The following is a 57,671-nucleotide window of genomic DNA, read 5'->3' as shown; positions in this document are numbered from 1 at the left end:
GAAATTTTCCTGTATCCCATTCGTAAACATCAAGCATTGTTCCTTCTGCCCAATCTGCAGCAGGACGAAAATATAATTCTCCATATAATACATGCGAATCGGCTGCATAGGTAATCATATTAGAACCATCAGTGGAAGCTCCACGGGTTATTAGGTAATTTGTACATGCCTTGGCACTTGGAGTTGAAAAAGCAGACACCAACATTAGAAGAGCCGCAACTACAAAAATCTTTTTCATGTTTACTATTTTAAATGTATTCAATACTGAATTAAATCGTTTTTAGTGCTACAAAAATATAAAAAAAAAAGTGGATAAAAATGATAAAAGTCTTGATTTCTTGGTCGGTTGGTAGTGCTTTAGTAGATTATGAGAAATTTGAAGTGTTTCGTATTACATAAAACAGACTACCATGTAAAATCGGTTGTAAATGTTTCTTGGTTTCCAACTTGATCTGTCACCTTTACTTTCAATTGATGATTTTTATTAGGAGGTAATCTTTTGCTATCAAAAACATAAAATAAAAGATCATTTTTAGCATCATACTCGAATAGTACCCATTTCTCATTAATCAATCCTTCGTACGATTTTATCCCTGTTAAATTATCAGAAATGGTAAATCGAATTGATTCTTGTCCTCTCAAGGATTTTAATTCAAAATTAGTTTTCGGCTTAATCAAAGGAGGAATTGTATCTATCGCTACGGCGAATTTTCCAAAATATCTGGATTTTGTTTTAACTGAAGAATCAAAATAAACGCCCCCTTCGTTTACTGTTTCTCCATCTTTATTTATTCTAGCTATATAAAGTTTATCTGATTTTTCTTTGGGTAGGTATTTTGGTTTTATGGAAATCGTGTAATAGTTGTGAACGGGAGTATTTTCACTATGAATGGAATGAATATCTGAAAGGTAGCTTGAATCTTTTTCAACGGAGTAAGTAAATGGAATTGAGGAATAGAAACTATTCTTAGGAAATTCTAATTCAATATTTTTTCTCACGAAAAAATTTTCTTTTTCGTAGTTCATTAGTGTTTCAAAAGCACCTGTGGAAAATATCTTTTCAGTTTCGTTTCCTTTTGCATAAACTCTAAGATTGCTTTCATTCATATTCGCATCAGAAACACGAAAGTCAATTTTGTAACTGACACTCTTTTTAAAATGAAAAATCCCATTGTTTTTCATTTTTGAATAAATACTAAGTTTATCGTTTGGCTCTTTAAAGGTTTTATGGATGCGTTTATTCTGAGATACATTTAATTCGTAATCCATGTGGCTATTAACGTAAAGGGATTCATCAAAAGAAAATTCTTTTAAGGAAAAGCTTGAGATTAAAGTGTCGTTTATTGTCATTTCCAGGTCGTAAATTCCGCACTTAGCCCAGGTATTATCCATATAGTCGTTTACTTCCAAAGCAAAACCAATATTGCCTAATAATTTTAATTCAGGATCGCTTTTAAGATGATATGCTTTATTGTAGTAGGTTACGGGGAAAGCCTGTCTGCTGTTAAGCCCATTAATATTACTTGCTGAATCGAGAGGATAGATGTAAAATTTGAATATTTTAGGAGGCGTAGTATCCTTTATTTTAAAACCGAAAAGTAACGGGTTAAGAGGATGTTCTGATTTTGTATCTCTTATTTCGAAATGCAAATGCGGACCGGCAGAGGAACCTGTATTTCCTGAAAAAGCAAGAACCGTTCCTTTTTTAACCAACATTTCATCTTTCTTAAGGGCTAAATCAAATTCGAAAGTATTGTTTTGGTATTGATATGATTTAACGAATTCCTCGATGTCGGGGGTGAAATGATCAAGATGAGCAAAAACAGAGGTGTAGCCATTTGGATGATCGATATAAATTGCTTTTCCGTAACCACCAGCGGATATTTTAATTCTACTTATAAAACCATCAGCAATTGCATAAACTTTTTTACCTGTTGTAAATGTTCTGATATCAATGCCTGAATGAAAGTGATTATTACGGAGTTCTGCAAAGTTACCCGCCAATGTTATGTCGAAATTAACAGGCGATCGAAAATAATTTTGAGGAAATATCTTGTCCTGCGCATATATTTGTTTAGAAAATAAAAAAAATAGTAATAGTAGTGGAATTATGGTGTATGTTCTGGGTATCTTCATATTATAATAACTGGTTTTGTGACTGGATTATCAAAATTGTAAAAAAACCTATTTTTTCTGAAATGATTTACAAAATACAAACTAATATATTTGATAATCTTCTCAGCAATGTTAATTTTGTAAAAGAAAAATTTAATGATGGATCAAGAGCCAAACGAAGTACTGAATAATTTGAAAGGGCAAATTACGGAACTTATTTCGTTATACCAGAAATCTAAACAGGAAAAGGAATCTTTAATTCATGAGAAATTGGAGCTCATGGAAAAGGTCGAAATTCTGAAAAGAGAAAGGGGAGAACTCGACCATCAATACAATACATTAAAGTTAGCTAAAACATTTGCCGCGAATAGTGGCGATTCGCAAGAGGCTAAGGTTAAAATTAACCGAATTGTGCGGGAGATTGATAAATGTATTGCACTTTTAAACAGATAGGATTTGTTTATGGACGAAAAGCTTTCAATAAGAGTTAATGTGGCGGATCGATTCTATCCTTTAAAGATAGATCGTAATCAGGAAGAGGTTATCCGAAAAGCTGCAAAAATGATTAACGAAAAGGTATTGCAATACAAACAACGATATAAAGATAAAGATACTCAGGATTTTTTAGCAATGGCATCATTACAGTATGTAATTAAGGTTATTGAAGCTGAAAATAAAACTGATGTTTCACCTGTTCTTGAAGAGGTCAGAGCAATGGAACAGGAGTTAAGAGAATTTTTAGATAAAGAGTAGATTACATTCTTAATAAGAGAGTCGTAGCCCGCATTATTTCTTAAGCTGATTGCAGTTTTAATGTTTTGTAGTCATTTTTTCTTGTATCTAATGGTAAGATGGAAGGAAGACTGTTGAATGTTATTGTCGTAAGCCTAAGTGATAGTGCGGGTTACGTTTTATATATATAATAATTTTGACTTAATATTCTATGATATGATTGAAATAATAATAGGGTCTATTGCGTTTATTGGCGGTGGCGTTGTTTCTTACTTTGTTTTGCAAAAGACTCTTAATAATAGGAGTAGCTCAATAATTAGGGATGCGCAATCGGAAGCGGAAGTGATCAAAAAAGATAAGATTCTTCAGGCGAAAGAGAAATTTTTCCAATTAAAGACTGAGCACGATAAGCAAATTAACTCAAGGAATAATAAATTACTTGCTTCAGAAACTAAATACAAGCAACGGGAAAATGCTTTAACACAAAGGATTGAAGAATTTCAGCGCAAGAAAAAGGAAGTTGATATTGTTCGTGATAATTTGACTGTTCAAATTGATTTGGTAGAGAGAAAGTCGGATGAATTAGAGAAGGCAAAAAAACAGCAAATTGATCAGTTGGAAAAAATTTCAGGTTTGTCAGGTGAAGAGGCTAAGACACAGTTGATTGATTCTATGCGTGATGTGGCGAAAACTGAGGCAATGTCTTACGTGAATGAAATCATGGAAGAAGCCAAGATGACCGCTAACATGGAAGCTAAGAAAGTAGTTGTGAAAACAATTCAACGAGTAGCTACTGAGACTGCAATTGAAAATTCAGTGACAATTTTCCATATCGAATCGGACGAAATTAAAGGTAGAATTATTGGTCGAGAAGGACGAAATATTCGTGCTTTAGAAGCTGCTACTGGAATTGAAATAATTGTAGATGATACTCCTGAGGCTATTGTCCTTTCTGGTTTTGATCCGGTAAGACGTGAAATTGCAAGATTGGCTTTGCACCAATTAGTTACCGATGGACGTATTCACCCTGCCAGAATTGAGGAGGTTGTTAATAAGGTTCGTAAGCAGATTGAGGAAGAAATTATTGAAACAGGTAAGCGTACTGCAATCGATTTGGGCGTTCATGGTTTACATCCTGAACTGATTCGTTTGGTTGGTAAAATGAAGTATCGTTCATCTTACGGACAAAATTTATTACAACACTCAAGAGAAACTGCTAATCTTTGTGCAATCATGGCAACTGAGCTTGGGTTGAATGCGAAAAGAGCGAAACGTGCAGGTCTGTTGCATGATATTGGAAAAGTGCCGGATGAAGAGCCGGAATTGCCACATGCAATTTTAGGTATGAAATTGGCTGAGAAATACAAAGAGAAGCCAGATATCTGTAATGCAATTGGAGCTCACCATGATGAAATTGAAATGACATCAATGATTTCTCCAATTATTCAGGCTTGTGATGCTATTTCTGGTGCCCGTCCGGGAGCAAGACGAGAAATTGTAGAATCGTATATCAAGAGATTGAAAGACCTTGAGAATTTGGCATTGTCACATCCAGGTGTTCTTAAAACATATGCAATTCAGGCAGGTAGAGAATTAAGAGTAATTGTAGGTAGTGATAAAGTTTCGGATAAAGACGCTGAAACTCTATCCTTAGAAATTGCTCAGAAAATTCAGGATGAAATGACTTATCCTGGTCAGGTGAAGATTACCGTAATTCGAGAAACAAGAGCGATTAATTACGCGAAGTAATAATATAATTGATAGTAAAAAGCCCGTTTCTTTATGAAACGGGCTTTTTTTTATATGGATCGAAATAGTTCTTTAAAATTCGGAATGAAACTATTTAAGTTCAGCCTTTTGTAAACGTTAATTTCGTGTTGTACTAATCTTTTAATCATGCTTGTATTGGAAGCTAACATGTAGAATTGGTCTTTGTCAGCAATATTTTTCGCGGAAATGATTTGCTGTAAATCTTCTTGATTGAAAACCGTTCCTTTATCAACTGGGTTGATGTAGAAAAGAATAGAATCAGAGTCTTTCTTACTTGTTGTAGGGATTGATTCATCCTTGTAGCAGAGTATAATACTGTCAGGCAGGCTGATTCCGTAGACCGGGAAACCTAATTCCTGAGCGATCCCAGCATAGATAATCGCGATAATAATATAGTTACCGTGTTTTTGGGATAATACAGTACCAATATCACCATCCCAATTTGTAGGTTGATTAGGCGAGAGTGGTTGGTAGTTGTATATGTTGTAGAAAAAATGATTTAGAATTTTGATTTTTTCCAATGGTGTATGATGATCATTTAACTCCAGACTTACATCTTGTTTTATTTTCTCAATGCTTTTGCGGATTGGGTCTATTAAGAGATTTGGATTATAGCTCTTATTTACAAGAATGGCTCCATCAATTAGGTTTGGGGTTTCATTGGAGCTCCAGTTAATAAGTTCTCTTTTGACATTAATGAACTGAATTTTGTTGATTACCATTTCCAATCTTTCCTGAAAGAGGGGACTCTTGGATTCTAGCCAGAAATCTTCCAATTGTGGGATGGTACTAACAGGTAACTCTGTTAATTCTTTTTCTATACTGTTATGAATTTCTTTATCAGGATCGTCTAGTAAAGATAACAAAGCTTCTAACTTATTCTTATTCATAATAATAGGTTTAGTCCTCACTAAATATAGTAAAACCCGCAAGGAAAAGCAATCTTGCGGGTTAAATCTTTGATCGTAAGGGAAAACGCTATTTGCTTAGTCGATCTAAAACGGTTTGGATAAGTTTTTTTATCGTTGGATGATAGTCTTTACTTGCATCCTTATTAATGCGATTAGCGATTATTGCACAAACAGCAACCGATTCGTGTCCCAACATTGCCGAAAGGCCAAATATTGCAGAACTCTCCATTTCGTAATTGGTGATTTTTTCACCTTTGTATTCAAACTTTTCAAGTTTGTCATTTAAATCAGGATCGAGAGTTTGAAGACGAAGAACTCTTCCCTGAGGTCCGTAAAACCCATTTGCAGAGATTGTAACGCCTCTGGTCATGTCATCTCCATCCAATAAGTCCAATAGTATTTTTGACGCAGGAACCACATAGGGAGACGCTAATTTTTTATCCCAATTCACAAACTTTTTAAATGCTTCTTCAAAATCCAATTCGGATACAGAATCTCTATCCGCGTAAAAATTCAGCATGCCATCGAAACCAATTGATTTGTTTGATAGCAAAAATGAGTCAACAAGAATATTTCCCTGTAAAGCCCCAGAAGTACCGATGCGAACTAAATTTAGAGTTTTGTGTTCTTTTTTAGGAGTTCGCGTTTCTAAATCGATATTTACCAAAGCATCTAATTCATTCACTACGATATCTATATTATCGGTACCAATTCCTGTTGAAAGAACAGAGAACCTTTTGCCTTTATAGCTTCCGGTTTTTGTTACAAACTCACGATTTGATATGGTGAATTCTACGTTGTCGAAATAACTAGCGACTAATTCAACACGTCCAGGATCACCTACCAAAATTACAGTATCAGCAAGGTGTTCTGGTTTAAGGTGTAAGTGAAAAACACTTCCGTCAGGATTTATTATTAATTCTGATGATTTAATTTTATTCATAATTTTAAAAATTTACGAGAGCAAAGAGCCGAAAATATGTAAAAAAAATCAATATGCAAACTTACTAAATAGTTTCTTTTGTTAAGAGATGTATTTTTAAAATTTACTCTGGTAACATTATTCGTAATCTGACCTAACTTTACTATCTTTAACACGAATTAGAAATATATTTAAACAAGAAATACAAAATTATGACGAAACAGCCCTATTTATTAATTGTATTAGGAATTTTTGCGGTTATTTTGATTTTATCAGGATCAAGTATGTTTGTTACCCTGCAACCAGGTGAACGAGGAGTTATTTTCCGTAAATTTTCAGGAGGATTAGATAAAGATGCAGTTTTTCAGCCAGGTTTCCATGTTATTGCTCCTTGGAATCAGATGAATACTTATGTAGTTCGTGAACAGAAAAGTGAAGAGACCATGGATGTTTTGGACAAAAGTGGTTTGTCGCTAAATATTGATGTATCTGTACGATTTAATCCGCAGTATAATAAAATTGGATATTTGCACGAGATTTTTGGTAAGGATTATATCAGCCAATTGGTTACACCGGAAGTTCGTTCTTCGGTGAGACAAGTTGCCGGAAGGTATAGTGCAGAAGAGATCTATTCGACTAAGAGAAAAGAAGTTGAAGATGCTATTATTACAGAAACTTCAGCTGTTCTTTCAAGAAATAACATACAGATGAAAGCATTATTGATTCGCTCGATAAATCTTCCAGCGAAAATTAAAACTGCTATTGAAAGTAAACTGCAGCAAGAACAAGAAGCTCTTGCATATAAGTTTAGACTGGACAGAGAACAAAGTGAGGCGGAAAGAAAACGAATTGCTGCTGATGGTGAGGCTGTAGCCAATAAAATTATCAATAGTAGTTTAACTGATGCACTTTTGAAAATGAGAGGTATTGAAGCTACTATTAAGCTTTCTGAATCTCAAAATGCTAAAGTTGTAGTAATTGGAAGTGGAAAAGATGGCATGCCATTGATTCTTGGAAATAATTAAGATATTTATTTGAGATATTCAAAACCGCTCGATACGTCGAGCGGTTTTTTTTATGTCCGTATGCGAACAGCATTGTTCCGCAAGCGTTCAGTTTGTTTTCGTTGTAAAAACACTAAGTGTCTGTGGACTAACTGATGTCGTAGTGTTGGCATAAAATATGATAGTAGACCTGGAGTTAACCATATTGATTATTGCTAAAAACCTAAAAGTTTATTGCCACCATGAAGAGAGTGTTGCTACTAATTTACCTGATTACAAACCTATTTGTTTTGCCCGCACATAGTTTAACTCCTAAAAAGGAACTTACTGCTGTTCGTGTTACGACTAAACCCGTAATTGATGGATATCTAACTGATGAAGTTTGGAAGGGCGTACCTATTGCAACTGATTTTATTCAGTTTGAACCATCGAATGGTGAACCATCTAATTTTAAAACAGAGGCGAAATTTATTTATACCGATCATTCCATTATTGTTGGTGTGATGATGTATGATAACAATCCCAATGGAATTCTTAAAGAGCTGAGTAAGAGAGATGAGATTAATAATTCTGATTTTTTATCGATACTAATTGATCCTTTTAACAATGGATTGGATGCTTTTGAATTTATTATTACTCCGGCAGGAGTGCAGTGGGACGCTAAAGTGGTTAAGGGCAATGAAGATTCGAGTTGGGATGCAGTTTGGAATAGTGCGGCCATTATTAATGAAAATGGCTGGAGTGCCGAAATGGAAATACCTTACTCTGCATTGCGTTTTCCTGCCAAAGAAATTCAGGAGTGGGGAATTAATATGATCCGAAATATTCAGAGTGTAAGAGAAAAAACAAGTTGGAATTTTATTGATAAAGAAGAGGATGGCTGGGTGGGTCAGAGTGGAGTGATGAAAGGAATTGAGAATGTAAATCCTCCGGTTCGCTTGTCGTTTACACCGTATTTTTCTACTTATTTCGATAAATCGTCCGATAATTCTTCTGTTGAAGTGAATTACAGAGGAGGAATGGATTTAAAATACGGAATCAACGAAAGTTATACCTTAGACATGATGCTGGTTCCTGATTTTGGACAGGTGCAGTCTGATGATGAAATTCTGAATTTATCACCCTTTGAGGTGAAGTTTGATGAGAACAGACAATTTTTTACTGAGGCCACGGAGTTATTTGATCGTGGAGGGATTTTCTATACAAGAAGAATTGGTGGTCGTCCTGTTAATATGAACGAGGTAGAAGATCAATTAAAGGATAATGAGAAAATTACTGAGAATCCTATCGAGACAAAAATTATTAATGCAACCAAGGTTTCTGGAAGGAATTCAAAAGGCTTGGGTATTGGTGTTTTTAATGCAATGACTAAAAATACCTATGCAGAAGTTAGCGATACCCTTAGCGGGGATAGCAGAAAGGTAAAGACCCAGCCATTTTCAAATTACAATATGTTGGTGGTCGATCAGAGTTTGAAAAATGAGTCGTATGCCAGTTTGTTTACTACTAATGTGTACATCCCAGAGTTGGACTATCTTGCTAATGTGAGTGGAACAGAGTTCGAATTCAGGAATAAAGAACGCTCCTATAGTTTAAAAGGAAAGGGGATTGTTTCTTCACGATTCGACAAAGGGCAATCGGATGAGATTGGTCATTATCATGAATTGGAGTTCGGTAGAATTAAAGGGAAATTCAATTGGGATTTTTACCACAGAATGATTTCGGATAAATACAATCCCAATGATATGGGGTATTTAAATCGAAACAATGTGATTAATAATGATTTGAATTTCTACTACAACAATTCAGATCCTAAAGGTTCAGTTCTGGTAAGAAATTGGTACGTACAATTGAGTCACGAAGCAAGATTTAAGCCAAGAAGATTTTCTCGATTCACAATTTATTACAATGGGCAAATGAAATTCAAGAGTCATACTTCAATAGGTGTTTATGGTAATTTTGTACCCTTGCATCAGTACGACTTTAATGAGCCAAGAGTTGACGGATTGAAGCTAAGGAAAGGATCATCGGCATTTGCCGGAGCATGGATTTCATCGGATTACCGGAAGGCATTCGCCATTGATGTGCGAGGTGAGTACGGTAAAAGATTGTCTAATGATAATTTGCAAGTGTTTGAGATTGAGATTGAACCCCGATATCGTTTTAGCGACAAGTTCGTGATGAGTTATCAGTTAGAATGGGGAAGGAGTTTGAATGATTTGGGATATGTTGATGATGAGGAAATTAATGGCAAAACGACAGTTTATATTGGAGACAGAGACAATTCTTATTTAGAGAATAAGCTGAATGGAAGTTATATTTTCAACAATAAAAGCTCATTAACGATGAAGGTTCGACACTATTGGGCAAAAGCGAAATACAATAGCTTTCATACATTGCGATCGGATGGACGTTTAAATAATACAGACTACAATGAAAATAATGATATCAATTTTAACAGCTTTACTATTGATATGGTTTACTCGTGGAGATTTGCTCCGGGAAGTGAATTAGCCGTAGTTTGGAAGAACACAATATTTAGCGAAGATGATAAAATTGCTCATCGGTTCATGAATAATTTGAAAAACACATTTGATGCAACACAGTTTAACAGCCTGTCTGTTAAAGTGATCTATTATATCGACTACATGTCGTTAAAACGAAAAGGTTAATAAGCTTCTTAAATTTTGCAGATTTAACTTACTGCAAAAGCTGATAGAAAATTTGCTTTGTGATTAGTGGTAATTCTATAAGGCAATAGTGTTTTTTTACTAGTGTGATTAGTTAGTAGTAAGTAATGATGGTAAAAAGCAGTAAACGAAAGTTTGCTGCTTTTGTATTTAAGTTTAAATTTGTAAAAAAAACAAAAATACGATGATACAAAGAATGCAGTCTCTATACCTGTTATGGAGTTTTATTTTAATTGAAATCATGTTCTTTTTTCCTTTGGCGGAATTGGTGGATGCATCAGGTACAGTATATGAATTTTTATATCGGGGAATACCTGCTTTGCAGGAAGGTGAACCTGCAGTTTGCAATGCTTTCCCGGTTGCAATTTTATTAGGCATTATTGGCTTAATTAGTTTCGTAACTATTTTCTTATTCAAGAAAAGAATGTTACAGGTTCGTTTAACTGTGTTTAATATGATTTGCATGATTGGCGCAATGGGCTTGATCTATTACAGCATAAGCAGTGAGGCAACAGAATTAAATGCCATTACTACTTACAGCCTGATTAATGCATTTCCTTTGGTTGCATTGGTGTTAAGCTATCTGGCAATTCGCGAAATTGGAAAAGACGAAGCCTTAATTCGCTCAATGGATCGAATTCGATAAGCTATCACGAAATAAAATAACAAAACCGGCCTTTTGAGCCGGTTTTGTTAGTTAAGAGTTTAAAGTAACAAGGATCAAGTAACAAGGATCAAGTAACAAGGATCAAGTAACAAGGATCAAGTAACAGTGACCAGTTAATTATAAATCTTATTTGGAGAATTTCTCCCTTTTTAGGGGAGATACCGACAGGGAGAGGGGTGTTTCGGATGAAAGTAAACAGAGATAAGTGATCAATTTACTTTAATCTTTCCACTTTTGCCTTTTCGCTTTGGACCTTCGACCTTTAAGATTTTCAAGGCCTTTCTACTTTATCCTTCATCCTTTTACTTTTTTTCTGCTTTTGTCTTCAAGCCAGACGGGCTATTCTTTTATCATTACCATAAAAGAATCAAAAGGGCTAGGCTACAGTTCTTCGCTACCCATTACGGTTCAAAGTCTAAACAGAATAATATTCACTCGTTCCTCGCTCATGGAATTCCGTTTTTAACGACTTTTTCACCTATGGGGCCCACCGTCGAACTGAATGCCAATTGGTGCGCTGATTGAAGGATCGAATTCGTTAAGCAATTACAATATAGAACAATAAAACCGGCTTAAAAGGCCGGTTTTTTGTTGGTTAAGAGTATGAGCTAACTGTCTTATTAGATTTTTAGACTTTCGACTTTCGACCTTCGACCTTTCAAGACTTTTCCAGACGCTCTTACTTCTTCCCTTTCTCTTTTTCCTTTTTAATTTTCTCCTTTGTTTTCTTTTTCATTACTGAGTAGCCGAAACGACCGATTAGTTCTCCCAACTCAAAGTAATGTCCGTGTGAGTAGACCAATGGTCCTGCTTGTGCCAATGAGAATTCGCCTTTTTCGTCGATGTATCGCTCATCGGCTTGTACGTTGACTACCTCGGCCATAAACATATCGTGCGAACCCAGTTCTACTATTTTAGTCACCTTGCACTCTATGCTCAATGGCGATTCCTCGATAATGGGAGCCGATATCTCTTTTGATTTGCCGGGAGTTAGTTTCATTTCCGTGAATTTGTCGAAATCTTTACCCGATTTTACACCGCACCAATCGGTAGCGTATGCCAAATCTTTTGTGGTAAGGTTGATTACAAATTCGCCACTCTCTTTAATGATGTTGTAGGAGTGACGGTTCTTGCGAAGAGATATGTAACACATGGCCGGATCGGAGCAAATTGTACCGGTCCAGGCAACGGTGATGATATTATAGTCTTCGGGTGTACTGCCACAGCTTACCATTACGGCAGGTAAGGGGTAAATCATGGTTCCCGGTCTCCAATGTTGTTTTGTCATAGTGTTGCGTTTTAGATTTGCTAAAATACAAATAACTGTTTCTTTACGGATAAGATGCACACATTTATTCTAAACAAATTCAATTTTACTTACATTTGCTTCTCACAAACACGGGCAGGCCCAAATTGATTTTGCCACAACAACATAAAACATGAACATTGAAAATATAAAGTTAGACGCACAAAAGTTAGAGAGTGAAGGAGATTTTAGATCGGCCTTAGCAAAATACAAAGAGATTGCTTTATTGGAAAAGGAGAATGTGGAAGCTCATTTTAAAGTGGGGGAGTTGCACCACCAATTGGGCGAATTACCACCTGCAATGAGCGCTTACATACGTGTAACCGATTTAGATCCGGAGCATAAAAAGGCAAAGGTAAAGGTCGAGATGATTAAAATGATATTGGATTATTACAATAAAGACATGATTAATCCTTAATTGGATAAGGATATTCAGATACAACAAAGCCTGTTCCATTGGGGCAGGCTTTGTCACACAGTATATTTAGAAACGAATAATTGTTTCTGATTCATAAAAAATAAATAAAATGAAATTGTCATCTGGTTTTAGGAAAGTATTGATAGTCGTTTTTGCTTGTGTATTGGTAATGCCAACGCTCCAGGCGCAGGATAAGAATAATTTGTTCTTGGGCGAACAAGAGCTTTTTAAGGCCTCAAAAAATACATCTACTGTCACTGTTGATGGCAAGATGGATGAAGCTTCGTGGAAGGAGACAGAAGTTCGTGCGTTGGATTTTTTCTACAATATAGAACAAGCAAGCGATCAGCAGAACACGAGCTTTAGAATGATGTGGGATGATGAAAATTTGTATGTGTTTTTTGACTGCAAAGATCAATATATTACCGCAAGAGAAACAAAACGCGATGGCGCACCCTACTTTGATGATTGTGCCGAAATTTTTCTGATTCCTGCTCCAGACAGTCTGAACATGCATTTCGGTTTTGAACTCAATTTGTACAAAACCGCTAACGATTTTATTTATTTGAACAATATGAACAAGGGAGAAAATGCCGTTATTAAAGGCTATAATCCCGATTATAAAACAGCTGTTAGCATTCAGGGAACGGTAAACGACAATTCTGATATCGACACTGGTTGGTGTATGGAAATGGCAATTCCTTTAAGCGTGTTTAAAGGTGTTGGTTATGCTCCGATTGCCGAAGGTGTTCAGTGGGCTTTTTTGGCCGTACGCCAAAATAGAGACGATGCCAAAGGAGACCGACGTTCTACATCTACCATATTCTCAATTTACGACATCGAAAAAAATGTGCATCAACCCAATCGATTTGGTTTGGTGGAGTTTGTAAAATAATACCGATTAGTATTTGATTCAATCACTAGTTGTGAGAGGGAGTTTAAAATGGAATCCTACACTATTTGAATGTCATGTTGAGCTTGTCGAAACATCTCCTATTTATAGATTAAGATCCTTCGACTACGCTCAGAATGACAATTGTGCGGTTTTTTTGGACAAGCTCGATAGTGATTGTCTACTCTTACAGATCGGCACATTGAATAGCAAAAAGCCTAACAATTTCGGATTGTTAGGCTTTTGTTTTTTTTAAGAAAGTAATTTGGGATTTAGGATTCTCTCAGTTTTCTATATGCATTATCATACCAATCTGCTTTTTCAATTGTGAATTCATATTGAGTCGTTGGTGTATCGCTTTCGACAATTTTAAATTTAATAGCTCCACCTTTCATTAATATTTGGTGCACTGTTCTCGAGTTCGTTTTATCAAAAGTAAGTCTATCTGATTTGTAATTTATAGCAGTTAAATTATATCTCTTTTTGTCTTTGTCCAGGATAAGTACTTTGTAGTATTCAGAAGAGTACGCTTTAACAGGATTGTTGCTTGCGTACTCGTAAAGTTGTATTGATATATTGCTGGAGCTTGAGTTTAGAAATCTTACGCTTAGCTCTGAATCTTGTGTTGCAGTATTACTAAAAGCACCACTTATTAAATATGTGTTTCTGATGTATCCTTCCTTAGTAGGCTCCCCAAAATCATCGACATAGTAATTGACAGACCAAATGCCGGTATTGTTAAGGTTTGCTATTCTGTCTTTTTCTTTTTTGTCAGCATCCTTTTTCTTTTTTTCTGCGAGTAATTCGGCTTCTTTCTTCTTTTTTAATGCTAACTGAAGTTTTTCTATTTTACCACGCAAGAGTTCGAATTCCTTGTTTTTTGAGGATTCAGGGTGCTCCTTATATAGTTTGAATATATTTTCCTTGGCTTCAGAATATTTTTTTTCAGCGTATGCTTGCTCTACTTTTGCAATTATTTTTTCTGCTCCGTTCTCACATTTTTCAAGTTGAGCTTTTAATTGTTCGTGCTCGGCTTTTAACTTGTCGTAGTCGGATTGAGAAACACAGCTTGTCAAGATTATTGCTAATGCAATGACGGTAGTAATTTTGGATATCATGGTATAGTTTTTAAGTTTTAAGGTCAACCAAATGTACGAATTGTGAATATTTTTTCAAACTATTGTTAAATATTTTATGTTTTAAAATTTATTGGGGGAGTCTCTTAAAGTAAACACCTTAGGCTTGTGTTGACAAGATCTAAGGCTTACGCCCATTCAGGGCTTTAAGTTTATTACGAATACAAACAAAGGGCGATGCCCTTTGCTATTGCCATAAGGCTTTCAGCCTTAGCATTACGATATTCTTCTGCATATAATTCAATATTCCGCCAAATACTTACGGACACTATCTTCACCCAATAAAAGTTCAGTCCATAAAATTGGCCAGGCAAAGTGAAAAGCAGATTTAGGAAATAAGTTCAGCCCTGAAAGGGCATAAGCAATAGAATAGGGCATAGCCCTATTTTATGAAAAATGTAAATCAGAAGCCCTAAAGGGGCGAAAGCTTACGGCCCATATAGCAAAAAATAAAGGGCGATGTTCTTCTTTACTACCATAAGACTTTCATTCTAAAGTTTGGGTTATTATCCACATCCATTCATTATTCCCACTAAACACCCACGCCACCCATCTTCACCCAATAAAAGCCCTGCGCGTAAAATTGGCAGGGCAAAGTCAATGGACTAAAAGCCCAATTCGTACTGTTTTGTGAGCTATCTCAACCAGCTGTTTTCCCTGCGGGCACTGCTTTGGTGAGTGCTCGCATTGGTGTGAGCCTAGTTCGTAATATTGCCATTGGGGTTAGTAGTGGTGCGAGAGGGGCTGGTAAAAGTGTGGAGCAGGCTGGCAGGTTTGCCGGGAGTAAAACCAAACTTACAAAGGAGGCTGGCAGTGCTGCGAGATATCAGCTCACTAGTGTGGAGAGGGCTTGCACCCATGCTTGGCATGAAAGCAAAAGTGTGGGCAGGGCTCCAAGCAATGCAGGGCGGTTTCGTTTGGGGCATAATTTGAATATCTACAAAAAGGAATAGGTGTTTTGTTGTTTAATATGATTATAAATAATAATGATAAAACGGGTGTATGCTTATGTTTTGCTGCTATTTCGTAAAATAAATATTTGCAGGCTGACAGGTTTGCGTGGGCATTTTTGTATGTAAAACAATATAATTTTGCTTGTTGTTTTTTTGTTGATCAGTAATGTCATAACTTAGGTAGATGTAGTATTAACGTAATAAAATTATTTCATGATTAAGTATCCTTTGTTTTACCGCATGCGCATAGCGGAGTATCTAACCTTTACGGCTCGTATTTACAGTCTGATAATGAATGCTGTTAGCGATAGTATCACTATGGAGCCATTCAAAGGCCGAATCGAGAAATCGAAAATCAGGCTTGAGGAATCGGGAAAGAAAGTAAACACACAGTTGTTAACCATAAATGTGACCGACTGCGATAGCAGAAGAGATCAGTCGATGATTGCCTTTACAGGTTTTGCCGAAGCTTGTTCGAAGCGTTTAAATACTACTGTTAGTGGTGCTGGAAAAGCAATTCTGAATGAAATAGGAAGTTATGGCAGTGGCATTATCCGTCGCCCCATGTTAGAGGAATCGGCTATTCTTTTGGCTCTGTTTGCAAAAATAAATAACAGTCCGTTTTTAACCGACTGTTTGCAACAAATGCGTGGAGAGCAATGGTTGGAAGAGCTTGAAAAAGCGGAACAGGATTTTACCGAAGCTGTTGAGGAAAGAGGGAATGCGAAATTGGATCGAAATGCAGAAATTAGTGGTGAAATGTGTAAAGAGATCAGAAATGAGTTTGAGGCTTTCTTTAAATATTTGGATGTGATGTGTGATTTAAATTCAGATGTTGCTTATGCCGAATTAGTGAAAGAAATAAATATTGTATCGGAAGAAACCAATGCAATTTTACTGCAACGTGCCGGGCGAAATTCTAAGAATGATGGGGACGAAATCGGCGGGAGCGAATAAGATTTTTTAGTGGGTGTCCTGTTATGGGTCATTTTGGGGTAATACCGGAGGCATTTATTTGTTTCCGGTATTTTTATGCGTTTGGTTTTTTTATCCGCTCGACGGGTAATTAACTCTTTATTAATGTGAAGCGTGTAATGCCAGAGTTTGTGCTGTATAATAAGTGCTTTATTTGTGTATGATTTCACCCCTCTTTTTGCTTTAAATCAGTTGTTAAGAATAATATTTTTATCTGTTACTTGATTCTCTTTCAATCAATTTTACGGGTAATACAATAGTTTCCTGATGATTTCCGGTTTTATTCGTAATGATGTCAAGCAGTAGTTCTGTTGCTTTAGTTCCAACATCAAAACCCGATTGCTCTATTGTGGTTATTGAGGGGCTTACAAACTCCGAAAAGGGCTCATTGCTGAATCCAACAACAGCTAGATCTTCAGGAATTCGAAGTCCAATTTCTTTGGCGTAAAGAATAATACTAAGCGCAGAAATATCGTTGGCAGCAAATATCGCATCCGGACGGTTTGGTGAGTCCAATAGTCTTTTGGCACCTTCTTTACCATCTTCTCTTGTTAAAAGACTTTCAATAATAAGATCTTCTTCAATCTCAAAATCGTGTTTGCGCAAGGCTTTAAGGTAGCCTTGTAATCTGTTAATGTAAATATTCAAATGTTGTGGTCCTCCCAAATGCGCAATTCGTTTGCATCCTTTGGATATTAAATGTTCTGCAGCTAAAAAACCTCCTTTAAAGTCATCAACAACTACCTGACTGGTTTCCAGTTCATCACAAACTCTGTCGAAAAAAACCAATGGAATGTTTCTGCTAGTGAAGGTTTTGTAATGATCGAAATTTACAGTGTTAATAGCTATGGAAGAGATGACTCCATCTACACGACTTGCAAATAAGGTTTTTGTGCAATCTACTTCTCTGGATTCTTGATCGTTCGACTGACAAATAATAACACTGTAGCCTCTTGTTCGGGCAAGTTCCTCAATACCGGTTATTGCCGATGAAAAGAAGAATCTGCTGATTCGAGGAATAATAACACCAATGGTCTTTGTGCAACTAGTGCGCAAATTAGATGCTAAGGCATTAGGTTGATAACCGAGTTGCTTTGCCATATCGCGTACGGCTTTTTTTGTTTTCTCACTAATCCGGGAATTGTCGTTGAGAGCCCTTGATACAGTAGAACCTGAAATGTTTAAAGCCTTTGCGATATCATGTATTGTAATGTTACTCTCCTTCTTCATACTTTCTAATGCCGATTTTAATCTGATACAAAGGTGCATATTATTTTTATAATTGACCAGTAAATCCGTAATAAAGAGTAATCGATTGCGCAAAAGTATTGTTCCAGTAAATTATTTAAATGCCTATGTATAGTGTAAGTTAGTAGTGTTTCACCCTCTTGTAAAGAACGATGTTTCTCTTGTAAAATAAAATAATAAGACAATCGATTGCACAAGTCGTTTGCATTTTATTCCTTTGTAATACGAAGAGTGATAAAATTGAGCTTGCGGATAAACAAGAAAATCAGATAGTAGTAATAATATTAAAATATAGAAATTATGGGCGTAAAATACGACGAGAGATATGCAACTCATCCTGCAGATGCAAAAAGTTACGATACAACGAGATTAAGAGATGAGTACTTAGTTCAGAATGTAATGGAAGAGGGAAACATTAACTTGACTTATTCTCAGTACGATAGATTGATCGTTGGAGGTGCAGTTCCTACAACAGAAGCTTTAGTATTGGAATCAATTGATCCTTTAAAGGCTGAGTATTTTCTGGAAAGGAGAGAGTTAGGAGTTGTAAATGTTGGTGGAAAAGGAACGGTAAGTGTTGATGGAGTAGTATATGAATTGGACTACAAGGAAGCACTTTACGTTGGAAAAGGAAATAAAGAAATCGTTTTTTCTAGTGAAGATGCAAAATCTCCTGCTCGTTTTTATTTGAACTCAGCTCCTGCGCATGAGGTTTTTCCTATCAAAAAGATTGGTCATAAAGATGCAATTGTTGTTGAATTAGGCGAGTCTGATAATTCAAACCGCAGAACTTTGAACAAGTTGATTGTTTCCGACACAACTAAAACCAATCAGTTGCAAATGGGAATGACCGAATTGCACAAAGGAAGTGTTTGGAACACTATGCCATCGCATACTCACAGCAGAAGAATGGAAGCTTATTTCTATTTCGAAGTGCCAAAAGGACAAGCTATTTGTCATTTTATGGGTGATCCTAAAGAGACTCGTCACATTTGGATGGGTAATGAGGAAGCGGTTTTCTCTCCAACATGGTCAATTCATTCAGCAGCAGGGACAAGCAATTATACTTTTATCTGGGGTATGGCGGGTGAAAACTTGAATTACGCAGACATGGATGTGTGTCAGCCAGATGAAATGCGTTAATTAAAATGTAATGTTCAATTAGTATAACTAAGATATGATTTTAGATTTATTTAAGTTAGATGGTAAAGTTGCCTTGGTAACTGGAGCAACACATGGTTTAGGAATGGCTATGGCTATTGCTTTGGCCGAAGCAGGGGCTCGGTTGGTTATAAATGGTAGTTCTCGCGAAAATATGGATAAAGCAATTGCCGTGTACGCAAGTCAGGGAATTGATGCGAAAGGATATGTTTTTGATGTAACGGATGAGGATGGTGTAATTGCTAATGTTGCAAAAATAGAAGCAGAAGTTGGTCCTATTAATATTTTGGTAAACAACGCTGGAATCATTAAGCGTGTAGCTATGCAGGACATGGAGGTAAGTGATTATCGTCAGGTGATTGATGTAGATTTGGTGGGTCCTTTTATTATGTCCAAATATGTTGGACGAAGGATGATTGAGCGCCGTGCCGGTAAGATCATTAATATTTGCTCGATGATGAGTGAACTTGGGCGAAATAGTGTAAGTGCCTATGCTGCAGCCAAAGGAGGTCTGAAGATGTTAACGAGAAATATGGCTACAGAGTGGGGTAAGTATAATATTCAAACCAATGGTATTGGTCCGGGATATTTTGCAACCTCTCAAACGGAACCAATCCGTGTAGATGGACATCCATTTAATGAATTTATTATCAATCGCACACCTGCTGCTCGTTGGGGCGATCCTTCCGATTTAGCGGGTGCGACCGTGTTTTTGGCTTCAAAAGCATCCGATTTTGTAAATGGACAGGTGGTTTATGTTGATGGTGGTATTTTGGCAAGCATTGGTAAACCTTCAAACGAAGAATAGTTAGTAGTGAGAAAGGAATAAGAAGGGGAGTGAATTCTTATCTCTTTTTATTCCTTTTTTTTCAATCCATCTGTATTAAGATCTAAACTTTGTGAAATGAGAAAGTATTGTTTTGTTATTGCTGTTGTGGCAAGTTTTTTAAGTGCGTGTTCTACTTCTCCGGTTCTTGAATTAAAGAATGAGTTGGCTTTGGCCAGAAAAGATGCGTCAATTCTTATCAAAAGGCTTGATGTAAAGAAATTCGTGGGAGAAATTCCAGTAGGAAAAGTACCTGTAGTAACTGATGAAAAAGGAAATGCAATTCCTTCACAAATTGATGATTTAGATAGAGATGGGAGTTGGGATGAGTTAGCGTTGGTTTGTGATTTTGAAGCTAATGAGGTGAAAAAGATGGGATTAAGCTTTGTAGTTACAGATGAGGCGCCTAAATACACAGTTCGAACCAATGTTCGATTGGGACTTGGCAATAAAGAGGATGGATTCGTTGGGGTTGACCAGGCAGTATCGCCAGTAGGTTTTGTCGGGATTCCTTTGAGTTATCAGGCTGAAAGTGTAAGCTGGGAGAATGACGTGATGGGATTCCGCGACTATTTTGATTGTAGAAATGCGAAAGACCTTTTTGGAAAACTAGCTCCGGAAATGATCATGGATAAAATCGGAACCAAAGAAAGTGGTAGCTATCATATTCTTTCCGATTGGGGAATGGACGTACTTCATGTTGGTCCTTCTCTTGGTTCAGGTGGTTTAGCCATGTTCCATAACGATTCTCTGTATCGTTTAGGATCTACAGATAAATTTGAATTTCAATTGATCACCAAAGGTCCCGTTCGCTCAATATTCGAATTGAAATCTTCAGGTTGGCATGTTGATGGGGGGAATTTGAATGCAGTAGAGACCATTACTGTTTGGGCAGGTAAATATTGGTTTCAAAGCGATGTGCTTGTAAGTGGCTTGAGTCATGAAGCAGAATTAGCTACTGGTATTGTTACTAGTTATCTGAAAGAAAAGAAACCATTCTCCTTTTCGGCAAACGATAAATTCGAGGCGGTTGCAACTCATGATATTCAATCATTGAATAATGATTATTTAGCAATGGGAATTTTACTGCCATCTGCTAGTAAAGTACGAACTGGAGACGCGCCGTTATTAAGTGACGAAGTAACTAATGGAAGTCGTTACAATCAGCCTGTTGGTCAAACCCATTTTGTAACTCAAAAAATAAGCAACAATACGATTGCTACCCATTATTTTTTTGCTGCATGGGAGAAAGAGAATAAAAAGTGGGCAGAACAAGAGAATTTTGAAAATCTGATGAAAAATCAGGCTGAAGAATTGGGTTCACCTATTATTGTATCGATTAAGTAGCGTAATTCCAGGATAGAGGTTAGGGAATAATAACTTGCTTTTTAGAGGAATTGCTGCTGATGTCGGGAGTGTTCCATGGGGAAATATCTCTAAATTTTTTATGGGGCGTGGTTGGACATTAAATGCCGCACGTAAAGTCTCTTTACTGATTTGTGCTCTTTGTATTGCGCCGGTATCTTTTGCAGCCTTAACGGATAATGTGTGGGTTGCAGTAGCCTTAATCGCTTTGGCTTCGGGCGGACACCAGAATTGGTCCGCAAATTTATTTACCCTTGTTTCTGATGTAATGCCCAAAAAGTCAATTGCCACGGTAGTAGGAATTGGTGGCATGATTGGTGCTGTTTCAGGAATGTTAACTGATTTTGCTCTAGGTCAAGGTTTGGATGCACAGGAAATGCATTTTATTTCTGGATGTTTTCGGGAGCAGGTATGTTGTATCTGGTGATTCTTGGAATTATACATTTAATGCTTCCAAAATTAGAGGGGCTTGATGAATATTTTCAGAAGATTTCGATTTAAAGTCCTGTAATTATTATACTTGTGTTTTTCAGTAACTGTAGTAAATTTGATTTGCGTTCTAATTAGAAACTTAATCTTACTTATAAGATAATTGTTATTACTTTTGTCTTGGGATTAATTAAATTATGGAAAAGAAAAAAATAACTCTTCAGGATATTGCGAAAGCGTTAAACATCACACCATCAGCTGTATCCAAGGCCTTGAGCGATCATCCTCGCATGAGCCAGCAAACCAAAGATGCAGTGAACAAAAAAGCGCGCGAGTTTAATTACAAACCCAATCAAATTGCTGCTGCTCTCCGCAGCGGTCAAAGTAAGCTTATTGGAGTAATTGTTCCTGCGGCAAATATATCTTTCTTTTCTTCTGTAATAAGAGGCATTGAAGAAACTGCTAATAAAGCCGGCTATAGTGTTATTTTAACACAATCAAATGATTCCGTAAAAAAGGAGAAGGCCATTATTGATACCCTTTTGGCAACAAGAGTGGATGGTGTAATTGCTGCATTAGGAATGAAGACTAAAAAATATGATCATTTCGAAAAATTGAAAGAGGAAGGTGTGCCTCTTGTGTTTTTTGATAGAATTCTAAAAGATTTTGGGGTTAGTACAGTAGAGGTAGATGATTATAAAGGTGCTTATAATGCAGTAAATCATTTGGTTGAACAGGGATGTAAGAGGATCGCACATTTGGCCGGACATTCTCATATGGAATTGTATAAAAATAGAATGAAGGGATATAAAGCATCTTTAAAGGATGCTTTTTTACCAATTTCTACAGAATTAATCATTCATAGTGATTTGCACTTGGAGGATGGTCGAAATGGTATGATTCAATTGCTTAAAATGAAAGAGAGACCTGATGCAATTTTCTGTTCTAGTGATTATTCTGCTGTTGGTGCTTTGCAAGTTGCTCGCGAACAAAATATTATTGTTCCAGATGAGCTTATGATTTTTGGTTTCAGTAACGAGCCATTTACTTCCTATTTAGATCCTGGAATAAGTTCTGTAGACCAGTCTAGTATTATCATGGGCCATACTGCTGGCGAGTTGGTTTTAGAACAAATAAAAGGTTCTAAATCAGACTTTAGTCCTCGAAGTATCGTTCTAAATCCAACCTTGATTCTTCGAAAATCTTCGAAAAAGTTTTAATTGATATTTATTTTTTCTTACTTTGTGTTCAATCGATTGAACAATGCTGGAGAAATCATTTCATCTTGAGGAGGATAAAAACGTGTATTTTTTTGATTATTGATTCAATCGATTGAATTTTATATTATCAGTTTTCAGTATGTAAAAAGAAAGAACGATTGTGTTATTTCCTTTTTTTTAAGGATCTGTTCAATCGATAGAACATTAAAGAATATGAGAGAGAAATTGATTAAAATTAGTCCGAAAGACAATTTGCTTGTTGCTTTGGCGGATATAAAAGCAGGCGAAAGTGTTACTTATCAGAACGAAACATATCTTGTGAAAAATGGCGTTCAGGTAAAGCATAAAATTGCGGAGTGTGATTTTCAGGAAGGCGATGTTGTTGTAATGTATGGCTTACCAGTTGGTAAAGCGACTACATTTATAGCCAAAGGAGAGGTGATTACTACAAAGAATGTTATTCATCATACAGGTGGATTTAGTAGTGAAGCTTCGGAGTACAAATGGACTGCACCTGATGTAAGCGATTTTAAGGATCGCACCTTCAAAGGATACAAACGTAAAGATGGAAAAGTTGGAACTGCAAATTATTGGCTGGTAATTCCTTTGGTATTTTGTCAGAACCGAAATATAAAAGTTCTTCAAGAGGAGTTGGAATCTCAACTGGGCTACAAGCATAAGACTTCTCATAAAATTAACTTGGATGTTTTGAAGGAAGCATCTGCGAAAGGTGCTAGTGCCGAGGAAATTTTGAAAATGGATGTTTTGAACTTAAACAGTGAAAAACAATTTTCTCCATTTTTCCCGAATGTAGATGGAATTCGCTTTTTAACTCACGAAGGTGGATGTGGAGGCACAAGAGAAGACGCAATTGTATTGAGTAAATTGTTAGCTGGCTATATCGCTAATGCTAATGTTGCCGGAGCAACAATTTTGGGTCTGGGTTGTCAAAATGCAGAAGTGAAATACATCAATGGCTTTTTAGAAGAGTTTGGTGTGTTGGGCAAAAAACCAGTTCATATTTTAGAGCAACAACAAAGTACTTCGGAACGTAATTTTATTGCTGAGGCTGTAAAATTAACCTTTGCAGGTTTAATGGAAGCCAACGAATTTAAAAGAGAAGATACTCCACTAAGCGAACTTTTAATTGGTTTGGAATGTGGTGGATCGGATGGATTTTCAGGCATTTCAGCGAATCCTCTTTTGGGTTATGTGAGTGATATGATTGTGACTTTAGGCGGAGGAGCTCTTCTTTCCGAATTTCCTGAGTTGAATGGTGTGGAGCAGAATATTGTTGATCGTTGCATTAAAACTGAAGATGCAGAGAAATTCTCAAATTTGATTAAAACCTACGCTCAAAGAGCTGTTGAAGCGGGTTCTGGTTTTGAAGCCAATCCATCACCAGGGAATATAAAAGACGGATTAATCACTGATGCTATGAAATCGGCTGGAGCTGCTTTAAAAGGCGGAGCTTCGCCAATTGTTGATGTTTTGGATTATACCGAAGTCGTGAGCAAAAAAGGTCTTAGTTTACTTTGTACGCCAGGAAATGATGTAGAATCAACCACTGGTTTGGCGGGTTCAGGAGCAAACGTAATCTTGTTTAGCACAGGTTTAGGAACACCAACGGGTAATCCTGCTGTTCCTGTTGTTAAGGTATCAAGCAATACCGTTTTGGCTGAAAAAATGAGTGATATCATTGATTTTAATGCCGGAACCATTGTTACTGGCGAACATACCATACGGGAAAAAGCAATTGAACTACTTGAGCTAATTATTAAGGTAGCATCAGGAGAAGAAATGGTGAAAGCCGAAAATCTTCGTCAGTTTGACTTTATTCCTTGGAAACGCGGAGTTTCCTTATAATCAAGATATAAATAGAATTTTTAAGAATAATAATTCGGGAAAATGAAATTAAATAGAACAAATAACGATGTTGCCACTGCTGCTTTACCAACTAAAGTATTGCAATTTGGAGAAGGTAATTTTTTAAGAGCTTTTGTTGATTGGATGATTGATACCATGAACAAAAAGCAAAATTTTGAAGGTGGAGTTAAAGTGGTTCAGCCAATCGAAAGAGGTATGGTTGACATGCTGAATGCTCAGGATGGTTTATACACTCTTTATCTTCGTGGTATTCAGAATGGTGAAGCGAAAAGTGAGCATACACTTATTGAAGCTATTCAGGGAGGAATTAATCCTTACACTGAGAATGATTTGTATATGGCTCAGGCCGAAGAACAAAGCTTGCGTTTTGTGTTTTCGAATACTACTGAGGCCGGAATCGCTTTCGATGCGAATGACAAGTTGGAAGACAAACCTCAAAATTCTTATCCTGGAAAGTTAACCGCTTTACTATACCGTCGTTATACTCATTTTAAAGGCGAGGCCGCAAAAGGTTTAATCATTATTCCTTGCGAATTGATTGAAGCCAATGCTGATCGTTTGAAAGAGATCGTATTGCAATATGCTGAACTATGGAAATTAGATACTGGTTTTGTGAAATGGATTCAGGAAGCAAATTATTTCTGTAATACTTTGGTTGACCGTATTGTTCCGGGATATCCTAAAGATAGAATGCCGGAAATCAATGCTGAATTGGGCTACGAAGATAATTTGGTTGTTGAAGGAGAATTCTTCCACTTGTGGGTGATTCAAGCTCCAAAGCAGGTTCAAAAAGAATTTCCTGCACAAGAGGCAGGTTTGAACGTAATTTTTACTGATGACATCACTCCTTATAAAAAGCGTAAGGTGAGAATTTTGAATGGTTTGCATACTATTTTGGTTCCAGTTGCTTATTTATACGGAATTGATGCAGTTAAACAAGCTGTTGAAGATGAGGTTTGTGGCCGATTCTTAAAGAAAGCCTTAGAGGAAGAAATTATTCCATCATTGGATATGGATAAGAAGGAGTTAGAGACTTTCGCAGCCGATGTGTTGGATCGTTTCAGAAATCCTTACATCCACCATTTATTATTGTCAATTTCTTTGAATTCATTCTCGAAATTCGAAACCCGCGTATTGCCAACTTTATTGGCTTATCAGGAAAAAACCGGTGAAATTCCTCAACGATTAGCTTTTGCTTTTGCAGCTATGTTGTATTTCTACAGAGGCAAGCGAAACTTGGAAGAAATTCCGGTTAACGATTCTGCTGATGTTATGGAATTGATGAAATCGGAATGGGCTGCTATGAAGTCAGAATCGGAATTCGGATCTCTTGTGAAAAATGTTTTGGCTTACGACAAAGTATGGAAAAGAGACTTGAACGAAGTGAAAGGTTTGTGTGAAGCAGTAACTGAATCATTGCAATCTATTCACGAAAAAGGAATGAATAAAGCAATTGAATCAATGTTGTAAAATTGATTACTGAATTCTTTAGTAAGAGTTTATTGTTCTTGCTCAAGGAAATTAGAACGAACTAAAGCTTATGAAAGTACAAAAAGTTGATTCTCACCAGCATTTCTGGAATTATTGCCCTGAAAAGCATTCTTGGCTTTCCGATGAAATGGCTGTTCTGAAAAATGATTTTGCTCCTAAAGATTTGTTGAAAAATCTACAGGCTATCGATTTTGATGCTTGTGTTGCCGTTCAGGCAGATCAAACTGAGGGAGAAACCGATTTTTTAATTGAGTTGGCCAATCAGAATCCTTTTATTAAAGGAGTTGTAGGTTGGGTTGATTTCAGAGCAGATAATTTGCGCGAAAGATTGGTGCATTACAGTAAATTTCCCGCGCTAAAAGGTTTCAGACATGTTGTGCAGGATGAGCCGGATGATAACTTCTTACTTGGAGAAAAATTTTGTAATGGCATTGCCATGTTGGAAGAGTTTGGATTTACCTACGACATTTTGATTTTTGCAAAACATCTGGGTGCAAGTGCTGATTTTGTTGCCAAATTTCCAAATCAGAAGTTTGTATTGGATCACATTGCCAAGCCGGAAATTAAAGATCAAAAAATTGAAGCGTGGGCAGAAGGAATTCAAAAATTAGCCTCTTTCCCTAATGTTTCATGCAAATTATCAGGAATCGTTACTGAGGCAGATTGGACAAATTGGACAGAATCGGACATTATTCCTTACCTGAATGTTGTTTTTAATGCATTCGGTGCTGAGAGATTGATGATTGGATCCGATTGGCCGGTTTGTACTTTGGCCGGATCTTACCAAAAAGTAATGAACTTGATTATCGAGCAGATTAAAGACTATACCGCCTCAGAACAGGAAGCTATTTTGGGTGGAAACGCAATCAAATTTTATCAACTAAACAAATAAGAAACAATGATTACAAAACCGTCATATATTAAGGGAGATTATAAAAAAAGCAGCTTCTTTTCGGGACAAAGCCGTTTGGTTTGTGGATGCTCAGGATTAGGTGGTGTATGGAGCCCAGTTGAAGAGAGTGTTGCCGTAGAAGCAATGATGTACGCTTTGGAAAGAGGTGTTCGTGTTTTTGATACTGCTCCTTCTTACAATATGTCTCAAACTTACTTAGGGAAAGCTTTGCGTCAGTGGAAAGGTGAGAAGCCATTCATTAGTACTAAGGTTGGTCGTTTAAAAGCCGAAAAAGCTGATGATTGTATTGTTGATTACACAGCTGAGTCAATGAGAAGAAGTGTTCAGGAAAGTCTTGATATTTTGGGTGTTGATAAAATTGATCTGTTGTTTTTACATGAGCCACATTTGGTTCCTGTTGAAAAAATGGATGAGATTATGGCTTGTCTTCAGTCATTCAAGAAAGAAGGAATTGTTGGAATGTTGGGAATTGGAGGAAATCCAATCGATCGTTTTTACCCACACATGATCAAAGATAATTTTGATGTGTTGTCAGGATTTTTGAAAATGGATGCATGTAATTTATCCGGGTTTGAAAAGGATATTCCTCAAATCCGCAAAGAGAATATTGCTTATTATGCAGCATCTGCCTTGCACATGGGATTGTTAGGAAGACGTTTGGATACGTATAATGAAGACAGACCAAACAATGAATGGATTACAAATATGGATGTTGATATTGCAATGAAAACGAGTGAAATAGCTAAAAAGCATAACATTCCATTGTCTCGATTGGCTTTACGTTACCTATTCTCAATGGAGGAAGCTGATCGTGTAGTTGTTGGTCCACATACTAAAGCTCAATTAGCTGATTTAATCGATGCTTGGGATGAAGGCGTGCTTAGTGAAGATATCTTTAATGAGATAACTGAAAATATTATCACATCAAGAAAAGCTGTAATTGCTTAATCATCCGTAAAGATAACAGAGAGAATTCAACTAATTTAAACTTAAAAATACGACTGTGAACACAAAAGATAAAGTGGTTTCGAGAGCAGTATTAGTCCCGTTTGTTTTAATAACATTCTGTTTTGCACTTTGGGGATTTGCCAATGATATTACCAATCCAATGGTGGAAGCTTTTTCCCGAATTTTTAGCATGGGAGCAAGTGGCGGAACCTGGGTACAAGTAGTTTTTTATGGCGGATATGGAGCAATGGCTTTTCCTGCTGCTTTATTCATCAGAAAATATACCTATAAAGCCGGTATCCTTGTCGGATTAGGTTTGTATGCAACTGGAGGATTGTTATTTCTTCCGGCCAGTGCTCTTGGAATGTATTATCCATTTTTGATCGCTTATTTCGTGATGACTTGTGGTTTGTCATTTTTAGAGACAAGTGCCAACCCATATATTTTGTCAATGGGATCTGATTCTACAGCGACTCGTCGTTTGAATTTAGCACAGGCTTTTAATCCAATGGGATCATTAACAGGAATGTTTATTGCAACTACAGTGATTCAGGCTCGTTTGGATCCGCGTGGTGCAGATGCAAGAACAGCTTTATCGCCTGCAGATTTTGAAGCAGTAAAAATGAGTGATCTTAGTATTTTAAGTACACCATATATTGCTATCAGTTTAGTGATTATTGCTATGTTCGTGATTATCGCATTAGTTAAGATGCCTAAGAATGAAGATGCTGATCACAGTTTAAACCTGTTTGGAACATTAGGAAAACTAATTAAAATCCCTAAATATCGTGAAGGTGTTATTGCTCAGATGTTTTATGTGGGAGCACAAATTATGTGTTGGACTTTTGTAGTGCAGTACGGACAGAGAATTTTCGTAAAAGGAGGTTTAACTCCTCAGGACCTGGAAAGTGGCTGGTTAAGCATTGTAAATTCTTTAGGGTTTCTTTCTGATAATGTAAGAGATATAATTGTTTCAGGAAAAGGAGCTAATGGATTAACCGAAGGAGCTGCTGCACATATTGCCCAGTTGTATAATATTTTGGCAATGTCCTTTTTCCTAGTTGCTCGTTTTGTGTGTACGTTCATGTTAAAGTATATCAAACCAGGCAGATTACTTCAGTACTTGGCAATTGGTGGTATCGTTTTGACTTTAGGAACAATCGTATTGCAAGATATTACAGGATTGTATTGTCTGATTGGTGTTTCAGCATGTATGTCGTTAATGTTCCCAACCATCTATGGTATTGCTTTAGAAGGAATGGGTGACGATGCTAAGTTTGGTGCTGCCGGACTAATCATGTCTATTGTTGGAGGTACTTTTTTACCGAAAATTCAGGCTGCTATTATTGATATGAAAACTGTTTTCAATATGCCTTCAGTTAACTTTTCGTTTATTCTTCCCTTGCTTTGTTTCGTATTAATCGCTTTTTACGGATACAGAACAGTGAAAACTCACATGGCTTAATTTTTATTTATAATGTCGAATACAGATAGCTCTAAAAGATATTGCAAATCACTTTGTTTGAAAAATGACGACAAACTGATTGAAGAATATAAAAAGGTTCATGCAGCGGGTGCTGCATGGCCTGAAATAACACAAGGAATGCTTGATGTTGGAATCATCGATATGGAGATTTACATTGTCAAGAACCAATTGTTTATGATTATGGATACTGTTGCCAATTTTGATCACGATAAAGCGATGACAGAATTAGCAACAAAACCACGCCAGTCGGAATGGGAAACATATGTTTCTCGTTTTCAAAACACATCAGCAGATGCCAGTGCCGACGAAAAATGGCAATTAATGGAACGTATTTACAAATTAGGACTTTAAAAAATATAAAAATGAAGCAAATAGTATGTAATGAACCAGGTCAATTCGAGATGAAAGAAGTATCTCAACCTGAAAGAAAAGAAGGAAATGCTTTATTGAAAATAAAGAGAATTGGGGTTTGTGGAACCGATTTGCACGCCTTTGAGGGAACACAACCATTCTTTTCCTATCCAAGAGTACTTGGTCATGAATTAGCAGGTGATATTGTAGATATCGCTTCAAACGATCAAGGTTTTAAAAAAGGCGAAGCAGTTACTTTTATTCCTTACTTTCCATGTGGCGATTGTGTTGCATGTAGAGCGGGAAAGCCAAACTGTTGTACTACAATTGAAGTAGCCGGAGTTCATATTGATGGTGGAATGGGCGAGTACATGAATGTGCCGGAATATGCCTTAATTCATGGTCAGGGAATGAGTTACGACGAATTGGCTATGGTTGAACCTATGGCAGTTGGTGCTCATTCGGTTCGTATTACCGAAATCAAAAAAGATGAATTTGTTTTGGTTACAGGTGCTGGACCAATTGGATTGGGAGCTATGGCTTTTGCGAAAATTGCTGGAGCTAAAGTAATTGCTTTGGATGTACAGGATAATCGTTTGGAGTTCGCTAAAGAGCATTTTGGTGTTGATTTTACCGTAAATGCTTTAAACAATCCTTTCGAGGCAATTAAAGAAATCACTGGTGGCGATATGGTTACTGCTATTATCGATGCAACGGGTAACAAAAGAGCAATAGAAGGAAATCTTAATTTTCTAGCTCATAGTGGACGTATTACTTTGGTTGGATTACAGTTGGATACCTTTAGCTTCTCTCATCCTGAGTTTCACAAAAGAGAAACTACACTTCGTAGTAGTAGAAATGCTACCCGAGAAGATTTCGATCATGTAGTAGATAGTATGAAATCAGGAAAAGTGAATGTGAATTCTCTAATTACTCACAGAGCTAAGTTCGAGAATATGATTGAAGATTTTAAAACATGGTTAGATCCTAAAACAGGTGTTGTGAAAGCCGTTGTTTCTCTTGATTAATTTCAATCCCAAATTTACTGGTTTATGATTGTGTAATCTTAATTAGTACAATTTGAAATCAAAGAGACTGTCTATTTAGGCAGTCTCTTTTTTTTGTAAATCGCTTGTCGTGGAGTTTTAAAATCTTTTTTCGGGCTTGATAAAGTAAATGAAAAAGCTGTAGCAAAACCTCGAAAGGTAAATTGCTACAGCCATCATTCACACTACATCTAATCTAATCCTAACTATTTTTTTGTACTAATGCTTATTTCATTTGTTATTAACTGATCACTTTCAGCGTTAATTGTAATTTCACCTGCTATTGTTGTCGATTTTACAATTAACAGACATAGTCCATTGAAAGCATTTCTTTTTTTTGCTTGATATGCTTTTGTTGAGGTGGCATCACCATTACCAACAGCAACAATCTCTCCTTTACCCTCAATCGAGAATTTCACTAAATCATTTGCTTTTGGACATAAGTTTCCATCTTTATCTTCCACTCGTACAGTAATAAAAGATAGATCTTTGCCATCTGCACTAATCGTTTTTCTATCAGGAATTAATTTTATTTGATAAGCTTTTCCTGCGGTATGAATTGTTTTTTCAGCTTCAATTTTACCGTTTTTATAAGCTACAACTTTAAGCGTACCAGCTTGGTAAGGAACATCCCACGACAAACGATATTTAGATTGATACATTCCTTTTGGGAAGAAATGAAATTCTGCAGGAATTGGCGTTAAATCGACACCTTTTATTTTCTTTCCGAACGATTTACCATTAACAAATAGTTCAACTTCGTCGCAATTGGTGTAAGAATAAACAGGAATAGTATCGCCTTCTTTACCTTCCCAATTCCAATGTGGCAGAACATGAACCATTGGTTTTGTTGTCCACTGACTTTGATAAAGGTAATATCTGTCTTTTGGGAATCCGCATAAATCAACAGGTGCAAAATAGGAGGAACGAGATGGCCAATCAGTATTCCAATATCCATTTGTAGAATTATCTTTTCCGCCATAAGGTGTAGGTTCGCCTAAATAATCAAAACCTGTCCACATAAATTCTCCTAGCGAACGGGTCACTTTTTCTTGTTGTTCAAACTCAACATCAGGAGCATAGGCCCAAGGAGGTCCAACAGTTCCATCGTAACTGGATACTTGATTGGTTTGGTGCTGTTCATTTGCTTCAATTGGGAAATGGTAAACACCACGACTGCTTGTTTGCGATGAAGTTTCCGATCCATAAACAATCATATTTGGGTTTGCATCTAAAATTTCCTGATAATTTAGTGGCCAGTAGTTCATACCTACGATATCAACATATTTTGCCAATTGGTTGGTAAATGGAGCAGGATAGTAGTTGAAACCCGCTGTTGTTGGTCGCGTTGAATCTTCTTCATGACAAATTTCCGTTAATTCTTTAGCTATTTTCCATCCGTCTTTTCTCGATTGTTCTAATATTTCATTTCCAATACTCCACATAATTACTGAAGGATGATTACGATCTCTTTTAATCATATCCCGAAGATCTTTTTCATGCCATTCATCGAAATATTTATTGTATCCATTTATAACTTTTCCAAGCTTCCATTCATCAAATGCTTCTACAATAACAACAATTCCAAGTTTATCACATATTTGGAGCAATTCAGGAGATGGCGGATTGTGACTGGTTCGCAAAGCATTCACCCCCATACTCTTCATGATTTGCATTTGTCTTTCAGTAGCTCTGTAATTTACCGCTGCACCAAGTGGACCTAAATCGTGATGCATACAAACACCTTGTAGTTTTACTGTTTTCCCATTTAATTGGAATCCGTTTTCAGTCGTGAATTTAATAGTTCGAACACCAAACTCACTTTCGTAACTATCAATTATCTTTCCTTGAATACTAATCTTACTTAATGACTTGTAAAGATTAGGATGTTTTATATCCCATATTTTAGGATTTTCTATATCAATTAGTTGATCTACATATCCAGTAGTGTTTGCCTGTAGAATAATCTCAGAAGTAATCGTAGAAACAATTTCGCCATCTGAATTTACGATGCTTGTTTCTAATTCTGCAGATTGTTGGGTCTTAAATTTGTTGCAAACACTAGTGGTGAAGTTTATTTTCGCATGAGATTTAGAAACATTTTGAGTCGTAATTTTAGTTCCCCATTGAGGGATATGTAATTTATAATTGGTTTTAATTCTCACATTTCTGTAGATCCCTGCACCTGGATACCATCGGGCAGAAAGATCTTTGGGACTTAAGCGAACCGCAATTACATTTTGCTCGCCAAATTTTATGAATGGGGTAATGTCAAATTCAAAACCAATGTAACCATAAGGTCTGTTGCCTGCAAAATGTCCATTAACCCAAACGTGAGCATTATTCATTGCTCCATCAAATTCTACAGAAATAATTTTGTCGGAATTTTCTTTACTAATTTGAAAATGTTTTCGATACCAACCAGTACCATGAACGGGTAAACCTCCTGTTCTGGCATTATTTTCAATACTGAAAGGTCCTTCTATGGCCCAATCATGAGGTAAATCGACTTTTCTCCATTCCGAATCGTTAAATCCAAATTGTTTGGCATCGCTTACATTGCCCTTAAGAAATAACCAGTCGTTGTTAAAATCTTCATCATTCAGGCTCGTCGTAGTTTTACAAGATGTACTTAAAAAAAGAAAAGCAATCAATAGTGAAAAACTAATACTTCTTAAAATGAGTGATTTACATGCTCTGTTGTCCATTTGGGTGTAATTTTATTTTGTTCTCTTTGACGAAAATTCAATGTTTTTTACAATTGTATTCAAGAGGTCGTTGTAACCTATGGTTTTATTTTTTCCATAGTAACTCAGTTTTTGAATATGCTGAATATCTCTTATCACAAAGATAAATGAGCTTAAACAAACTAAGCAGGGACATTTAATAACTGACTGAGGGGTGTATTTCCTTTGCAAAACATTACTTTTAAATTTTAATGATTATAGGATATCCTTAATTTAAATGATAGGCACGTTATTAGTTTAGGTAGGTAAAAACGAATGATTAGTAGTGTATTATGACTTTATTGTATGTTGTTGTTGAAAAACAGGAAGCATATCCCCCCTTAATTTAAGGTATTTTGACTCTAATGATATTCTCTTTTGATGGTAGGTTTGGAAGTCAAAAGTTTTAGCCATAATTCATTTTTTTAAAGTTGAATAATTGGAAGTAGTATTTAAATTGAAAATAGAACAATGAAATTAAAAGCATTTTTTTTTCTGGTAAGCGTATGCTGTATTAATCTATCATTTGTGAATGCACAAAGTGAAAATTATGAATGGTTCAACTATGATCTGCCGATAGAAGTTCGAATTGATGCATTAATTGATGCAATGACTCTAGAAGAAAAAGTGTCCCAATTAACAGATGTTAGCGAGGCAATTCCACGCTTATCAATTCCAAGATATAATTGGTGGAATGAATGTTTGCACGGTGTTGCGCGTAATGGTCGTGCAACTGTATTTCCGCAGGCAATTGGTTTGGCTGCAACCTTTGATCCTGATTTGGCCCAAAGAGTTTCAACAGCTATCTCTGACGAGGCCAGAGCGAAGTACAATATTTCGATTGAAAATGATAATCGAGCAAAATATGCTGGTTTAACCTTTTGGACACCCAATATTAATATTTTTAGAGATGCAAGATGGGGCCGAGGACAAGAGACTTATGGTGAAGATCCATATCTTACTTCGCGTATTGGTGTTGCATTTGTAAAAGGTCTTCAGGGAAATGATCCAAAATATTTAAAAGCAGCAGCATGTGCCAAGCACTATGCGGTACATTCTGGTCCCGAAGCTTTACGTCATGAATTTGATGCCGTTGTTTCAAAAAAAGATCTTTATGAAACTTACTTGCCAGCTTTTGAGGCTTTAGTAAAGGAGGCGAATGTAGAATCTGTAATGGGAGCTTACAATCGGGTTTTGGGAGAACCAGCTTGCGGGAGTAACTTGTTGCTACAGGAAATCCTTCGTGATAAATGGGGATTTAAAGGTCATGTTGTATCGGATTGTGGCGCCATCGAAGATTTTCATTTGCATCACAAAGTTACAGCGAATGCGGTTGAATCGGCCGCTCTTGCCATAAACAGTGGTGTCGATTTAAATTGTGGAAGAGTATATCCGAACTTGGTAAAAGCTGTTGCCTTAGGATTAGTAAAAGAGGAAACAATCGATAAGAGCTTACGCGCTTTGTTGAGTACTAAATTTAAGTTAGGCTTTTTTGATCCGGAAGAGGAAAATCCATACAATAAAATTGGAGAAGAAGTAATTTGCAGTGACGAGCACAACCAGTTAGCACTTGAAGTTGCACAAAAATCGATCGTTCTGCTAACCAATAAGAACAATGCATTGCCTTTGTCTCCTTCAATAAAAAATTTATACGTTACAGGACCACAGGCAAATAATAGTGATGTTTTGTTAGGTAATTACTATGGAATGAGTAATCATTTGGTGAATATTCTGGAAGGAATCACTGCCGCTGTGAGCTCGGGAACAACAATTAATTATAAAATGGGTTGTTTGCCTTACCGCAAAAATGTGAATCCAATTGATTGGACAACCGGAGAAGCGAAAAGTGCTGATGCAATAATTGCAGTATTGGGAATTTCAAGTGCCATGGAAGGTGAAGAAGGAGATGCCATCGCCTCAGAAACAATGGGTGATCGTTTGCAACCATTTTTACCTGCAAATCAACTTGAGTTTTTGCGTAAATTGAAAAAGAACAATAAGAAACCTGTTATTGTTGTGATGACAGGAGGAAGTCCTATGATTATGCCAGAAGTTGCCGAATTAGCTGATGCTATTGTTTGGGCTTGGTATCCAGGACAGGATGGAGGAACTGCAGTTGCTAATGTCGTTTTTGGTAAAATATCGCCATCAGGAAAATTGCCACTTACTTTTCCTGCCAGTATGGAGCAGTTACCACCCTTCGACGATTACAGTATGGAAGGACGGACATATAAATTTATGAAAGAGGATCCTCTTTTCCCATTTGGCTTTGGTTTAAGCTATACCAAGTTTGAGTACAGTAATATAGAATTAAGTGCTAAAAAATTGAAGAGAAATGATTCTTTAAAGGTTAAGGTTAAACTTTCAAATGTTGGTAGTTTTGATGCCGATGAGGTCGTTCAGTTGTATCTTTCTCAGCCAGGAGCAGGTGTTAGTGCTCCTTTTAAAAAGTTGATTGGTTTTCAAAGAATATCCTTGCTAAAAGGGGAAGCTAAGCAAATTGAATTTGTAATTGATGCAAACAAAATGGCTCAGATTACAGAGGAAGGAACTGAGACTATTAAAAAAGGGATTTATAAAATTTATATTGGAGGTTCTTCTCCAATTAAAAATAAGCAGGCTTTGGGTTCAATAAATTTGGTTGAAGAAACTTTTGAACTCAGATAAATTAAGGATAATTATTATTCAAATATTAAACTTTTCCCTGTATTTTATGCAGGGAAAGTTTTTTTTTATACATTATGGAGTTATAAAGAAATTTCAGCGAAATTTAGTCCTGTTTTTTCTAATTTAAAATCTGTTACTAATTAAGTTGGTATGCGTTTATTCCTCTCTTCTCTACTGTTATTTGTGTGTTTTACTTCTTATTCTCAAACGGATTTTGAACGATTAAGCACGCTTGATGGTCTTTCCCAAAATGACATCAATTTCATTTTTCAGGATTCTAAAGGATTTATGTGGTTTGGAACCGTTGATGGTTTGAATCGATATGATGGACTGAACTTTATTACTTATCAGAGAACAACACCAATGGAACATCCTATTGGCAGCAATTTGCCTTTTTGTATGGTCGAAGACCCTAATGGTAATTTTTGGATAGGAACATCAGATAATGGCGTTTGGTTTTTCGATAGAAAAAAAGAAGAGTTTCATGAAGTTCCTCAGGCGAGAAATGGCAAGCGTATTTTATTGGATCGGAAGGCGGGCAAAATGCTTATTGACTCAGACGGGATGCTATGGATATCGTCGATAAGTGGAGTGAGTATTATTGATACTAAAAAATACAATGCTTCAGATGATAAAAATGTAACTTTTGAAGCAAGTTCGGATAGAGCAAATGAATTTTATGCATTGAGTTCTGTCAATTTGTTATTTCAAGATTCAAAAGGGCAAATTTGGCTGGGAAGTAATAGGGGATTGTATATGGTAACCCTAACCAGTGATTTGAAATTAAGAATGGCAAGAATTTCTAAATTGTCGGGAAGAACTGCTCATTCAATTATTGAAACTGAAAGAGGGTTTATTGTCTCTTGTAATGATGGTGTATATTATATTGCTGAATTAGAGGGGGAATTCACACCTAAAAAAATTTCAAATTACTATTTTCCATCAAGTATTAAAACGAGTAAAGGTTTTGTGTTTGGAGCAAATAATAAAGGCTTGTATCAATTTACTTGGAACGAAGATGAGGAGAGCTTAGAGTTTTTAAAACATTTTCAATATGAATTTTATCATTCCAAAAGCTTAAGTGCTAATATTGTAACCGATTTGTATGAAGATAATTCAGGACTTTTGTGGGTTGGTACTAATGGAGGAGGTCTTAACTGCCTTGACTTAAATGAAAAGAAATTCCATCATATTAGTCGGACAAATGCCAAAGGAAGTCTGTCGTATAATAAAATCCGAGCGATTTATGAAGACACGAAAACTAATCTTTGGATAGGAACTGAAGGGGGAGGAATTTCTTGTTTGCCGGCAAATAAGAAAGGTGAATATGAAACAGGCTTTATTAACAAGGCTATAACAGAGGTTGTAAATGGTCAAAACTATGTATACTCTATTGCAGGTTTGCCTGAAGAAACTGAGAGGGTGATATTTGGAGCGGGATATCCCGTAAGGTTAGGTTTGGCGAAAATGAATGGGAGTGGTGACATTGAAATTGAACCCTTATCTCATTTGGTTCAGAATTCGGTATTTACAATATTAGTTGATAACGATGGATATATCTGGCTTGGTACCTATGGTTCTGGATTGTATAAAACAAAGTACGATGGAGTAAAAAATGAGCTTGTTGTGCTGAATCATTATACAGCGAATGGCGAAGGTTCCATATGTTCAGATATTGTAAGGAGTTTACTTGAGGATGGTGATGGAAATATTTTGGTAGGTACCGATATGGGCTTAAATATTTTACAAAAAAGAAAAAAGGAAAATTCAACCCCTTTCTTTTTAACTGTGGTAAATGATCCGAAAAATGATAAGTCGTTAACACATAATTATGTGTTGGCCATGCATCTTGATCGTAAGAATAGAGTTTGGGTTGGTACTATGGGAGGAGGACTTTGTTTGCTGAAACATGAAAAAGGTGGAAAAATTAAGTTTAAATCCTATACCTCGGAGCATGGCTTGCCAAATGATGTTATTAAAGGAATTGAAGAGGATCGGGAAGGAAATTTGTGGATTTCAACAAACAGAGGATTAACAAGATTTAATATTGATACTGAAGAGATCCGAAATTATACCATTTCGGATGGATTGCAGGATTATGAATTTAGTGAGCTTGCCTCTTATACAAGAGCTAATGGTGAAATGGTATTTGGTGGTGTAAATGGTATTAATGTGTTTACTCCAAAAGAAATAGAAGATAATCCATATGCATCTCATGTTGAGTTTACGGAGCTGTTTATATTAAATGAACAAATCTTAACGGGAAAAACGTATCATGGGAGAGTTCTTCTTGAAAACGAAATGCCATCTACAGATTCTGTTTCTATTAAATATTGTGAAAATAGTTTTTCAGTTGGTTTTACCGCGCTCCATTACGTGGCACCTGAGAAAATTAAGTATAAGTATAGGTTGGAGGGTTTTGATAGTGGTTGGAATACCGTGAATAGTGTTGAACCAAGAGCTAAATACACAAATATCCCTCCGGGTGAATATACCCTTAAAGTTTTGGCTACAAATAACGATGGAGTATGGACAACAATTCCTTCTATACTGACCATAGAGGTCGTTCCTCCATTTTGGTTAACTGGCTATTCTTTCTTTTTATATTTTCTGATTTTTGCGATACTATTAGTCTTTTTTCGCAGGTATTCGGTAATTGATGTTACCAAGAAAAATAAACTAATGATGGACCATTTTGAACAGGAAAAAATGGAAGAACTGGTTCAAATGAAATTGCAGTTTTTTACCAATATATCACACGAGTTTAGAACACCATTGACCTTAATTCAAAGCCCATTGGAAAAATTGATCTCTAAAGGCGATCGGGTTGATGAAGAATATCGTCAACGAAACTATTCTTTAATGATCAAGAATGTTGGGATGCTTAATCGTCTGATTAATCAGTTAATGGAATTTAGAAAACTGGAAAAAGGGAAAATGCCATTGGCTGTGTCACGAGGTAATGTGATGGATTTGGTGAAAGAGGTTTTTGAAGCCTTTAATGAGATAGCCCAATCGAAAGGAATTCGCTACGAATTGATAAATGCATACCCTACGGTTGAATTATGGTTTGATTATGACAAAATAGAGAAGGTGCTCTTTAACTTACTCTCTAATGCATTTAAATTTACTCCTCAAGGTGGGGAGGTTTCAATTATTGTTTCTGAAGAGGAGATTGATGGAAAAGAGTGGGTTCGATTCGATATTAAAGACAATGGTCCGGGAATTGACAAAGATAAATTGCCTTTTCTCTTTGATCGATTTTATCAAACAAGCAGTCATAAATTATCCAAAGTTTCGGGGACAGGAATTGGTCTGGCATTCGCTAAAAATCTAATAAATTTGCATCATGGTAAAATATTGGTTTCCAGCAATCCCAATATTGCTACTGTTTTCTCAGTTTATTTAAGCAAGGGAAAGCTTCATTTTACGAATGATGACTTTGCTGATCAACCTCGGGAACAATCAATAGAAAAGCAAATCATCATAAAAGACTACCAAATTGAAAGAAGAGAACTAACATCAACCGATAATATAGTATTTGATGAAGAGAAATCGACTGTTCTAATTGTAGAAGATAATTATGATGTTCAAACATTAATAAAAAATAATTTAGAAGAGGAGTTTAACTGCATTCAGGGCTATAACGGTAAAGAGGGATTAGATCTTTGTAAAAAATTTAATCCTGATATTGTAATTAGTGATGTGATGATGCCTGAAATGGATGGTTTTGAAATGTGTAATTTAATTAAGAAGGATCAGGAAATTTGTCATATTCCAATTGTTATTCTAACTGCAAAATCTGCTGATGAAGACAAGTTAACCGGACTTACTGAAGGGGCTGTAGCCTATATTTCTAAACCTTTTAATATAGATGTCTTAATAGCACAAATAAAATCGATTCTTGAGGCTCGAAGAATGGTAAAGCAAGTTTTTAATCAGAAGATTGAGGTAGAACCAAAAGAAATAACATTTACTTCCATTGATGAAAAATTGGTTGAACGATTACTTAAGGTTGTAGAAGAAAATATTAGTAATCCCGAGTTTACAGTGGTTCAATTAGGACGGGAAGTCGGCATCAGTCAATCAATTTTGAATAAGAAATTAAAGGCTTTACTAGGACAGACTGCCAATGTCTTTATTAGGACTATTCGATTAAAGAGAGCTGCTCAATTATTGAAATTAGATCGCTTATCGGTTACCGATGTGGTGTACGAGGTTGGTTTTAATGATATGAAATATTTTAGAGAATGCTTTAGAAAACAATTTGATACAACTCCATCTGAATTTATTAGGCAGCATCGTGAGGATGATGATGCTACATCTTAGCAATAAAATTAAACGAATGTTTTTAGAATAAAAGAGAATCAATATATGATTCTCTTTTTTGCGTGTTGTAAGTATGAATTTATTTGAAACCGTAAGATTGATTAAAAATACCCCCGTTTAAAAGTATTGTTTGGACACCTGCCTGCTCTTTGTTTAATGTATTTTTGAAATGCGATCTAATACACTTTTTAAATTATTAAATAACCTGCTGCAGAGTGAACAACTATATCGTTTACTCTGCAGCGGATTGTTGAAATTAAAAATTAACAAAGAACAGATGAAAAAACTTGCAATAAGTATGTTGTTGGCAGGAACGCTGTTTGTTTCCTGTGTGAATAGTAAAGAATCCACAATGGTAAACAGCGAACCTTTCGAGGAGAATTGGAACTCTTTGGCCAAATATCAAACTCCTGACTGGTTCCGAGATGCAAAACTTGGAATTTTTATTCATTGGGGACCGTATAGTGTGCCGGCCTATGGATCGGAATGGTATCCTCGTTGGATGTATATGGATTCAGTTCAGTGGAACCCAAATGGCGAACAAGTAAGTCATGAAGGAAATGAATTTTATACTCATCATGTGGAAACTTATGGTAAGCCGGGTGAATTTGGTTATAAGGATTTTATCCCCATGTTTAAAGCTGAAAAATTTAATGCGACAGAATGGATAGATTTATTTAAGAAAGCGGGAGCAAAATATGTAGTTCCTGTGGCAGAACATCATGATGGTTTTGCGATGTATAAATCAAATTATACAAGATGGAATTCTGTAGATATGGGACCGAAACGTGATGTCTTGGCGGAAATATCAAAAGCGACAAAGGATGCTGGATTATATTTTGGTGCTTCATCTCATTTTGCTTTTAACTGGAATTATTATACTCATAAGAAAGGGTTTGACACCAGTGATCCTCAGTATTCTGATCTTTACTCAAGAGATCATGAGCATTATGCTCCTGCAGATCAGGAATTTCTTGATTTATGGTGGAATAGAACTCAAGATATTATCAATAATTATCAGCCTGATATTCTTTGGTTTGATTTTGTTTTGGATCACGATGAATTTGTTCCTTATCATGCAAAACTTGCTGCTTATTATTACAATAAGGGAATTGATTGGAAAAAGGATGTTGTTCTTCAAACCAAGAATTTTAAACATGAAACTTTTCCTGAAGGAACAAATGTGTTGGATATTGAACGAGGCAAATCTGCCGATATTAGAAAATTTCCATGGCAAACAGATACCTCTATAGGTACTAATAGCTGGTGCTACACTACAGATTGGAATTCTAAAGATGCAAATACTTTAATCGATGATTTAATTGATATCGTGAGTAAGAATGGTAATATGTTATTGAATGTTGGACCGAAGGCCGATGGTACTATTCCTGCTGATCAAGCTAATATTTTACTTGAAATGGGTGCCTGGTTAAGCAAGAATGGTGAAGCTATTTACGGTACGCGACCATGGACTATCTTTGGAGAAGGACCTACCGAGGTGAAGACAGGTCATCATACGGAAGGAAAAAATAAGGACTTAACTGCAGCCGATTTTAGATTTACACAGAAAGAGGGTAAAATATATGTTATTGCTATGGATATCGCTGAAAATGGTGAATATCTCGTGAAATCATTTGCCAATGGTAATGAGTTGTGCAAGGGTAAGATTAAATCGGTAAGAATTCTTGGAAGTAAAAATGCATGTGATTGGGAAGTGGACAATTCGGGATTATCAATTAAGGTAAACGGAGATGGAAAAGCAAATTATGCTTGTGCATTTGAGATTGAAATCGAATAAATGATAGTAATTATTTAGTCGTGAAATAAAATAATATTGCATTAAATGTAATATCTAGTTGAAAATGAGGAGCTAATCAGCTCCTCATTTTTGTTTGTATTTTTTATTGCCGATTTATTCTGATTTGATAGAGATTAGAGTAATTATTTTTATTGTTTTCTTTGGAAATTAACGGGGGCATTTTTCATTTAAGAGGGGGGGGAAGCTAATTGACGAGCTAAATAGGCCAAGTCAAACAGACTTTTCTTCCTATTAAATTGCCAGTAAGAATTTAATAAAATCATACAAGCATTGATTAAAAAATCCCAATTTTATGGAGTTGTAGGATCATTAGAATCCATTTTTGTATGCCAATTTAAAAACCCCCTTTTATTTGAACTATTTTATTCTAACGTTTGCACGTGAACTAACTAGTTTTGTTAACGAGTGTATAGAGATGCAAATAATTGTTAAAAAACTAATCTATTTTTAATTTTATGAAGGACATAGGGTACATAAGTTCATGGAAAGCGAGAGGTATAATCTTATCCCTTTTGTTAATGTTGACCTTTGATATGTATGGTCAAGAAATTCAAGTCCAAGGGAAGGTGGTTTCTATTGAAGACAACCTGTCTATTCCTGGTGCAAGTGTCGTAGTTAAAGGTACAACTATAGGTACAATTACTGACATTGATGGATATTACAGTATTAAAGCTAATAAAGGAGAAATTCTTATTTTTAGTTTTATGGGAATGGAAGCGTTGGAAAAAACGATTTCTGGTGCTAAACTTGATGTTGCCTTGCAACCTCAATTATATAACTTGAATGAAGTTATTGCAATTGGTTATGGAACTCAAAGGAAAAAAGAGATTTCTGGTGCTGTAGTTCAGGTAAAGGCTGAGGAGTTGGGGAAAATTTCAACCTCCGATTTAGGTTCTGCTTTACAAGGAGTGGTTGCCGGGGTAAGTGTACAGGCAAGTTCTGGTGCGCCAGGTGCTGCTTCAAACATTCAGATTCGTGGTGTTAGTTCTATCAATGGACAAAATTCACCACTTTTTGTTGTGGATGGAATTCCTCAGGAGAGTGATCCAAGGTTGGGTAATAGTGAAATCGAAACAGTGGATATCCTAAAAGATGCTGCGTCTTGTGCGATTTATGGTACTCGTGGTGCTGCTGGTGTTATTTTAATAACAACCAAACAAGGTAAGGCTGGAGAAATGAAAATTTCCTTAAATAGTTATTATGGGATTCAGAAAATTACTTCAGGTATTGAATTACTTAATTTTGAAGATTATCTTTATCAATTTGTGACTAGCAAAACTCATTTAGATCCGGCTACCTCAACTGATAAGATTTGGACTTCATTGGAAAATTCTACAGATAACTTTACAAATAACACAAGTATTGTTAATACGATAGAAAATGACAATGCTACAATTCAAAATCACAGTCTTAATATTTCTGGTGGTAAGCAGGGTTTAACTTATAATGTAGTTGGATCTTTGTTTAAGCAAGAGGGTACGTTAATTAATTCAAATTATGAACGTGCAAATGTTAGAGCCAATACTTCTTATAAAAAGGGTAAATGGACGATTAGAACAGGTTTGGGTTTTAGAGTTGAAGAACAAGCTTACGCTTCGTGGAATTTGCTTTACGAAGCATACAAGTATAAGCCTTATCAAGCCCCTTTAGATCCAAATGCAGTTTCTTTCTCTGGTGCAGGAACATTAGGTAATGACCAGCAACAGTTGGGAACTATTATGGCTAAGTTAAAACAAACTGATGTTCGTAACGGAGAGCAGTTTAATGGTAATATAAACATTAATTTGGAGGTAACGGAAGGATTAAATCTGACTGCTTCAGGAAGTGTTTTATATGGTAATAATACAAGGGTGTTAACAAATCCTTTGTTTAAGGTTTATGATGATGATGGAGTTTTAATTTTGAATCCAAACACACGTTCTGGTGTTAAAAATACAAGTGACCGCAATACAAGTTTTACTTGGGATGCAGGAGCTAATTACGAGAAGAGGTTCGGAGATCATCAAATCAAATTATTGGCCATGGGTTCAGCCGAAAAATATACTTTCACAAGTTTTTGGGCTTCAGGACAAGATATAACCAGTAACGAAGTTCAAAATTTGGGTCAAACAACAGCTGAGCCATCAGTAGGAATTGGAAATGGTTATAATCAGAATAGAACAAATTCACTTGTCGGATTATTAGCTCGTTTTCAGTACGATTATAAGGGGCGTTATTTATTAAGTGTTAGTGCTCGTCATGATGGATCATCACGATTTGGTGAGGATTATCGTTGGGGAACTTTTCCTTCAGCATCTGTAGGATGGAATGTTTCAGATGAAAATTTCTGGCAAGGTTTAAGCTCAACAGTTAATTCATTTAAGCTTAGAGGTAGTGTCGGTACAACAGGTAATCAGAGTTTCCAAGATTACAGTAATGCCGCTACAATTAGTTCTGGATATGATTATCCATTTGGTACTGATGCTAATCCTACTATGGCATTAGGTGGCGTGCAAACAGGTTTTGCTAACCCTGATGTACAATGGGAAACTTCTTTTCAGAAGAATATAGGAGTTGATTTAGGATTGTTTGATAATAAATTGACAGTGTCTGCTGATTATTACGATACAAGTAAAAAGGACTTGTTATTTCCATTGTTGATTCCGACAGCAGCAGGAGCTGGTCAAAATCAGAGTGTGATCCTTAATGTTGGTGATATGACTAATAAAGGAGTTGAATTAGCAGTAGGTTACAGAAAACATGGAAAATTTACTTGGGCTGTAAATGCAACTTATTCTAAAAATGTGAATGAGGTTACCAAGATGACAGGATCAAATCCGATCGCGTATTTTTCAAATGGTAACCCTGTTAATATAAGTGGTAACAGCGATAAAATTACTGTAATACGAGAAGGTTATGAAGCTGGAGCGTATATGGTAATGGAAACCAATGGTTTAGCCAATACCGAGGAGAAATTAGCAGCCTATCAAAAAATTAATTCTGGTGCTGAAATGGGTGATCTGATTTATGTGGATCAGGATGGTAATAATGTAATTGATGAAGCCGATCGTGTTTACGGGGGTAGTGGTACTCCTGAATTCGAGATAGGTTTAAACTTTAACTGCGATTATAAAGGAATTGACTTCTCGATGCAGTGGTTTGGATCTTTTGGACAAGAGGTTATAAATGGATCGAAAATATTTGCTTACACAGCAGGTACACACAAAGATCTTTTATACCAATGGACTGAAGCTAATCCTTATGGTGTTATAGCGTCAAACAGAGGTGGTAGTCATGATAACTATCGTGCTTGGGCTGATACTTGGATAGAGGATGGATCTTTTGTTCGTTTACGTAACGTTACTATCGGATATACTATGCCTAAGAATGTCATTAATAAAATAGGTGTATCGAAATTAAGATTTTATATAGCTGCTGATAATCCTTTGACTTTGACGAAATATACAGGATACGATCCAGAAGTTGGTAATGATGGATTGGCTACCAGAGGTTTGGATAAAGGTAACTATCCTATTAGTTCTCAATACAGAGCAGGTATTCAGCTTGATTTCTAAAATTTAAAGTTAATAGCGATGAAAATAAATATATTAAAATACATAGTAGCAGCATCAGTTCTATTGTCCTTTAGCAGTTGCGATGATTACCTTACCGAGGTAAATCCGAATGAGATTTCTACCGAGAGTTATTGGCTGGATCTATCTGATTGTAATAACGGACTTACTTCCGTATATAATCAGTTTCGTAATCCTAATTTAATGAGTGTTCCAGAAGAAACTAAAAGAAGTGATTTGGCATTTCCTGGTTGGGGAAGACCAAACACATCTGATGTGTACTATTTACAAACATTTACAGCATCTTCCGGAGGAGCGAATAATAAATGGGAGAATTTATACAAAGGTATATTTCGTGCAAACCAGGTTATTAAAGGTTTAAATGGAATAGAAGCTGATATGACAACTACTGACAAGAAGGAACAGTGGGTTCAATTGAATGCGCAGGCTCGTTTTTTTAGAGGCCTTTTCTATTTTTACCTACACAGTTCGTATAATAACGGAAATGTAATCTTATATGATTTTGTTCCTGAAAGTGAAGCCGATTTTAATCAACCTCTCACAGATGCGGCTATAATAAAGGAGTTTTTTAGAGCAGATTTAGAATATGCATTAGATAATTTACCTAGTGCGTGGACAAAATATGACGCTTTAGGAACACCTGATAATAATTCAAATTTGGGTCGTGTAACTGCTGGAGCGGCTGCAACAGTATTGGGTAAGAGTTATCTGTACGAAAAGAATTACGAGGGTGCAGCGTTTTATTTTAAACAGGTAATTGATAAAGGTATTTATCAGTTAGTTGATGTTGCAGATAACTTTACGACTCAAGGTGAATTTAATAATGAATCAATTCTTGAAATTGCTTACAACGCAGCATTAAAAATTGATGAGAGTGAGTGGTCTGCAGAAGGAACAACTAATACGTATCATATGCAATTTAGTCCAGTGGGTGGATGGAGATCTGTTTATCCAAGTAATTGGTTATTAATGGCTTATATGGAAGATCCTATGGATCCATCAGATCCGCGTAATATCGTAACTGAAGAGGATGGTACTAAGCGATTAAGAACTTTTTCATTAAGAACATCTTACTCTGTAGCATTAGTAGAGGATAAAGACATGACCTACTACGAAGGCAATGTTACAGCAGATGGTACAGCGTTTAACAATGGTGAACCTGGTTATTGGAGAAAGATGACTAATTGGGATATTTTAAATACTGAAAAAGTAACAAATAATAAATCAGGGATTAACTTTAGAGTAATTCGATATGCTGATGTTTTATTGATGTATGCCGAATGTTTAATTAAAGGAGGAACAGATAATGGCGGTGTTACAGAAGCATTAAAATATATTAATAAAGTTCGTTATCGTTCAGCTTTAATGTTGTTAGGACCAAGTGCAGGAAGTGAAAATTCAACTTCAACACATAATGATGTAACTTATACTGCTCAATCGCTTATGGATCATATAATGTATAAGGAACGTCCATTGGAATTATCTGCAGAAGGATATGCAATTCGTCAGTTAGATATGAGAAGATGGGGGATTACTAAAGCTCGTTTAACGGATTTAGCTAGTAGATATTACAAAAGAGGTGATTATAAGTTTTATAGTGAACTTCAATCTAAAGATATAACAAGATGGGGAAGTGTATTACAACATGCTACTTCAGCTGATTTTGATTACAAATCAATGGACTATGTTCAATCTGCAGTGAATTATAATGAAGCAACTCATGCCTATTGGCCAATTCCTACTAGTGAAACAACAGCTAACTCAGAGGTTAACTAAAAAAGTAAGAGATCATGAAAAATATAAAATTTTTATTTCTATTTTCCGTGTTGGCAATGTTGTTTGCTTGCGAAGCGGATTATGAACCATTAAACGACTATTCTGATGTCGATTGGTACACCAGTTCGTTTAGTCAGGCAAAAACAGTTGCTGTGGGAAAATATCTGTCATTTTCGGATTTATCGCAAAATGCTGTAGATCATAGCTGGTCTTTTTCTGATACTAGCGGATGTAATTTTCTAACGGGCAGAATCGTAAGACAAGATTCTACGTATACACAGTTTATTGATGAAAATATTGGTAATGAATCTACCGAAAAAACAGTTAGTATAATATTTACAAAAGCTGGAATACAGGGAGTGAAATTACGTAATACTTTTAACGACAAAGTTGTTTTTAAGGGTACGGATACATTAGAATCTGTAATGCAAGATGGCCTTTGGGTTATTGACACCACTTTTGTGGTGGATGTTTATGATTCTATCCAATCTGCATTTAAGGTTTTCTATGAAGATGTAGAGCTTGTAAATGTAAATTTCGATGAGCAACATGTTTTAGCTGATTCCTCAAGCTGGCCAGTTAAAGAAATTATGGCTGGTGAGGCGCTTAAATTTGTCGATATGACTACGATTGGACGTCCTGATAGTAGAACTTGGTCTGTTGGTGGAGGTAATCCTGCAACATCTGTAGATTCTGCAAAAGTTGTAAGTTTCTATAAGTTAGGAACTTATTTTACAAGATTAAATTCTTCTCGTACAGGTGAATCTATTCCTGGAGGTTATAAGATGAAGTATGTTCCTTTAAAAATTAAAGTAATTAAGTCTACTTTACCATTTGACGTTGTTGGTCAGGCTACAGAAGCTAATGATGAAACAATAAGCATTAGCTTGACTGGTGAAATGGTACCATTTGCAGGTAAAGAAGGTGATTTTACTGTACATGTTACAAATGGTGCGTTCGATCAGGATATCGCTGTTGCATCTGCTAGTATTAAGTCTACAAATGGAACTGTATTGGAGCTTAAATTAACTGAGCCAATTTATAATTCAGATGCTATTACTGTAACTTATGTTGGTGGAACTATCATGTCTTCTGATGAAAGAAATTTAGCAGCCTTTACAACAGTGGTTAAGATGTATAAGCCTAACCTTGTTGTTTCTGGTGGATTTGAAGATGCTGGTATCAATTGGGTAGCAGGATCTGATCATGTAGCAGCTAACCTAAATGAGTATTCAACTACTGATCCTGCAACTGGTGCTTATTGCATGCATTTAAACACTGTTGCTGCTGGTAGAAATTCAGTTATTAATACAACTAACTTTTCGGTAATAACAGGTAAACAATACCAGGTTCAGTGGAAAATTAAAGTTGTTGCTGCGACAGGTGGTGGTTACGAAATGCGTATCAACAAAGGTGGCGTTATCGATGCTAAATTTTCAGGACTATGGACTGGTTATGGTGCTCCAGATGGCGTATGGAAAACGGTAACAAAAACTATTAATTACACCGATGCTTCTCCGACATTAGGGATTCAGATTCTATCCTACCATATAACTGAGACTTATTGGGATGATATTAGCTTTTCTGAATATGAGCCTCGTCCGTAAATAAAATTTTAATATCTCCCACCTCGAAAGAGGTGGGAATAAATATGAAAATCATGAAAAATATTATAAAACTTTTAAGTCTTATTTTGGTTTTTGCCACATTTTCTTGTGAGTATGAAGAGTATGATGTTCCAGATATTGAATTAACTTCTGTTTATACTATTTCAGAAACCAACAATGAAACTATGGATCAAATTAATATCTATAGAGAAACGGCTCTGTTGACTGTTTGGAATGATAAATTTATTTCGTCTTACGAAACAAATAATTATTCTGACACATCGGATGAAACTACTTATATGGTTTCGTTTACTGCTACTGAAAGTGTAACAGTAACCGATGCAGAAGGTAATGAGTCGATGGGTACTAAAACCTACGACTATGTAATTTCTGCTGATAAAGTAACAGGTGTTACTTCTGTTGAAATTCTAGTAACTCAACCAGATGCATCTACAAGCACAATTTCTGTAAGTGGTACATTAACTGAGACAGAAGTTTATAACTAAGACGTTATAAATCTAAATTATAGAGAGGATCGCTTTTGCGATCCTCTTTTTTTGTACCCAAAATTGTTTATTGGGATCTATTAATTCAGGAACCCACTTGATGCTAAATACCATCGTTGCTATTGCTAGAAGATTTGCTGGAAAAAGAATTATTATTCGTGTGGCGTAATAAAAGTTGAAATAGGAAAAGCAATAAATAAAAATCAAACGAAAACGCTCTGTAACACCTACGATAGTTAACTTGTCCTCCGATAGGAAGACTTTTAAGCCGATAGGTGTTCGTTTTGTGAGATGGAAATATCAAAAATGCCGATAGAATACGGATACAATAAAAGAGAGATTAAAATTAACTACATACAAGTACAACTGATCGAGGGAAAACTGATCTGTTTTCCTTTTTTTATGTTTCGCTACAGGAAGTACTTGTTCCGTTAGCTGTTTTTGCCTTTCCGTTACAACTTTCTATTCTTCCGTTCGCTCTTTTAGCCCATTCGTAACACGTATTTGAGCTTACGTGTGTTACGGAAGCTCTAAGCCGTGTTACGGAGACTCTTTTGATCTGTTACGGAAGCCCAAATTCATGTTACGGAAGGTATCGTTGTTGTTACGGAAGCCTCAAACCCATGTTACGGAAGCTTATTTTTATGCTCAAATGAGGATCTGTTCTGCACAAATGAAGCGTTTTGCTGAAAAAAGGAATTTCGTGACTTTTTGTGTTCTGTCTTCTCCTGAAATAGCTTGATTAATTGGACATGAAAAAAGGGAATCCCTTATGGAATTCCCCTCATAAAACTAAAATGCGATAATTTATTTTAGTGGTAATATTGTAAATGAATACTTATATTTTCCTGAGTAAATACGATATTTTTCAATGGGTTCAGCTTTTGGTGACCAAGTATCGCAACCGCCAACACCGGTTTGAGTCAAATCTATATTAACCGTATAGAAATTCTCTTTCTTCAATTCGTTTGTATGCCTTGCTTGCTCTAACGATTCGGCTGTCCAGGGCCAAACAGAGGTACTTAAAGCTTGAGCTCCTTCGAATCGTAAACCAGATCCATTCTTATTCTGAAGTTGCAACCATCTCACTTCGGTTCTGTTGCTACATTCTTGTGGTTGAGCATATTCAAACACAAAATCATCTACGTTGCCTTTGTATACGTTTACTTCAGCAGCCTCCGAACGGTCACTGTAGTTTTCCCATGGTCCTTTCCCGTAATAACTCATTTTTGAGAAGTTTACAGGTACTTTAAAGCTTGAGCCTATTCGTAGTAGTTTCGGTAGAGATGTATCTGCATCCAGGCTGTAATCAATCTTTATTGAGCCATCGCCTGCAATAGCATAAGTCATTTGTAAGCTAAGCTTGTTTCCTATTTTAGAAACAGAAGTAACGCTTACCTGCCCCTTTTGCCCATGCTCAACATCTAAGGATTCTAATAGTAGGTTTTGAGCCGCAGTTTTCCAAAAAGCTGATTTTAACTCCGGTTTCCATCCGCGTTCGTCATTATCTGTTTTCGGTCTCCAAAAGTTTGGAGTCATTGCTCCATCAATAATTGTTTTTCCTTTTGAAATTAGTTGGTGGATGTAACCGTCTTTTTCTGAAATTTTAAGTTTGAAATTCTTGTTGGAAAGAACAATCATTCCGTTTTCTCTTTTTTCTGATATTTCAGGAAGATTTTGCTTCTGAGTCTCATTCTTTTCGATTCCAATTGGAAGTTTGAATTGTTGCTTTGCAATTTCAAATCCTTTAGCTGCCCATAGGCTTGTTTCTGTACTATGCATGCTTACCCGAAGCCAGTATTCAGCACCAGGAACCAGCTTAGGTGTTTCGAATGGAATATGAATCTCTTTCGAAGCTTCCGGGTTAATTACCTGCATAGGTAAATTACCTTTCTGTAGTTTTTTACCATCCTGATACAATTCCCAGGTGAATAATTTATCGGAGGTATTGGAAAACCATTGACGATTGTGAATACGAATCAGACCTTCGTTTAAATTAACTGCTTTAAAAGTAACTGGTTGATATACGTATTTACATTCTTCAATTTCAGGTTTTGGGGTTCTGTCGGAAGCAATGATGCCATTCATACAGAAATTACCAGCATTTATTTCATCTCCAAAATCACCACCAACAGCGTAGTAATCTTTTCCATTTTTATCTTGTTGTAAAATTCCCTGATCAATCCAATCCCAAATAAAAGCACCCATCAGGTTGTCATATTTGTGAATCAAATCCCAGTATTCCATCATGTTACCAAGCGAATTACCCATTGCATGAGCATATTCACAAGGCATAATTGGGCGTTTGATATATGGATTTGTTGCCATATCCTCCAATTGTTCCAATGTAGGATACATTCTACTGATAACATCAACATATGCTGGATCTGTTGGGTTGGACAAATGTTTGGCATAGTTTGCATTTGATTCTTTACCCATTTTAATATAGTACGGATGAGTAGGATCTCCTTGAGCTCCTTCGTAATGAACAAAACGAGTAGGATCGTAGTCTTTTATCCAAGCTGCCATTGCCGCATGATTTGGTCCACAACCAGACTCATTTCCTAAAGACCAGGAAATAATACTTGCGTGATTTTTATCTCTTTCTACCATACGAATGGCACGATCGACAAAAGCTCCGGCCCAAGTTGGCTGATTGGAAAGTAATCCTCTTGTAGAGTGAGTTTCCAAATTGGTTTCGTCCATCACATAAATTCCGTATTGGTCACACAATTCGTAGAAATACGGATCGTTAGGATAATGTGAGGTGCGAACCGCATTAAAATTGTATTGTTTTAGCAGTTGAACATCTTTTTCTATATCTGCCCGAGAAACTACTTTTCCTCCAGTTTGGCTATGATCGTGACGGTTAACTCCGTACAATTTTACTTTTTTGCCGTTAATCAATAATACATTCCCATCGATCGTAACATCTTTAAATCCGACTTTCTGAGAACGAGTGTCCAATTCTTTTCCATCTTTATCTTTTAGATTTAGAACAAGAGTGTATAAATATGGATTCTCCGCAGACCATTTTATAGGACTTTCGATATTTTGTTCCAATAATCCAAAGTAAACATTGTCGCGTTGAGGGTAATATTCATCGATTATTTTACTGGCACTCACTGCAAGTGGCTTCATTACTTCTTTGCCAGTGGCATCAAATAATTTAGCTTCTACGCTAAGATCTTTATAATCTGCATTGTCAATTGTCGATAATCGAGGACGAATCTGTAACAAGGCATTGTCCAAATTAGAATCAAATTTGGTACGAACAAAAAAGTCGTTAATGGCTACCTTCGGTTGCGATAATATCATTACTTCACGATGAATACCGCTTAAACGCCAATGGTCCTGATCTTCCAGAAAACTACCTGTAGACCATCGGTAAACTTCAAGAGCCAGTGTGTTTTTTCCTTCGGTAAGATACTCGGTAATATCAAATTCAGCAGGCAGACAACTGTCTTCGCTGTAACCCACTTTTTTGCCGTTTATCCAGATATAAAAAGCGGAGGTTACACCGCCAAAGTGCAATATTACTTGCTGATCTTTCCAATTTGGGTTCCATTCAAAATTGGTGATATAGGATCCAACTTCGTTTTCCCAAGGGTAGTGAGGTGGTTTTAAGTCAACTTGAAAATCAGAGTTCACATAAACAGGCTTTCCGTATCCTTTCAATTCCCAGTTCGAGGGAACTGTAATTTCATCCCAATTTGAGGCATCAAATCCAGTTTCGTAAAAATTGATTGGTCGATTATCCACTTTATCGGAATAATTGAACTTCCACATTCCGTTTAGTAATTGCATCGCAGATTTATTTCTGTCACCACTTAATGCATCGGAGGTGTTTTTGTAGGAGTAAGAAGTTGCCCGTCCTTGCATCTTATTAATTCCAAAAACGGCTTCGTTTTCCCAATCATTTTTTTTCTGTTGGGCTTGCGATGACAAAAAGGAGAGGCACAAAATAGCCAATAGTAATTTCTTCATTTCACGATATATGTTAAGGTTTAATTTATGACTAATATTTACGGGTTTATCTTATCCGTAAAGATAGTTTGAACCAATTGGAGATGCGAGCTTAAATAGAACAAATTAGGGGGGTAAATAATAGAAGTTCCTATTCGTTTTACAGAAATGCCCCCTTATTCAGAACTTATTTATTTCTCATTTTTCTGATAGAGATCGTAATATTGTCTTACTAACATTAAGACTTAATTTGCTATGATTAGAAAATATTCATTACTTCTGCTATTCTTATTTATTATGGGTGCTGTTTCTGCTGATCCGCCAATTCCTCCAAAAGGATATCGGTGGGTATTGAATGGAACTTTTTCAGATGAATTCAATGGGAATAAATTAGATTCAAAAAAATGGCACGATACTTTTAATGGGTGGGAGGGAAGAGCTCCTGCCATGTTTGTTCCTGAAGCCATATCTGTAAAAAATGGGAATCTGGAAATAAAAAGTGGTGTGTTGGATAAACCGGTTAAAGATTACACGATTTATGGTGGAGCGGTATCTTCCAAGTCTTTCGATGCATACTATGGCTATTACGAGTGTCGTGCAAAAGCATCTAAAATTGCAATGTCGACTACTTTTTGGATGTCAAATGATAAAGTGCCTTACGCAGATACTGAAGATACGAGAGATTCTTATAGTCAGGAATTGGATATTCAGGAATGTATTGGTGGAGGAACTGTGCATGCGAAGTTTCGAAATGGGATGAATTCCAATACTCATTTTAGATATGTGAAACCTGGTGAGCAAAAAGAGACATTTATGTCTAAAGGAACAGGAACAACACTAAACTCTGAAGTATCTGATGAGTTTCATACCTATGGGGCTTGGTGGAAAAATGACAAGGAAGTTGTATTTTATGCAGATAATCAGTTGGCTGATTCGGTTCAGTTTAGAACTGATATTTCATCACATCCATTCGATAGACCCATGAAGATTAACATGGTTACGGAAACTTACGATTGGCAACCAGCTCCTGCAAAAGATGATTTGTTGAACGATTCAATTAATACTGCTTTCTACGATTGGGTAAGATCCTATCAACTCATAAAGGTGGATCAAAAAATAAAATCTACTTATAACGAATCAATTTTTAATGAAAATATAGAGCTTGTAGCAAACAATAAGGGAACTTCGTTACTTATTGATTTTACTTATAAAGCCAATCAAAACAGAAAGATTGAGTTCTTATTTTTAGATGAAGATGGGAACATTTTGCATGAGGAAAAAATTGCTGTTTATGCTGGATATGGAAACAATAAATTGGACGTGAGAATGGTCGATTTGAAAAACAAGAAGCCATATCGCGTTCAAGCAAATTATACTTCTAAATCCAAATTTAAAAGGGTAGAAGCTATTTTTTAAGTGTTGATGATTTACCAGATCAAATATCAGAAAAATGAAAATAAAAAACTTATTTAGAGCACTTACTATTGCTCTACCCATTTTGGGTTGTCAACCAGAAGCTCCTGTTGAAAAACCAAATGTTATTTTAATAATGACTGATGATCAGGGGTATGGCGATTTGGCTTGCCATGGAAACTCGATTATTAAAACGCCGAATATTGATCAATTGTATTCGGAAAGTGTTCGTTTGACCAATTTTCATACAGGAACCACATGTACTCCAACGCGAGGAGGATTAATGACTGGTCGTAATTCTAATCGAAATGGAACATGGCATACCATTGGTGGATGTTCTTTATTGAATGAAAAGGAGACTACAATTGCTGATGTTTTTTCGGAAAATGGTTATGCGACAGCTATGTTTGGAAAATGGCATTTGGGAGATATGTACCCATTTCGTCCACACGATAGAGGTTTTGATACTGCTTTTTATAATGGGGGTGGTGGCGTAGGTCAAACGCCTGATTATTGGAACAATGATTATTTCGATGACACTTATTTTCGAAATGGAGAACCAGAGAAAGTAGAAGGCTATTGCACAGATGTTTGGTTTAAGGAAGCGAGTAAATTTGTTCAAGCAAATAAAGAGAAACCATTTTTCCTTTACTTGTCGTTGAATGCACCGCACAGTCCATTTAATGTGCCAGAGAAGTATTACGAAATGTATAAAGATGCCAATTTGAAGCCAGCACAAAAGCGTTTTTATGGTATGATTACTGAGATGGATGAGCAGGTGGGAAAATTCCGTAAAAAATTGGAAGAACAAGGCGTTTCTAAAAACACAATCCTGATTTTCATGACCGATAACGGAACTATTGCAGGTTATTATATAGATAAGAAAACGGGTGAAACAACTGGTTATAATGCTGGAATGAGAGGGATAAAAGGAAGTCAATACGACGGTGGTCATCGAGTTCCTTGTTTTATTAGTTGGCCCGACGCAATGCCTAAAGAAGGTAGAGATATTAATTCGTTAACCGCTCATGTTGATTTATTACCAACATTAGTCGATTTGTGTGATTTGAAACACACCTATGAATCAGAGATGGATGGAAAATCTCTTAAGGATATGATCTTTAATGAACCGTCAAAAACTGATTTTGACAAAAGAATGTTGGTGACAGATACTCAGCGTATTCAATGGCCAAAAAAAGGCAGAAATTCATGCGTAATGACAACACGATGGCGTTTGGTGAATGGTGATGAGTTGTATGATATTCATGAAGATCCGGGGCAGAACGTGAATGTTGCTAATGCCTATCCTGATGTTGTATCAGAAATGAATTCATTTTACGATCAATGGTGGACGAGTACCGAGAAGGATTTTGAATATTCATTAATGAAAATAGGATCTGATCATGAAAATCCAATGCACTTGACTTGTCATGATATGCACAGTGAGCAGAATATTCCTTGGAATCAGAATTATATCCGTAAAGGAGATGCTTTTAGCGAAGGTGAATTTTTTACCGAAGTTGTGAAATCAGGCAAGTACAAGTTTACTATTTCAAGATATCCTGAAGAGAGTAATTTGGAAATGGATGCTGCGGTTGATGGTGTAAAAGCGACCAGTCATACCGAAATGATAGAGGAGGGGAAATCATTATCCTTAAAGAACCCAATGATTGTTGTTGATGGAAAAGAGTACAAATGCTCTTTTACAAAAGACAATAAAGCTGCTGAGGTTGAAATTGAATTGGCGGCAGGTAAAATGAATTTTTACGGAAGTTTTACCAATGATAAAGGAGAGAAGGAAATGGCTTACTATTTTCTTGTAGAGAGATTGTAGACGTAGTATAACTGAAAATAAAAAAACCCTGAATCGCAAAATGCGATTCAGGGTTTTTTAATGCTTTTTTTTAGAGGTGAGTTTCCAATTAGAACGGCACAACCATTATTGTTTCTAGGTCAAGATTAATACGCTCTTTCCCTTTTGTCTTATAAATGGCTGTAAAATAGGGTTTCCCATCTAAATATTTATTTGCAAATGCAGTAATCGAATCTGCATTGGTAAAATATTCCACGGTAGCCATTACTCCGATATCGTGGTCGGAAAAGAATAAGAACTGTTCTGTATTGTTAGGCCCAGGCATTCTGGATACCACCGTGTAATCTAATTCAATTCCTTTTGAGTCTGTAGAGATTATGGTATCAGCAATACTTGCATGACCGGTAAATTCTACCTTTTTTCCGTTGATTTTAAAAAAGGGATTGGCTTCGTTAAAAAGATATACAAAATTCTTTTGATCTTTAAATCGCCCTACGTAAATGGTGTTTCCTTTTTTTATGTCTGAAAATGAAGTGCGTGTTGCATATTTAATTTCAAAGTCCTTGTCCCATTTTGTGAAAAATCGTGCTAAATCGTGAGTCGCATTTTCTGCCA

At 36.2% G+C, this 57,671-nt stretch carries 40 protein-coding genes (2 of these 40 cut by a window edge); 30 read left to right on the top strand and 10 right to left on the bottom strand.

The features are described from left to right. Positions 1–238: the beginning of a dipeptidase gene (locus tag ALGA_RS00605; protein WP_096427452.1), read on the bottom strand. The gene continues 1,475 nt to the left of window position 1, outside the view; 238 of the gene's 1,713 nt are visible here — the first part of the coding sequence; the start codon lies at positions 236–238; its stop codon lies beyond the left edge, outside the window. Between the two features lie 167 nt (positions 239–405). Further along, on the bottom strand, positions 406–2,136 hold the full coding sequence (locus ALGA_RS00600) for a M23 family metallopeptidase (protein ID WP_096427451.1): 1,731 nt from the start codon (positions 2,134–2,136) through the stop codon (positions 406–408). A 135-nt stretch (positions 2,137–2,271) separates the two neighbouring features. On the opposite strand from ALGA_RS00600, the gene ALGA_RS00595 reads away from it, so the two are divergent. The 3 genes from ALGA_RS00595 (at position 2,272) to rny (ending at position 4,596) form a co-directional block, all read left to right on the top strand. Further along, positions 2,272–2,568 carry a hypothetical protein gene (locus tag ALGA_RS00595; RefSeq protein ID WP_096427450.1) on the top strand — a complete coding sequence of 99 codons (297 nt, stop codon included), beginning with the start codon at positions 2,272–2,274 and terminating at the stop codon, positions 2,566–2,568. Positions 2,569–2,577: 9 nt separating this feature from the next. Then, positions 2,578–2,868, top strand: coding sequence for a cell division protein ZapA (locus ALGA_RS00590; protein ID WP_096427449.1), 291 nt, complete (start codon positions 2,578–2,580; stop codon positions 2,866–2,868). 195 nt (positions 2,869–3,063) lie between these two features. After that, positions 3,064–4,596, top strand: coding sequence for a ribonuclease Y (rny, locus tag ALGA_RS00585; protein WP_096427448.1), 1,533 nt, complete (start codon positions 3,064–3,066; stop codon positions 4,594–4,596). A 50-nt stretch (positions 4,597–4,646) separates the two neighbouring features. On the opposite strand, the gene ALGA_RS00580 is transcribed toward rny, so the two are convergent. Both ALGA_RS00580 and ALGA_RS00575 read right to left on the bottom strand, forming a co-directional pair. Further along, entirely contained in the window at positions 4,647–5,507 is an 861-nt protein-coding gene (locus ALGA_RS00580) for a transglutaminase family protein (protein ID WP_096427447.1), read from the bottom strand. Positions 5,508–5,595: 88 nt separating this feature from the next. Further along, positions 5,596–6,471, bottom strand: a complete 876-nt coding sequence (locus ALGA_RS00575; RefSeq protein WP_096427446.1) for a nucleoside phosphorylase — start codon at positions 6,469–6,471, stop codon at positions 5,596–5,598. Between the two features lie 191 nt (positions 6,472–6,662). Between ALGA_RS00575 and ALGA_RS00570 the strand changes: the two genes are divergently transcribed. The 3 genes from ALGA_RS00570 (at position 6,663) to ALGA_RS00560 (ending at position 10,790) form a co-directional block, all read left to right on the top strand. After that, positions 6,663–7,475, top strand: a complete 813-nt coding sequence (locus ALGA_RS00570) for a prohibitin family protein (RefSeq protein ID WP_096427445.1) — start codon at positions 6,663–6,665, stop codon at positions 7,473–7,475. Between the two features lie 221 nt (positions 7,476–7,696). Further along, a complete protein-coding gene (locus tag ALGA_RS00565) occupies positions 7,697–10,126 on the top strand; it encodes a DUF5916 domain-containing protein (RefSeq protein WP_096427444.1) in 2,430 nt (809 codons plus the stop codon). A 202-nt stretch (positions 10,127–10,328) separates the two neighbouring features. Next, the gene (locus ALGA_RS00560) at positions 10,329–10,790 is read left to right on the top strand and encodes a DUF4293 domain-containing protein (RefSeq protein WP_096427443.1); all 462 of its coding nucleotides are present in this window, start codon (positions 10,329–10,331) and stop codon (positions 10,788–10,790) included. Positions 10,791–11,490: 700 nt separating this feature from the next. Here the strand turns inward: ALGA_RS00560 and ALGA_RS00555 are convergent. Beyond that, positions 11,491–12,099, bottom strand: coding sequence for a flavin reductase family protein (locus tag ALGA_RS00555; protein ID WP_096427442.1), 609 nt, complete (start codon positions 12,097–12,099; stop codon positions 11,491–11,493). Positions 12,100–12,250: 151 nt separating this feature from the next. On the opposite strand from ALGA_RS00555, the gene ALGA_RS00550 reads away from it, so the two are divergent. After that, a complete protein-coding gene (locus tag ALGA_RS00550) occupies positions 12,251–12,535 on the top strand; it encodes a tetratricopeptide repeat protein (protein WP_096427441.1) in 285 nt (94 codons plus the stop codon). Positions 12,536–12,644: 109 nt separating this feature from the next. Next, the gene (locus tag ALGA_RS00545) at positions 12,645–13,430 is read left to right on the top strand and encodes a carbohydrate-binding family 9-like protein (protein WP_096427440.1); all 786 of its coding nucleotides are present in this window, start codon (positions 12,645–12,647) and stop codon (positions 13,428–13,430) included. Between the two features lie 269 nt (positions 13,431–13,699). On the opposite strand, the gene ALGA_RS00540 is transcribed toward ALGA_RS00545, so the two are convergent. Continuing rightward, positions 13,700–14,545, bottom strand: a complete 846-nt coding sequence (locus tag ALGA_RS00540; protein ID WP_096427439.1) for a hypothetical protein — start codon at positions 14,543–14,545, stop codon at positions 13,700–13,702. A 1,184-nt stretch (positions 14,546–15,729) separates the two neighbouring features. Between ALGA_RS00540 and ALGA_RS00530 the strand changes: the two genes are divergently transcribed. After that, complete coding sequence (locus ALGA_RS00530) at positions 15,730–16,473, top strand: DUF6261 family protein (RefSeq protein WP_096427437.1); 744 nt, start codon at positions 15,730–15,732, stop codon at positions 16,471–16,473. A gap of 228 nt (positions 16,474–16,701) precedes the next feature. Here the strand turns inward: ALGA_RS00530 and ALGA_RS00525 are convergent, their stop codons facing one another. Then, on the bottom strand, positions 16,702–17,721 hold the full coding sequence (locus ALGA_RS00525; protein WP_096427436.1) for a LacI family DNA-binding transcriptional regulator: 1,020 nt from the start codon (positions 17,719–17,721) through the stop codon (positions 16,702–16,704). Positions 17,722–18,039: 318 nt separating this feature from the next. Between ALGA_RS00525 and kduI the strand changes: the two genes are divergently transcribed. The 12 genes from kduI to ALGA_RS00465 all read left to right on the top strand — a co-directional run bounded on the left by kduI (position 18,040) and on the right by ALGA_RS00465 (position 30,844). Next, positions 18,040–18,882 carry a 5-dehydro-4-deoxy-D-glucuronate isomerase gene (kduI, locus tag ALGA_RS00520; RefSeq protein WP_096427435.1) on the top strand — a complete coding sequence of 281 codons (843 nt, stop codon included), beginning with the start codon at positions 18,040–18,042 and terminating at the stop codon, positions 18,880–18,882. Positions 18,883–18,916: 34 nt separating this feature from the next. Then, positions 18,917–19,708 (top strand): gluconate 5-dehydrogenase, encoded by a 792-nt coding sequence (locus ALGA_RS00515; RefSeq protein WP_173803981.1) that lies wholly within the window; start codon positions 18,917–18,919, stop codon positions 19,706–19,708. A gap of 96 nt (positions 19,709–19,804) precedes the next feature. Beyond that, positions 19,805–21,073 (top strand): DUF4861 domain-containing protein, encoded by a 1,269-nt coding sequence (locus ALGA_RS00510; protein WP_096427434.1) that lies wholly within the window; start codon positions 19,805–19,807, stop codon positions 21,071–21,073. 34 nt (positions 21,074–21,107) lie between these two features. Beyond that, the gene (locus tag ALGA_RS00505; RefSeq protein WP_145957551.1) at positions 21,108–21,518 is read left to right on the top strand and encodes an MFS transporter; all 411 of its coding nucleotides are present in this window, start codon (positions 21,108–21,110) and stop codon (positions 21,516–21,518) included. 199 nt (positions 21,519–21,717) lie between these two features. Further along, positions 21,718–22,740 (top strand): LacI family DNA-binding transcriptional regulator, encoded by a 1,023-nt coding sequence (locus tag ALGA_RS00500; RefSeq protein ID WP_096427432.1) that lies wholly within the window; start codon positions 21,718–21,720, stop codon positions 22,738–22,740. A gap of 213 nt (positions 22,741–22,953) precedes the next feature. Then, the gene (locus tag ALGA_RS00495; protein ID WP_096427431.1) at positions 22,954–24,606 is read left to right on the top strand and encodes a UxaA family hydrolase; all 1,653 of its coding nucleotides are present in this window, start codon (positions 22,954–22,956) and stop codon (positions 24,604–24,606) included. 42 nt (positions 24,607–24,648) lie between these two features. Continuing rightward, positions 24,649–26,097 carry a tagaturonate reductase gene (locus tag ALGA_RS00490; RefSeq protein ID WP_096427430.1) on the top strand — a complete coding sequence of 483 codons (1,449 nt, stop codon included), beginning with the start codon at positions 24,649–24,651 and terminating at the stop codon, positions 26,095–26,097. A 70-nt stretch (positions 26,098–26,167) separates the two neighbouring features. Further along, the gene (locus ALGA_RS00485) at positions 26,168–27,010 is read left to right on the top strand and encodes an amidohydrolase family protein (protein ID WP_096427429.1); all 843 of its coding nucleotides are present in this window, start codon (positions 26,168–26,170) and stop codon (positions 27,008–27,010) included. Positions 27,011–27,016: 6 nt separating this feature from the next. After that, entirely contained in the window at positions 27,017–27,979 is a 963-nt protein-coding gene (locus ALGA_RS00480) for an aldo/keto reductase (protein ID WP_197705658.1), read from the top strand. Positions 27,980–28,034: 55 nt separating this feature from the next. Further along, entirely contained in the window at positions 28,035–29,444 is a 1,410-nt protein-coding gene (gene fucP, locus ALGA_RS00475; protein WP_096427428.1) for an L-fucose:H+ symporter permease, read from the top strand. 12 nt (positions 29,445–29,456) lie between these two features. Continuing rightward, positions 29,457–29,816: an L-rhamnose mutarotase gene (locus tag ALGA_RS00470; RefSeq protein WP_096427427.1), complete on the top strand. Its 360-nt coding sequence runs from the start codon at positions 29,457–29,459 to the stop codon at positions 29,814–29,816. Positions 29,817–29,827: 11 nt separating this feature from the next. Continuing rightward, positions 29,828–30,844 (top strand): zinc-binding alcohol dehydrogenase family protein, encoded by a 1,017-nt coding sequence (locus ALGA_RS00465; RefSeq protein WP_096427426.1) that lies wholly within the window; start codon positions 29,828–29,830, stop codon positions 30,842–30,844. A gap of 224 nt (positions 30,845–31,068) precedes the next feature. On the opposite strand, the gene galB is transcribed toward ALGA_RS00465, so the two are convergent. Next, the gene (gene galB, locus ALGA_RS00460) at positions 31,069–33,570 is read right to left on the bottom strand and encodes a beta-galactosidase GalB (RefSeq protein ID WP_096427425.1); all 2,502 of its coding nucleotides are present in this window, start codon (positions 33,568–33,570) and stop codon (positions 31,069–31,071) included. A 489-nt stretch (positions 33,571–34,059) separates the two neighbouring features. Here galB and ALGA_RS00455 point away from each other — a divergent pair, with 489 nt between their 5' ends. The 7 genes from ALGA_RS00455 to ALGA_RS00425 all read left to right on the top strand — a co-directional run bounded on the left by ALGA_RS00455 (position 34,060) and on the right by ALGA_RS00425 (position 49,864). After that, on the top strand, positions 34,060–36,255 hold the full coding sequence (locus ALGA_RS00455; RefSeq protein WP_096427424.1) for a glycoside hydrolase family 3 C-terminal domain-containing protein: 2,196 nt from the start codon (positions 34,060–34,062) through the stop codon (positions 36,253–36,255). Between the two features lie 150 nt (positions 36,256–36,405). Further along, a complete protein-coding gene (locus tag ALGA_RS00450; protein WP_096427423.1) occupies positions 36,406–40,584 on the top strand; it encodes a hybrid sensor histidine kinase/response regulator transcription factor in 4,179 nt (1,392 codons plus the stop codon). Positions 40,585–40,861: 277 nt separating this feature from the next. Further along, the gene (locus ALGA_RS00445) at positions 40,862–42,382 is read left to right on the top strand and encodes an alpha-L-fucosidase (protein WP_096433298.1); all 1,521 of its coding nucleotides are present in this window, start codon (positions 40,862–40,864) and stop codon (positions 42,380–42,382) included. A 539-nt stretch (positions 42,383–42,921) separates the two neighbouring features. Beyond that, positions 42,922–45,957 carry a SusC/RagA family TonB-linked outer membrane protein gene (locus ALGA_RS00440; protein WP_096427422.1) on the top strand — a complete coding sequence of 1,012 codons (3,036 nt, stop codon included), beginning with the start codon at positions 42,922–42,924 and terminating at the stop codon, positions 45,955–45,957. Between the two features lie 18 nt (positions 45,958–45,975). Further along, complete coding sequence (locus ALGA_RS00435) at positions 45,976–47,751, top strand: RagB/SusD family nutrient uptake outer membrane protein (protein WP_096427421.1); 1,776 nt, start codon at positions 45,976–45,978, stop codon at positions 47,749–47,751. 14 nt (positions 47,752–47,765) lie between these two features. Then, positions 47,766–49,358 (top strand): hypothetical protein, encoded by a 1,593-nt coding sequence (locus tag ALGA_RS00430; protein ID WP_096427420.1) that lies wholly within the window; start codon positions 47,766–47,768, stop codon positions 49,356–49,358. A 53-nt stretch (positions 49,359–49,411) separates the two neighbouring features. Further along, positions 49,412–49,864 (top strand): hypothetical protein, encoded by a 453-nt coding sequence (locus ALGA_RS00425; protein ID WP_145957550.1) that lies wholly within the window; start codon positions 49,412–49,414, stop codon positions 49,862–49,864. An 807-nt stretch (positions 49,865–50,671) separates the two neighbouring features. Here ALGA_RS00425 and ALGA_RS00420 read toward each other — a convergent pair. Further along, positions 50,672–53,851 (bottom strand): glycoside hydrolase family 2 TIM barrel-domain containing protein, encoded by a 3,180-nt coding sequence (locus tag ALGA_RS00420; protein WP_096427418.1) that lies wholly within the window; start codon positions 53,849–53,851, stop codon positions 50,672–50,674. 234 nt (positions 53,852–54,085) lie between these two features. Between ALGA_RS00420 and ALGA_RS00415 the strand changes: the two genes are divergently transcribed. Further along, positions 54,086–55,246 carry a family 16 glycosylhydrolase gene (locus ALGA_RS00415; protein WP_096427417.1) on the top strand — a complete coding sequence of 387 codons (1,161 nt, stop codon included), beginning with the start codon at positions 54,086–54,088 and terminating at the stop codon, positions 55,244–55,246. Positions 55,247–55,280: 34 nt separating this feature from the next. Then, positions 55,281–57,077, top strand: coding sequence for an arylsulfatase (locus ALGA_RS00410; RefSeq protein ID WP_096427416.1), 1,797 nt, complete (start codon positions 55,281–55,283; stop codon positions 57,075–57,077). A gap of 88 nt (positions 57,078–57,165) precedes the next feature. Here the strand turns inward: ALGA_RS00410 and ALGA_RS00405 are convergent, their stop codons facing one another. After that, positions 57,166–57,671, bottom strand: partial view of a hypothetical protein gene (locus tag ALGA_RS00405; RefSeq protein ID WP_096427415.1) — the 3' portion only. It continues 643 nt past the right edge of the window; only the last 506 of its 1,149 coding nucleotides appear in the window; its start codon lies beyond the right edge, outside the window; it ends in the stop codon at positions 57,166–57,168.

Origin of the sequence: Labilibaculum antarcticum (assembly GCF_002356295.1) — a bacterium.
In the GTDB taxonomy this organism is placed as follows: Bacteria; Bacteroidota; Bacteroidia; order Bacteroidales; family Marinifilaceae; genus Labilibaculum; species Labilibaculum antarcticum.
This window is presented reverse-complemented; position numbering and strand designations above follow the sequence as displayed.

Excerpts from the sequence above, each read along its gene's own strand:
- ALGA_RS00600 (WP_096427451.1), bottom strand. The coding sequence starts at position 2,136 with ATGAAGATACCCAGAACATACACCATAATTCCACTACTATTACTATTT.
- ALGA_RS00595 (WP_096427450.1), top strand. The coding sequence starts at position 2,272 with ATGATGGATCAAGAGCCAAACGAAGTACTGAATAATTTGAAAGGGCAA.
- ALGA_RS00590 (WP_096427449.1), top strand. The coding sequence starts at position 2,578 with ATGGACGAAAAGCTTTCAATAAGAGTTAATGTGGCGGATCGATTCTAT.
- rny (WP_096427448.1), top strand. The coding sequence starts at position 3,064 with ATGATTGAAATAATAATAGGGTCTATTGCGTTTATTGGCGGTGGCGTT.
- ALGA_RS00580 (WP_096427447.1), bottom strand. The coding sequence starts at position 5,507 with ATGAATAAGAATAAGTTAGAAGCTTTGTTATCTTTACTAGACGATCCT.
- ALGA_RS00575 (WP_096427446.1), bottom strand. The coding sequence starts at position 6,471 with ATGAATAAAATTAAATCATCAGAATTAATAATAAATCCTGACGGAAGT.
- ALGA_RS00570 (WP_096427445.1), top strand. The coding sequence starts at position 6,663 with ATGACGAAACAGCCCTATTTATTAATTGTATTAGGAATTTTTGCGGTT.
- ALGA_RS00565 (WP_096427444.1), top strand. The coding sequence starts at position 7,697 with ATGAAGAGAGTGTTGCTACTAATTTACCTGATTACAAACCTATTTGTT.
- ALGA_RS00560 (WP_096427443.1), top strand. The coding sequence starts at position 10,329 with ATGATACAAAGAATGCAGTCTCTATACCTGTTATGGAGTTTTATTTTA.
- ALGA_RS00555 (WP_096427442.1), bottom strand. The coding sequence starts at position 12,099 with ATGACAAAACAACATTGGAGACCGGGAACCATGATTTACCCCTTACCT.
- ALGA_RS00550 (WP_096427441.1), top strand. The coding sequence starts at position 12,251 with ATGAACATTGAAAATATAAAGTTAGACGCACAAAAGTTAGAGAGTGAA.
- ALGA_RS00545 (WP_096427440.1), top strand. The coding sequence starts at position 12,645 with ATGAAATTGTCATCTGGTTTTAGGAAAGTATTGATAGTCGTTTTTGCT.
- ALGA_RS00540 (WP_096427439.1), bottom strand. The coding sequence starts at position 14,545 with ATGATATCCAAAATTACTACCGTCATTGCATTAGCAATAATCTTGACA.
- ALGA_RS00530 (WP_096427437.1), top strand. The coding sequence starts at position 15,730 with ATGATTAAGTATCCTTTGTTTTACCGCATGCGCATAGCGGAGTATCTA.
- ALGA_RS00525 (WP_096427436.1), bottom strand. The coding sequence starts at position 17,721 with ATGAAGAAGGAGAGTAACATTACAATACATGATATCGCAAAGGCTTTA.
- kduI (WP_096427435.1), top strand. The coding sequence starts at position 18,040 with ATGGGCGTAAAATACGACGAGAGATATGCAACTCATCCTGCAGATGCA.
- ALGA_RS00515 (WP_173803981.1), top strand. The coding sequence starts at position 18,917 with ATGATTTTAGATTTATTTAAGTTAGATGGTAAAGTTGCCTTGGTAACT.
- ALGA_RS00510 (WP_096427434.1), top strand. The coding sequence starts at position 19,805 with ATGAGAAAGTATTGTTTTGTTATTGCTGTTGTGGCAAGTTTTTTAAGT.
- ALGA_RS00500 (WP_096427432.1), top strand. The coding sequence starts at position 21,718 with ATGGAAAAGAAAAAAATAACTCTTCAGGATATTGCGAAAGCGTTAAAC.
- ALGA_RS00495 (WP_096427431.1), top strand. The coding sequence starts at position 22,954 with ATGAGAGAGAAATTGATTAAAATTAGTCCGAAAGACAATTTGCTTGTT.
- ALGA_RS00490 (WP_096427430.1), top strand. The coding sequence starts at position 24,649 with ATGAAATTAAATAGAACAAATAACGATGTTGCCACTGCTGCTTTACCA.
- ALGA_RS00485 (WP_096427429.1), top strand. The coding sequence starts at position 26,168 with ATGAAAGTACAAAAAGTTGATTCTCACCAGCATTTCTGGAATTATTGC.
- ALGA_RS00480 (WP_197705658.1), top strand. The coding sequence starts at position 27,017 with ATGATTACAAAACCGTCATATATTAAGGGAGATTATAAAAAAAGCAGC.
- ALGA_RS00470 (WP_096427427.1), top strand. The coding sequence starts at position 29,457 with ATGTCGAATACAGATAGCTCTAAAAGATATTGCAAATCACTTTGTTTG.
- ALGA_RS00465 (WP_096427426.1), top strand. The coding sequence starts at position 29,828 with ATGAAGCAAATAGTATGTAATGAACCAGGTCAATTCGAGATGAAAGAA.
- galB (WP_096427425.1), bottom strand. The coding sequence starts at position 33,570 with ATGGACAACAGAGCATGTAAATCACTCATTTTAAGAAGTATTAGTTTT.
- ALGA_RS00455 (WP_096427424.1), top strand. The coding sequence starts at position 34,060 with ATGAAATTAAAAGCATTTTTTTTTCTGGTAAGCGTATGCTGTATTAAT.
- ALGA_RS00450 (WP_096427423.1), top strand. The coding sequence starts at position 36,406 with ATGCGTTTATTCCTCTCTTCTCTACTGTTATTTGTGTGTTTTACTTCT.
- ALGA_RS00445 (WP_096433298.1), top strand. The coding sequence starts at position 40,862 with ATGAAAAAACTTGCAATAAGTATGTTGTTGGCAGGAACGCTGTTTGTT.
- ALGA_RS00440 (WP_096427422.1), top strand. The coding sequence starts at position 42,922 with ATGTTGACCTTTGATATGTATGGTCAAGAAATTCAAGTCCAAGGGAAG.
- ALGA_RS00435 (WP_096427421.1), top strand. The coding sequence starts at position 45,976 with ATGAAAATAAATATATTAAAATACATAGTAGCAGCATCAGTTCTATTG.
- ALGA_RS00430 (WP_096427420.1), top strand. The coding sequence starts at position 47,766 with ATGAAAAATATAAAATTTTTATTTCTATTTTCCGTGTTGGCAATGTTG.
- ALGA_RS00425 (WP_145957550.1), top strand. The coding sequence starts at position 49,412 with ATGAAAAATATTATAAAACTTTTAAGTCTTATTTTGGTTTTTGCCACA.
- ALGA_RS00420 (WP_096427418.1), bottom strand. The coding sequence starts at position 53,851 with ATGAAGAAATTACTATTGGCTATTTTGTGCCTCTCCTTTTTGTCATCG.
- ALGA_RS00415 (WP_096427417.1), top strand. The coding sequence starts at position 54,086 with ATGATTAGAAAATATTCATTACTTCTGCTATTCTTATTTATTATGGGT.
- ALGA_RS00410 (WP_096427416.1), top strand. The coding sequence starts at position 55,281 with ATGAAAATAAAAAACTTATTTAGAGCACTTACTATTGCTCTACCCATT.